The organism is Streptomyces sp. NPDC088915 (genome assembly GCF_044749825.1).
Classification (GTDB): domain Bacteria; phylum Actinomycetota; class Actinomycetes; order Streptomycetales; family Streptomycetaceae; genus Streptomyces.
Genome location: NZ_JBIVIR010000020.1, coordinates 56,274 through 112,388, shown reverse-complemented (window position 1 = coordinate 112,388; position 56,115 = coordinate 56,274). Strand labels below are relative to the sequence as shown.

The window sequence follows — 56,115 nt, the reverse complement described above, 5'->3', positions numbered from 1 at the left end:
TGATAAGGGCGGAGAGCGCGTTGCCGCCGGACGCGGTCGCGTAACCGCCGCCCGCGCCGCCGTAGGTGGAGCTGTGGGCGAGGGCGACGACCTGCCGGTTGGCGGCGCTCGTGCCGGGGACGAGGTCGGCGAGCGCGGCGGCCTTGCGGCCGTCGACGGTCAGCAGCCGCTGCACGCTGCCCGGGTCGCAGCCGCCCCAGAAGCCCATGTCGAGGACGGTGTCACGGGCGGGCGCGTCGAGCCCCGGGTCGCAGTCCACCCCGGACTCCGCCGAAGGGGCCTCCACCGCCCACACGTTGACGTACGAGCGGTAGGAGGCGAACGGCTCGACGCTCCACAGGGTGTTCAGGTGCCGTTCGAGGTCCGCCCGGAACTCCGGCATCTCCCCGGCGGTGTAGCCGTCGCCCATGAACACCAGGTTGAACCGCCGCTCCGCGGGCCCGGAGGTCTGCACCGGGACGACGACCGGCTCCCCGGCGGAGGCCGGCCGTCCGTCGGCCGCTCGCGTCTTTGCCACCGCCGGCACCGTTCCCACGAGCCCGGCGGCCAGCAGACAGGCCGCGACGAGCCGGGCCGCGCCCCGCCGAACTCCCTTGTTCGTTAAGGTCATGGGGCGCGAGCCTAGGCCGCGCCCCCGCCCCCGCGGAAGACGTCCGTCGGCCGTGTCGGACGGCCGTACGGGGGCTCCGGTGGCTCAGCGCCGCAGGTACGCGAGCCCCGGGTGCGCCGCCGCGTACCCCTCCACGAGCCGGCGGGCCACCGCGACCGAGTCCACCAGCGGGTGCAGCGCGAAGGCCTTGACCGCCGTCTCCCGCGAACCGCCCTCCGCCGCCGCGAGCACCTCCCGCTCCACCGCCTTCACGGACGTCACCAGACCGACGGCGTGGTACGGCAGCGGGGCCACCGCCACCGGCCGGGCGCCGTTCGCGTCGACCAGGCAGGGCACCTCGATCACCGCGTCCGCGTCGAGCACGGAGAGCGTCGTGCCGTTGCGCACGTTGAGGATCAGCGTCGTCCGCTCGTCGCGCGCGATGGCCCGCATGAGGGCGAGCGCCACCTTCTCGTAGCCGCCCGACTCCAGGTCCTCCTCGTCGCGCTCCCCGACCCCGGCGGCCTCCCGGTTGGCGGCCATGTAGGTGGCCTCCCGGTCCGCGAGCGTGCGGTGCCAGGCGGCCAGGGCGGGGGTGTCCGGCCTGCCCATCTCCTCGTAGAAGGCGCCCTGCTGGTCGCGCAGGTACGCGCCGCGCGTCCGCTCGGCGGTCCGGTAGGCGTGCACCGCCTCCCGGTTGAAGTAGTAGTAGTGCAGGTACTCGTTGGGGACCGCGCCGAGCGAGCGCAGCCACTCCGGGCCGAAGAGCCGGCCCTCCTCGAAGGAGCCGAGCGCCTCCTCGTCGGCGAGCAGCCGCGGCAGCTCGTCCCGGCCGCCGACCCGCAGCCCCCGCAGCCAGCCCAGGTGGTTGAGGCCCACGTAGTCGATCCAGGCCTCGTCCGGGTCCGCGCCCAGGATCCGGGCGACCCGGCGGCCCAGGCCCACGGGGGAGTCGCAGATGCCGACGACCCGGTCGCCGAGGACCCGGGACATCGCCTCCGTGACCAGGCCCGCCGGGTTGGTGAAGTTGATGACCCAGGCGTCCGGGGCGAGTTCCGCGACCCGCCGGGCGATGTGCGTCGCGACGGGCACGGTCCGCAGGCCGTACGCGATCCCGCCCGCCCCGACCGTCTCCTGCCCGAGCACCCCTTCGGCGAGCGCGATCCGCTCGTCCGCCGCCCTGCCCTCCAGGCCGCCGACCCGGATCGCCGAGAACACGAAGTCCGCCCCGCGCAGCGCCTCGTCCAGATCCGTCGTCACCGTCACCGCCGGCGCGTCCGGCACCCCCTCGGCCTGGTCCGCGAGGACCCGCGCGACGGCGGAGAGCCGTCCCTCGTCGAGGTCGTACAGGGTGACCCGGGTGACCCGCCCCTCGGCGTGGTCGCCGAGCAGGGCGCCGTACACCAGCGGCACCCGGAATCCGCCGCCTCCGAGAATCGTCAGTTCCATGCCCGTACGCTACTCGGACGCCCCCGCCGGGACCCCGCGCACACGGGCCGGGACCGGGCGGGGCGGCGGCCGGGGCCGAGTGGGGCGGCGGCCGGGGGACAATGACGCCATGTCCCGACGCAAGACCCGCCCCCGCACCGCGCCCCGTACCGCACCCCGCACCGCCCCGGCCCCCGCCGCCCCCTCCGTCACCCCGGAATCGCCCTGCCCCTGCGGTCTCGACGCCGCGTACGAGGCGTGCTGCGGCCGCTTCCACTCGGGCACGGGCGGCACGGCGCCCACCGCCGAGCTCCTGATGCGCTCCCGCTACAGCGCCTTCGTCGTCCGCGACGAGCCCTATCTGCTGCGCACCTGGGCGCCGGAGACGCGGCCGGCCGAGGTCGACTTCGACCCGGGGCTGCGCTGGGCCGGCCTGGAGATCGAGGCGACCACCGAGGGCACCGCCTTCCACCGGCGCGGCACCGTCACCTTCACGGCCCGCTACGTCCACGGCGGCGCCCCGGGCGCGCTGCGCGAGCGGAGCCGCTTCGCCCGCCACGAAGGGGCGTGGGTGTACGTGGACGGGGACGTCGCCGACGAGTAGCCCCGGACCCGGCGGATCACGGCCGGGCCCGGCGGGCCTCAGCGGGCCCCCGCCACCGCGCGCGACCCCGAGCGCGGGATGCCGCTCGCCAGGTCCTCCGCGACGATCTTCTTCGCGATGGCGTCCGTCGCCACCCGCAGCTCGGGGCCGCTGGGCCGGCCGCGCTCCCGCTCGACGCGGTCGGCGAGCCAGGACCCCCAGGCGTGCGTGATGACCTCCGCCTCCCGCTCGCCCGCCCGGGTGTGGGAGAGCAGGCTGCCGTCGCGGGTGAGGAAGCCCTCGTCGACCATCCGGTCGAAGACCGGCAGGAGCACCTCCGGCGGCACCCGCCGCCCGGCCGCGATCAGGCCGAGGCTCGCGTGCCCGACGGTCCGGGTGTACAGCTCGACCTGCATCACCGCCCACGCGCCCGCCGCGTCGAGCCGGGTGTCGGACGCGTCGACGATCCGCCGGGCCGTGTCCGGGTCGGTGCGGCGCAGGACCCGCCCGACGGACAGTTCGAGGAGCTTCGCCGAGTCCCCGGACGTGGTGGGCGACGCGAAGCCCTCGCCCATGTCGGGGGCGGCGGCGCGCGCCGAGTCCCGCAGCTTCACCTGCTTGAGGAAGAGCGCCACGAGGAAGCCGACGGCGGCGACGGGCACGGTCCACAGGAAGACGGTGTGGAGGGTGTCGGCGTAGGCGTCCACGATCGGCTCCGCGACCGCGTCCGGCAGGCCGTGCACCCCGGCCGGGCTCTGCGCGGCCCGCCCGACCGTGGCCGGGTCGAGCCCGAGGCCCCCGGCGACGGCGGAGGCCTCCCCGACCCCGGTCGTGAGGCGGGGCCCCAGGGAGTTGGCGTAGATCGTGCCGAAGACGGCCGTGCCGAAGGAGCTGCCGAGCGTACGGAAGAAGGTGACGCCGGAGGTGGCGGTGCCCAGGTCGGCGTAGTCGACGGTGTTCTGCACGGCGATGGTCAGGACCTGCATGCACAGGCCGATGCCGGTGCCGAGGACGAACATGTACAGGGAGGCGAGCCAGGTGCTCGTCCCCGGCTCCATCAGCGAGAGCAGATAGAGCCCGACGCCCATCACCAGGCAGCCGGCGACGGGGAAGATCCGGTAGTGGCCGGTCTTGCCGACCACGTTGCCGCTGAAGATCGACGCGATGAGCAGGCCGACGACCATGGGCAGGGTGCGGATGCCGGAGACGGTCGCGGAGTCCCCGTCGACGTACTGGAGGTAGGTCGGCAGGAAGGTCATCGCGCCGAGCATGGCGAAGCCGACCACGAAGCTGAGCACGGAGCAGACCGTGAAGACCGGGTTCCCGAAGAGGCGCATGGGCAGCATCGGTTCGGCCGCCCGGGTCTCCACCAGGCAGAACAGGGCCAGGGCGACGATCCCGCCCACGAAGAGCCCGATGATGACGCCGGAGCCCCAGGCGTACTCGTTCCCGCCCCAGCTCGTCGCCAGGATCAGGGCGCTGGACCCGACGGCGACGAGCGCGATGCCCGCGTAGTCGATGACCGGCCTGCTCGCCGAGCGGACGGAGGGGATCGTGCGGGCGGCGGCGATCACGACCAGGATCGCGATGGGCACGTTGACGTAGAAGGCCCAGCGCCAGCTCAGGTGGTCCGTGAACAGACCGCCGAGGAGCGGTCCGATGACGGTGGAGACGCCGAACACGGCCCCGATCGCGCCCTGGTACTTGCCGCGTTCGCGCAGCGGGATCACGTCCGCGATGAGCGCCATCGAGGTGACCATCAGACCGCCGGCGCCGATGCCCTGGAGGCCGCGCCAGACGATGAGCAGCGTCATGTTGGTGGCGAGTCCGCAGAGGAACGAGCCGGTGATGAAGACGACCGCGGAGATCTGGAAGATCACCTTGCGGCCGAAGAGGTCGCCGAACTTGCCGACGAGGACGGTCGCGACGGTCTCGGCGAGCAGGTACGAGGTGACCACCCAGGACATGTGGGCGGCGCCGCCCAGGTCCGCGACGATCGTGGGCAGGGCGGTGCCGACGATCGTCTGGTCGAGGGCGGCGAGGAGGACGCCCAGCATGATCGTGCCGAAGACGATGTTGCGGCGGCGTCTGTCGAGCACGGGCGGTTCGGTGGCGGCCGGGGGCGCGGGCGCTGCGTCGCTGGTCGTGGTCACCCTCGCAGCGTCACACCGGCCCCGCCCCCACGCATGCGGGGGACGGCCGGACAGGTGGCGCCCCGTCAGGGGGTGACGGGCAGCTCGGGGTGGTGCTTGGCGAGGATCTTGTTGGCCCGCGCGAGCGCCGCGAGGGCGTGCTCGCGGTCCGCCCGGTCCTCGGCGCAGAGCGGCCCCCGGAACCGGTACACCTCGCGCGCCGCGCAGTCCGCGTCGACCTCGGCCTGGAGGACGTGCAGCGGCAGACAGGCGCCGATCATCGCGGCCACGCGGTCGGGGATCGGGACGGGGACGAGGCGCGAGGGCGAGGTGATCACGGGTCAGTCCTAGTGGGTCCGGGAAGCGTACGGAAGAGTCTCTCCCCTCATACGTACCGGATGGGGTGGCGGGTTCGGGCACGGAGACGTCGCGGGACGGCAACGGTCCCGGGCACCGCCGGCGGGCCGAGGGGGCGGCGGGGGAGCGGACCGGGTGTGGAGGACGATCTTCCGCTGGACGTTCCCGCAGGTGCGGGGGTCCGTGGCCGACGGCGGTTTGCGCATCTTCTCTGCGTATCGGCCGCGCGTTCGGCGACCGTGCGGCCCGGGGAGGGGGTGGTGGGGATGATCCAATTCCGGCGCAATGTGAAGGATCTCACTCGTCGGTCCGGAGTCTTTCGGAGTGAGAGGGGTATGTGCTCGCACCCTCCCGCCCACTTTCCCTTCGCGCCTCTTCGCCATGAAACAACACGAACGGTCGTGCTAGCATTTTTTCACACCCTGGTCACCGAGGAGATCCGGCATGCACCCGATGACTCCGCTCGTCCGCGCCTTCCTGAACGCCACCGCCCGCGTCGCCCCCGGCCCGGCCGGCCGCCTGGCCTTCCACCTCTTCGTCCGCCCGCTCGGCCGGGCCCGGCCCAAGCCCGACGAGCAGGCGGTCATGGCCGCCGCCCGCGTCGAGCGCCTCCGCGTCCGGGGCAAGGAGGTCGTCACCTACGCCTGGGGCGACGGCCGGCGGCCCGTCCTGCTCGTCCACGGCTGGTCCTCGCGCGCCTCCCGCCTCGGCGCCTTCGCCGAAGCGCTGCTCGCGCGCGGCTACAGCCCGGTCGCCTTCGACGCGCCCGGCCACGGCGAGTCCCCGGGCCGGGCGTCGAACATCATCGAGTACCGGGAGGTCATCCGGCGGCTGCACGCCCGGCACGGCGACTTCGACGCCGTCGTCGCACACTCCTTCGGCGCCCTCGCCTCCCTCTTCGCGCTGCGGGACGGCGTGCGCACGGCCCGCTTCGTCGGCATCGGCGCGGTCGGCTCCTTCACGTACCTCACGACGGGCTTCCAGGGCCTCCTCGGCGTGGACGAGCGGGTGGTCCGGGCCCTGCGCGGCCACGTCGAACGCCGGCTCGCACCGGGCGAGCCCGACCTCTGGCACCGCCTGGAGGCCGACCGCGACCCCGAACCGCTCGGGGCGCCCGTCCTGCTCCTCCACGACGAGGAGGACGGCATGGTCTCCCCCTCCCAGTCGCGCCTGCTCCTGCGCGCCCACGGCGACCGCGCCCGGCTCGTCGCCACCCGGGGCCTCGGCCACCGGCGCATCCTGAAGGACCCGGCCGTCGTCGCCGAGGCCGTGGAGTTCGTGACGGCACCGGCGGTCGAGGCGCCGGGGGAGCGGGTGGCGACCGGCTGAACCGGTGGCCGTGGCCCGGGGAGGGGCGGAGGAGCTACGCGGCCTCCAGGGCCTCCCGGCCCCGGTCCGTCGCCGCGCCGCGCAGCCGCGCCGCGATGCCCCGCTCGGCGCGGTCGTACGCCCGGGGGTCGTCGAACAGCACCGAGTGCGCGTTGGCCGCCTCCATCAGGGCGATCACCTCGAAGGCCGTCTGCTCCACGTCCAGGTCCGCCGCGAGCTCCCCGGCGGCACGCGCCTCCGACAGGGTCCGCTCCACGTACGCGGCCCACTCCCGGCGGGCCCGGGCGACGGCGTCGTGGACCGGACCCGTACGGGCGTCGAACTCGGCGGAGACCGCGTAGAAGAAGCAGCCGCCCGCGAAGACCCGCTCCGAGGAGTACGCGAGCCAGTTCCCGCACAGCGCGCGCACCCGCACGACCCCCGGCGGCACGTCCCGCAGGGGGGCGACGACCCGGTGCGAGAAGACGGAGACGGCGGCCCTGACGGTGGCGAGCTGGAGCTCCTCCTTGGAGCCGAAGAGGGCGAAGACACCGCTCTTGCTCAGGTTCAGCTCGGTCGCGATCCGGCCCAGGGACAGGCCTTCGAGGCCCTCGACCGAGGCGATGTCCATCGTCCGGCCGAGCACGAGGCGCCGGGTCTGGTTGCCGCGCTCGACGCGCCCGTCCGTCTTCGTGCCGGCACCGCCGGTGCTGCCGCTCATGCCTCCATCGTACTGAACGCACGACCGTGCGGAATTCTCGTCACGGCCCCGTCCGCCCGGGGGTCCCGCTCCCTCACGCCCCTTCGTCGAAGCCGCGCCGCTCCGCCGGGGCGAGCAGCAGCACCTCCAGGGCGCGCGCCGTCGTCCGCGCCTGCGCGAGGTACCGGTCGAGCCGCTCGTCGGTGATCAGCTCCGGGGTCGCCCGGAGCGCGAGCGCGAACCGCGCGTGACCCGCCCGCTCCAGGACCGGCACGGCCACGGTCCGGACCCCGTGGGCCGACTCGCCGTCGTCGAGCGCGTACCCCGCCTCCCGTACGCGCTCCAACTCGGCCGCCAGCAGGGGCGGTTCGACGATGGTCCGCTCGGTGAACGCGTACAGCGGCGGCAGCGAGCGCGGTCCGCCCTCGCCCGCCCTCGGCCACGCGAGGAGCACCTTCCCGAGCGCCGTCGAGTGCAGCGGTCTGCGCAGACCCACCTTCGGGGTCACCGAACCGCCCGCCACGATCACCACGTGCGGGTCGCTGCGCAGCGCCAGGTCGGCCGTCGCGCCCGTCCGTTCGGCGAGGTCGGACAGCTCGGGCGCGGCCAGGTGCAGTCCCCGCTGGTGGTACGAGAGGCGGCCCAGCTCCGTCATCGCCGGACCGAGCCGGTAGCGGGCCGTCCTGGCGTCCTGTTCGAGGAAGCCCGCGCCGAGCAGCGTCCGGGCGAGCCGGTGCGCCGTGGAGGTGGAGAGCCCGAGCCGCCGCGCGAGGTCGGAGGCGCTCAGATCGGGCCCGTTGTCGTGGAAACAGTGCAGCACGTCCAGCGCGCGGCGGACCGCCTGGGCGCCCGCCGGGGGTCGGGCGATGCCGGCCTCGGTCGTCATAGGGTTCGCTCCCCGTGGGTGATCGGGCCCCCACGCTCCCACATGGCGGGAGCCGAATCAGCGGTCCGGCGAGGTCGGAAACACTCCGTTCACAAGCAATCCCGCATGGTGGGAGACGTGTGGTGGGCGACCGGACTTCCGTGGCAAGGTTCCGGCCAACGCGCCGCACTCGTCGCTGACTTCGCCCGTCGCCGACGCGAACGACAGCCGGTCCCGGCCGTCTCCGTCCGAGCCGTCTCTGCCCGAGCCGTCTCCGTCCGGCCGTCTCTGCCCGAGCCGTCCCGCCCGAGCCGTCTCCGTCCGGCCGTCTCCGTCCGAGCCGTCTCCGCCCGGGGCGTGCCCGTCTCCCTCGCCACCGGCACCGCCGCCGACCGCGCCACCCGCTTCACGCACCGAGGTCGAAGACGCCCCACTCGACGAGGGGTTCCTCCTGGACGTAGACCCTGCTCCCCCGGGCGACGGCCCGACGGCGGCCGAGAGCGCCGCCGTCGGGCCGGGTGAGCCGGGCGACGTCCGTCGGCTCGACCGAGGTCTCGGTGAGCTCGCCGTGGGCGATCCGGTCCCGTTCCCCGCGGTAGCCGCCGAAGAAGGCGACCCGCTCCCCGTGCACCACCACCGCGTTCGCGCCCCGCACGGTGTTGGCCCGTACCCTCACGGGCTCGTCGGGCCTGATCTCCAGGAGCGGGAAGTCGGTGTACGGGCAGGCCCAGGCGCCGGTGCCGGACACGTTCAGGGCGTAGCAGTCCATGATCCACCCGGCTCCGGGAACGTCCCCGGACGCCCACCTGATCTGTCCCGTCGCGCTCCAGCGGCGGATGCCCAGCGGGTTCTCGTCGAAGTGCCCGACCCACAGGTCGCCGGCCCCGTCCACGAGCAGGTGCTCGATCGCGTCCCCGACGGGGAAGCTCCAGGTCTCGCGGCCGAGCGCGTCGAAGACCTGGACCTGGCTCCTCTCGTCGCCCCGGCGGTCGCGGGACGAGGCGACGACGAAGCCGCCGTCCGGCAGCCGGTCCAACTTGGGCCACCGGGTCCGTACGGCGCTCAGTTCGGTGGTCTCGACGGCACCGCCGTCGTGGACGGAGACGACCAGCGCGTCGAAGGGGTGGACGTCACCACCCGGCTCCGGGGCGCGCTCGGCGAGCAGCCAGTGCGCGGCGCCGAAGGCGTCGACGGTACTGCCCAGGACACGGCGGTCGTGGTGCGCGCGGGGCAGACGGGCGTGGGGGACGAGGGCGATCTCGTGCACGGGGGCTCTCCTCGGTGGGCGGTCGCGGGGTGCGGTCGGGCGGCTGCGGGGGAGCAGGGCCCGGTGGCGCGCGAGCGCGGGAGAGCGGAGCGGGGCGCCTACGCGGCATGGCCCTTTCTGGTCGTCATGCGGTGATCCTCGCCCATGCGGGATCACCTGACAAACCCTTTCGGCGCGCCGCATTGATCGAACGTTGATGGCTCGTTTACGACGCCCCGGCAGCGTGTACGGCATGCAGACCGACACGAGCGTACTGACCGCACCGGAGCCCGACATGACCTGGCAGGAGAACGCGCTGTGCGCCCAGGCCGGCCCGGAGTTCTTCTTCCCGGCGCCCGGCTCCTCCACCCGCGAGGCGAAGCAGCTCTGCGGGGCCTGTGAGGGGCGGGTGGCCTGTCTGGAGTACGCCCTCGCGCACGACGAGCGGTTCGGCGTGTGGGGCGGGCTCTCGGAGAAGGAGCGGTTCCGGCTGAAGCGCAGCCGGGGCTGAGCCCGCGCGGCGGGCCGTCCGCCCGCCGCGCGGTGACCCGGCCGGCCGGCCGTCGGGCGTCAGCCCGCCGCGCGGGCCGCGATCCGGGCCTTGCGGGCCGCGAGCTTCTCGTCGAACTTGCTCGCCTCGCCGTCCAGACCGTTCATGTACAGGCCCAGCTCCTCCTGGGCGCGCAGGCCCTCCGGCCCCAGGCCGTCGATCTGGAGCACCTTGAGGAAGCGCAGCACGGGCTGGAGCACGTCGTCGTGGTGGATGCGCATGTTGTAGATCTCGCCGATCGCCATCTGCGCCGCCGCCCGCTCGAAGCCGGGCATGCCGTGTCCGGGCATCCGGAAGTTGACCACGACGTCCCGCACGGCCTGCATGGTCAGGTCCGGGGCGATCTCGAAGGCCGCGCCCAGCAGGTTGCGGTAGAAGACCATGTGCAGGTTCTCGTCGGTGGCGATGCGGGCGAGCATCCGGTCGCAGACCGGGTCGCCGGACTGGTGGCCGGTGTTGCGGTGCGAGATGCGGGTGGCGAGCTCCTGGAAGGCGACGTACGCCACGGAGTGCAGCATCGAGTGCCGGTTGTCGGACTCGAAGCCCTCGCTCATGTGCGCCATCCGGAACTGCTCCAGCTTGTCCGGGTCGACGGCGCGCGAGGCGAGCAGGTAGTCGCGCATCACGATGCCGTGCCGGCCCTCCTCGGCAGTCCAGCGGTGCACCCAGGTGCCCCAGGCGCCGTCGCGGCCGAAGAGGGTGGCGATCTCGTGGTGGTAGCTCGGCAGGTTGTCCTCGGTGAGCAGGTTGACCACGAGGGCGATCCGGCCGATCTCGGTCACCTTCGACTGCCGCGGGTCCCAGGCCTCGCCGTCCTCGAAGAAGCCCGGGAAGTTCCGGCCGTCGGACCACGGCACGTACTCGTGCGGCATCCAGTCCTTGGTGACCTTCAGGTGCCGGTTGAGCTCCTTCTCCACGACCTCTTCCAGGGCGTGGAGGAGCCGCGCGTCGGTCCACTCTGCCGAGCTGCCGAGGTGGGGAGAGGTGAGCGTCAAGGGAACTCCTGGGGACGGAGGGGGACGGAAGGGGACGGAAGAACGCATACGTGCGTACCTACGGATTCGTAGGTTACGAAACCGTAGGTTAAGGCTCCGTAAGGCGTCCACCAACCCCGCCCCGGACGTTGTCCGGTTACGTTCCGTTATGCTCCCTGCTCGGCCCGGGTGGCGGAGACACAGGTCACGTCCGGTGCGGCGTCCGCCGGACACCCGGCCGACTACGTGGCGCGAGCATCCGGCGGCGCTGGGTGCACACCTCCCCCGGGGTGTTCGGCGGCGACGGGCGCGTGACCGTCAGGCCCTGTCCCCGGCCACCTCCCGGACCTCCTCGGCGGTCGTCGGCCGCAGCGCGCCGTCGAGCAGCAGCCAGCGGGTGATCCCGAGCGACTCCAGGAACGCCACGTCGTGGCTCGCCACGACCAGCGCCCCCTCGTAGGCGTCGAGGGCCGCCGTCAGCTTCCGCACCGACGCCATGTCCAGGTTGTTCGTCGGCTCGTCCAGCATCAGCAGCTGCGGCGCCGGCTCCGCGAGGAGCAGCGCCGCGAGCGTCGCCCGGAAGCGCTCCCCGCCCGAGAGGGTGCCCACGGCCTGGTCGGCCCGCGCCCCCCGGAACAGGAAGCGGGCGAGCCGGGCCCTGATCGCGTTCGCCGTCGCGGCGGGCGCGAAGCGGGCCACGTTCTCCACCACGCTCAGCCCGTCGTCGAGGACGTCGAGCCGCTGCGGCAGGAAGCGCAGCGGCACCCGCGCGTCCACCTCGCCGGCCGACGGTTCGAGCTCCCCGGCGATCGTCCGGAGCAGCGTCGTCTTCCCGGAGCCGTTCCGCCCCACGAGGGCGATCCGCTCCGGACCGCGCAGCTCGAACGCGCCCTCGACGCGGGCCCCGTACCGCAGCTCCAGGTCCCGCAGGTGCAGCACCTCGCGGCCCGGCGGCACCGAGGTGCGCGGCAGCTCGACCCGGATCTCGTCGTCGTCCCGCACCGCCTCCACCGCCGCGTCGAGCCGCTCCCGGGCCTCCGAGAGGCGCTCGCCGTGCAGCGTGCGCTGCTTGCCGGCCGTGACCTGGGCGCTGCGCTTCTGGCTGTTCGCCACCAGCTTGGAGGCGACCTTGTTCTCGAAGCTCTTCTGCCCGTACCGCTTCCGGCGTGCCAACTTCACTTGCGTGTCGGCCAGTTCCCGCTTCTGTCGCTGCACGTCGGCCTCGGCGACCCGCACCATCCGCTCCGCCGCCTCCTGTTCGGCGGCGAGCGCCGCCTCGTAGTCCGACCAGGAGCCGCCGTACCAGGCGACCTCGCCGTCGCGCAGGTCGGCGATCTGGTCGACCCGCTCCAGGAGTTCGCGGTCGTGGCTGACCACGACCAGGACCCCGGACCACTTCTCCACCGCCTCGTAGAGACGCGCGCGGGCGTGCAGGTCCAGGTTGTTGGTCGGCTCGTCGAGCAGCAGGACGTCGGGCCGGGCGAGCAGCAGCGCGGCGAGGCGCAGCAGCACGGACTCGCCGCCCGAGATCTCGCCGACGGTCCGGTCCAGGCCGATGCCGCCGAGCCCGAGCTGGTCGAGGGTGGCCCGGGCCCGCTCCTCGACGTCCCAGTCGTCGGCGAGGGCGGCGAAGTGTTCCTCGGCCGGGTCGCCCGCCTCGATGGCGTGCAGGGCGGCCCGCTTCGCGTCGATGCCGAGGATCTCGTCGACCCGGCGCGAGGTGTCCAGGACCAGGTTCTGCGGCAGGTGGCCGAGTTCGCCCGTGACCCGGACCGTGCCGGAGGAGGGGGTCAGTTCGCCCGCGAGCAGCTTGAGGAGCGTGGACTTGCCGGAGCCGTTGAGCCCGACGAGCCCGGTGCGGCCGGGGCCGACCACGAGCCGGAAGTCGTCGAAGACCTCGGTGCCGTCCGGCCAGGAGAAGGAGAGCGAGGAACAGGTGAGGAAGGTGGGGTGATGCGCCATGAAGGCCTCCGGTTGCGCGAGCGCGGGCGTGACGGGATGCAACGCGTGGAGACACCGGGGCGCGGGCTGTGGGAAGACGGCTCGTACGCCGAGGTCGAGAACGGCACACGCGGCACGGGGGCACGCGCGGCTCGGTGTCTCGCAACCTCAGACGAGCAACGTCCTTCTCCGATCGGGTGACGACAAGGTCGATGTCGACGATACGAGCCCGACCGGGAGGGCGGCAAACGATTTAAAGGCGGGTCCTTACGGGGCCGAGGGGGCTCTGCGGGCTACGGCTACGGGCGCTCGCGGAGCAGTTCCGTCAGGTGCTGGTCCCAGTCCAGGTACTGGTGCTCGCGCCCCTCCGGCACCAGGTGCTGCGAGCGCTCCAGGAAGCGGCGCAGCTCCGAGGTCCGGACGTGGACCATGGCCACCCCCTCCGGGGCGTGGAACTCGACCACGGTCCGGTCGTACCCGTACGGGCGCAGCCGCACGTCCCCGACCCCGGCCGGGCGCTCGACCCCCTGGACGAGCAGCTCGCGCGCGAAGGCCCAGGAGACCTCGACGCCCTCCAGGGTCGCGGGAGGGGGGAAGGCCATGCTGACGGCGTACGGATCCTCGCGGTCGTAGCGCAGGGTGGCGGGGACGGTCTCCATCCGGGGAGCGGATGCGACCAGACGGGCCTGGACGGCCTGCTCGATGACGGCGGACAAGACCGGCTCCTCTCGCGCGGGTTTCGGATCCTGTGCGTCTCCCCGACACCGGGGCTCCTGACACCCGGCAAGACGGGAGAGGAGGCCGGAACGTGCACTCCGGATCCACGTGAGCTGCGTCACCGACCCTACCGGGAGGGGCGTCCGCCCAGGTCGGACCCTTTCCGCCACCGGCTCAACTCTGTCCGGAAAGCTCTCCGGGCGATTCGGCGCAAGGGCCCGAAAGGTCGCGGTACGGCTGGAATCCGGAGGCCCCGCAGCCGCACAGGACGACCCGCGTCCCGTACCGGTCGCCGTACGGGCCGCGGCGGACGGCCTCCGCGACCGGGTCGGGCGCGGCGGCGCCGGGAGGTGCCGAACACCTCGGGCAGACCGGGGACGCACCCTGGACGGGGGGAGGGCGGGGGCACTAGCTTCCGGCGGCATGACGTCCATGGGGAAGACGAGACGAACGATGTCGGCGGGACTGGTCGGGGCGGCGCTCGCGCTGACCCTGGCCGCCCCGGCGCGGGCCGGGGAGACCCCCACGGCCGCGACCGACGGACGACCCGCACCGGTGAGCGACCGGCAGCCCACGCCCGACCGGCACCCGGCGACCACGTCCGACCGGCGGCCCGCGCTCGGCTGGCGGCTCACGCCCACCGGGACCGACGCCCGCTTCCGGGGGCTCGCGGCGGTCGACCGCCGCACCGCCTGGGCCGCGGGCTCCCGGGGCACGGTGCTGCGCACCACCGACGGGGGCCGGAGCTGGCGGAACGTCTCGCCGCCCGGCGCGGGCGAGCTGGAGTTCCGCGACGTGGAGGCCTTCGACGCCCGCCGGGCCGTCGTCCTCGCCATCGGGGAGGGGGAGGCCTCGCGGGTGCTGCGCACCGAGGACGGCGGCGCCACCTGGACCGAGTCCTTCCGCAACGCCGACCCGCGCGCCTTCTACGACTGCATGACCTTCTTCGACCGCCGCAACGGCCTCGCCGTGAGCGACCCGGTCGACGGGAAGTACCGCATCCTCTCGACCCGCGACGGCGGCCGGTCCTGGCGGGTCCTGCCGGACCGCGGGATGCCGGACGCGCTCCCCGGCGAGGCGGGCTTCGCGGCGAGCGGCCAGTGCCTGGTGTCGGCCGGACCCCGGGACGTGTGGCTCGCGACGGGCGGCGCGGCCGCGGCGCGCGTGCTGCACTCCGCCGACCGGGGCCTGACCTGGACCGCCACCGCCTCGCCGATCCCGGCCGGGGACCCGGCCCGGGGCGTCTTCGGGCTCGCCTTCCGCGACCGCGCGCACGGCATCGCCGTCGGCGGCGACTACCGCAAGGACCAGCCGTCCCCCGAGGCCGCCGCCGTCACCGCCGACGCGGGCCGCACCTGGCGCCCCTCGGCCGCGCAGCCGCCCGCCTACCGCTCGGGCGTCGCCTGGCTCCCGCATGCCAGGACGTCCGCGCTCGCCGTCGGCCCCACCGGCACGGACCTCACCACCGACGGCGGCCGCACCTGGCGCACGGTCGACACCGGCTCGTACGACACGGTCGACTGCACCCCGGACGGCTCCTGCTGGGCCTCGGGCGAACAGGGCCGCGTCGCCCGCCTGGTCCGAAGCTAGGCAGGCAGCTGCTCCCGGTACGCGGCGATCCCCTCGACCGTCTTGGTCGCGTAGAACTCCGTGATCCGGTACGCGCACACGCCCTCGGCGCTGAACGGGTCGGCCGCCGCGATCCTCTCGATCTCCGCGCGGTCGACCCCGGCGGCCAGGATCACCCCGCCGTCCCGGGGGTTCTTCCGGCCGGACGCGAGGAAGACGCCGGCGGCGTACTGCGCGTCGAGCCACTCGACGTGCGCGTCGAGCAGCGCGTCCACCCGCTCGACGGGGGCGGTGTAGGTCAATTCCAGTACGAACATGATCGCCAGGCTACCGGCCGCCCCCCGGCCCCGGGCCCCCGTCCCGCCCCTCGGAACGGAGGCCCGGCCGGCCGTAGGGTGGCCCGCATCATGACGATCATCGAGATTCCGGCGGGCTGGCCCGCCGACGAGACCGCCGCCCTCGCCGTCCAGCGGGAGCTGAGGAGCCGGCTGGTGCGGGACGAGGAGGGGCCGGCGGTCGGCGAGGGGCACGTCACGGGGCTCGACGTGGCCTACGACGACGAGCGCGACCTCGTCGCCGCCGCGGCCGTCGTGCTCGACGCGCGGACCCTGGAGGTCGTGGAGGAGGCGACGGCGGTCGGCCGGGTCTCCTTCCCGTACGTCCCCGGCCTCCTCGCCTTCCGGGAGATCCCGACCGTGCTCGCCGCGCTCGACGCCCTGACCGCCGACCCCGGCCTCCTGGTCTGCGACGGCTACGGCCTCGCGCACCCCCGCCGCTTCGGCCTCGCCAGCCACCTCGGCGTGCTCACCGGGCGGCCGTCCGTCGGCGTCGCCAAGAACCCCTTCACCTTCGCGTACGAGCAGCCGGGCCCCGCGCGCGGCGACGCGTCCCCGCTGCTCGCCGACGGGGAGGAGGTGGGGCGGGCCGTGCGCACCCGGGCCGGTGTCAAGCCGGTCTTCGTCTCCGCCGGCCACCGGATCTCCCTGGCCGGCGCCTGCGCCCACGCCCTCCACCTCACCCCGCGCTACCGCGTCCCGGAGACCACCCGCCACGCCGACGCCCTCTGCCGCCGCGCGCTCAGGGAGGCGCTCGGGGAGCACCGGAGTCCTTCCGTCTGAGTACGCGTACGGATACCGGATCCCCGGACCGCCCGGCAGGGTGGAGGCCATGACAAGCCCCCTCCCCGTTCCGCCGCGTCGCGTCCCGCGCGGCCCGCGCCCGATCCCCGCCGTCACCGGGGGCCGCGCATGATCGGGCGGCTGCGGTGCGTCGTCCTCGACTGCCCCGACGCGTACGAACTCGCCCTGTTCTACCAGCGGTTGGTCGGCGGTGTGGTCGACGTGCCCGACCCCCGGTGGGCCGTCGGCGAGGGCAGTGTGGTCCTGCGCGGCGACGGCGGCCCGGTCCTCGCCTTCCAGAGCGTCCCGGGCCACCGGTCGCCCGTCTGGGGCGCGCCCGAGCAGCAGTTCCACTTCGACGTGCGGGTCGACGACCTGGCCGCCGCAGACGAGGCCGTCCTCGCGCTCGGAGCCGTACCGCTGGACGACGGGGGAGGCGACCCGGCCCGGCGCGTCTACGCGGACCCGGCGGGCCACCCCTTCCGCCTCGTACGGCCCTGATCCGCCGGACCGGGCCTCGACCCCGGTGGATCAGGGCCCGATTCGCCGTGCCTAGCCCCGGTGCGCCACCCGGAAGCGGATGCCCGCCTCCCGCAGCCGGGCGGTGAGGGCGTCGCCCATCGCGACCGCCGTCGTCACCTGGCCCGCGGTCCTCGGCAGCGGGTCGAAGGCGAGGCAGAGGGCCGACTCGGCGAGCATCTTGGCCGTCTCGTCGTACCCCGGGTCGCCGCCCGACACCTCGGTGAAGACCCGCCGTCCGCCGCCCTCGCCCACGAACCGCACGGAGAACCAGCTGCGGGCGCGCCGCTCGGCCGACGGTCCCTCCCCGGCGCTGTAACGCTCCATCAGCCAGCTCCGCACGGGCGGGAGTTGGGCCGCCGCCACGCCCGCGCCGACGGCGGCGGCGCCGCCGAGCGCCATCGGGAGCGTCTTCACGGAGGCGTAGTGCCGGTAGCGGAAGTCCGGCCCGTACCGGTCCAGGGCCGCCGCCGAGCGCGCCACGACCTGCGGGTCGAGCGTCGGCAGCGGCAGCGCCCACGTGCCCGTCTCCCGGCTGAACCGGGGACCGCCGAGCGGGGCGCGCGACCGCCGGCCCACCGACCGGGGCTCGTGCAGGCGCCGTTCGCGCGCGGCCCGCAGGACCTCCCGGCCCCGGCCGAGCGCGGTCAGCGCGGAGGCGAACGTGCCGCCGGAGAACGCGGCCCCGGCCCGTACGAAACCGTCCACCCGCAGCGGTACGCCCTCGGGGAGCTGCCCCACCGTGAAGTGCACGCCCAGGTCGTGCGGGACCGAGTCGAAGCCGCAGGCGTGCACGATCCGGGCGCCGGTCTCCCGGGCGCGCGCGTCGTGCCGCACGTACACGAGGTCCACGAACTCGGCCTCGCCCGTCAGGTCCAGATAGTCCGTGCCGGCCTCCGCGCAGGCGGCGACGAGCTCCTCGCCGTACCAGACGTAGGGGCCGACCGTCGTCGCCACCACCCGTGCGGATTCGGCCAGTTCGCGCAGCGAGGCCGGGTCGGCGGAGTCCGCCACGACCAGCGGGAGGCCGGCCAGGTGCGGCCGGTCCGAGGCCAGCCGGTCCCGCAGCGCCTCCAGCTTGCCGACGCTGCGTCCCGCGAGTGCCCAGCGGCACCCGGCGGGGGCGTGCTCGGCCAGATACTCCGCGGTCAGCTCGCCCACGAACCCGGTGGCCCCGAAGAGGACCACGTCGTACGGCCTCCCCCCGCGCTCCGGGCCCGTCCCCGCCCCGCTCCCCACGCCCGCCCCTGTGTCCATGCAGCCCCTCGCTTCGGCCGGACCGCGCCGCCGTGCGCGGTCGTCGTCGGCGGAGGATAGCGGAAGACCCCTCCGGGCCTCCCGAGCCCCCGGGCGAAGGGGCCTCTCCGGAATTTCCAAGCGCTTGCTCGGCCGGGGGGCTTGTGCCGAGTGGAACACGTTCCTAGCATCTCTGGTGTTACATCATTGGTGTCACACACTCCCGGGGGTTCGATGAGCACGACGCACACCACCCGCACGGGCCCCCTCGCCGGGGTGCGCGTGGTGGAACTGGCCGGCATCGGCCCCGGCCCCTTCGCCGCGATGCTGCTCGCCGACCTCGGCGCGGACGTCGTCCGGGTCGACCGCCCCGGCGGCCCCGGCCTCGGCATCGAGCCCGCCCGCGACCTCACCAACCGCAACAAGCGCTCGGTCCTGGTCGACCTCAAGGCCGGGGACGGCCCCGCGACCGTCCTCGACCTGGTGGAGCGCGCGGACGTCCTGATCGAGGGCTACCGGCCCGGCGTGGCCGAGCGCCTCGGCGTCGGCCCGGACGCCTGCCTGGCCCGCAACCCGCGCCTGGTCTACGGCCGGATGACCGGCTGGGGCCAGGACGGGCCGCTCGCCCCGACCGCCGGCCACGACATCGGCTACATCGCGATCACCGGCGCCCTCGGCATGATCGGCCCGGACCCGGAGGGCCCGCCGGCCATCCCCGCCAACCTGCTCGGGGACTACGCCGGCGGCTCGCTCTACCTGGTCATCGGCGTCCTCGCCGCGCTCCAGCACGCCCGCGCCCGCGGCGAGGGCCAGGTCGTGGACGCCGCGATCGTCGACGGCACCGCCCACCTCACCACCATGATCCGGGGCATGCTGGCCGCCGGGAGCTGGCAGGACCGGCGCGGCACCAACCTGCTCGACGGCGGCTGCCCCTTCTACGGCGTCTACGCCACCTCCGACGGCGGCCACATGGCGGTCGGCGCCCTGGAGGAGCGGTTCTACGCCGAGTTCGTCCGCCTCCTCGGGATCGGCGAGGAGGCCGCCGCCGGCCGCTACGACCTCGCCCGCTGGCCCGAGCTGCGCGAGGCCGTCGCCAAGGCGTTCCTGGGCCGGACCCGGCAGGAGTGGACCGACGTCTTCGACGGCTCCGACGCCTGCGTCGCCCCCGTCCTCTCCCTGGACGAGGCCCCGTCCCACCCGCACCTGGCCGCCCGCGGCACCTTCACCGAGCACGGCGGGCAGGTCCAGCCGGCCCCCGCACCCCGCTTCTCCGCCACCCCCGGCACCCTGCGCACGGGCCCCGCCCTGCCCGGTGCCGACACCGCCGAGGTCGCCCGCGACTGGGCCGTACCCTCCCTGCACCCCCAGGAGACTTCCGCATGAAGCGCCGCATCTACACCGAGGACCACGAAGCCTTCCGGGCGGTCGTGCGCACCTTCCTGGAGAAGGAGGTGCTGCCCCACTACGAGCAGTGGGAGAAGGACGGCATCGTCTCCCGCGAGGCCTGGCTCGCCGCCGGACGGCAGGGCCTGCTCGGCATCGCCGTCGACGAGGAGTACGGCGGCGGCGGCAACCCCGACTTCCGCTACGGCGCCGTCCTGGCCGAGGAGTTCACCCGGGCCGGCACCCCCGGCCTCGCCCTCGGCCTGCACAACGACATCATCGGCCCGTACCTCACCTCCCTCGCCACCGACGAGCAGAAGCGGCGCTGGCTGCCCGGCTTCTGCTCCGGCGAGACCATCACCGCCATCGCCATGACCGAGCCGGGTGCGGGCTCCGACCTCCAGGGCATCCGCACCACCGCCGAGGACCGCGGCGACCACTGGGTGCTCAACGGCTCCAAGACCTTCATCTCCAACGGCATCCTGGCCGACCTCGTGGTCGTCGTCGCCCGCACCACCCCCGAGGGCGGCGCCCACGGCCTCTCCCTCCTCGTCGTGGAGCGCGGCGCCGAGGGCTTCGAGCGCGGCCGCAACCTCGACAAGATCGGCCAGAAGTCCCAGGACACCGCCGAGCTGTTCTTCCACGACGTCCGCGTCCCCAAGGAGAACCTGCTCGGCGAGCTCAACGGCGCCTTCATCCACCTGATGACCAACCTCGCCCAGGAGCGGATGGCCATCGCCGTCGCCGGCATCGCCGCCGCCGAACACCTCCTGGAGATCACCACCACCTACGTCAAGGAGCGCGAGGCCTTCGGCCGCCCGCTCTCCCGGCTCCAGCACATCCGCTTCGAGATCGCGGAGATGGCCACCGAGTGCGCCGTCACCCGGGCCTTCCTGGACCGCTGCATCGAGGAGCACGCGAACGGCGCGCTCGACGCCGTGGACGCCTCGATGGCCAAGTGGTGGGCGACCGAACTCCAGAAGAAGGTCGCCGACCGCTGCCTGCAACTGCACGGCGGATACGGCTACATGACGGAATTCCCGGTCGCCAGGGCCTACACCGACGGCCGCATCCAGACCATCTACGGCGGCACCACCGAGATCATGAAGGAGATCATCGGCCGTTCCCTCCTCGGCTGACCTCCCCCTCCGCGACACCCCCGGCGCAACCCCTCCCACCCTCATCGCGAAAGGCCTCCCGTGAGCACCGAAGCGTACGTGTACGACGCGATCCGCACCCCGCGCGGTCGTGGCAAGGCCACCGGCTCCCTGCACGGCACCAAGCCGATCGACCTGGTCGTCGGCCTGATCAAGGAGATCCAGAGCCGCAACCCCGGCCTCGACCCGGCCGCGATCGACGACATCGTCCTCGGCGTCGTCGGCCCGGTCGGCGACCAGGGCTCCGACATCGCCCGCGTCTCCGCCATCGCCGCCGGACTCCCCGACACCGTCGCCGGCGTCCAGGAGAACCGCTTCTGCGCCTCCGGCCTCGAAGCGGTCAACATGGCCGCCATGAAGGTCCGCTCCGGCTGGGAGGACCTCGTCCTGGCCGGCGGCGTGGAGTCCATGTCCCGCGTCCCGATGGGCTCCGACGGCGGCGCCTGGTTCGCCGACCCGATGACCAACCTGGAGACGAACTTCGTCCCGCAAGGCATCGGCGCCGACCTCATCGCCACCATCGAGGGCTTCTCGCGCCGCGACGTCGACGAGTACGCGGCCCTCTCGCAGGAGCGCGCCGCCGAGGCCTGGAAGGACGGCCGGTTCGCCCGCTCCGTCGTTCCCGTCAAGGACCGCGCGGGCCTCACCGTCCTCGACCACGACGAGTTCCTGCGCCCCGGCACCACCGCCGACTCCCTGGCGAAGCTCAAGCCGTCCTTCGCGGACATCGGCGAGCTGGGCGGCTTCGACGCGGTCGCGCTGCAGAAGTACCACTGGATCGAGGAGATCGACCACGTCCACCACGCGGGCAACTCCTCCGGCATCGTCGACGGCGCCGCCCTCGTCGCCGTCGGCTCGAAGGAGGTCGGCGAGCGGTACGGCCTGACGCCGCGCGCCCGGATCGTCTCGGTGGCCGTCTCCGGCTCCGAGCCGACCATCATGCTCACCGGCCCGGCCCCGGCCGCCCGCAAGGCCCTGGCCAAGGCCGGTCTGACCATGGACGACATCGACCTGGTCGAGATCAACGAGGCCTTCGCCGCCGTCGTCCTGCGCTTCGTCAAGGACATGGGCATCCCGCTGGACAAGGTCAACGTCAACGGCGGCGCCATCGCGCTCGGCCACCCGCTCGGCGCCACCGGCGCGATGATCCTGGGCACCCTCGTGGACGAGCTGGAGCGGCAGGACAAGCGCTACGGCATGGCCACCCTGTGCGTGGGCGGCGGCATGGGCATCGCCACCGTCGTCGAGCGCGTCTGACCGTCCCGTCCGAACCCCTTCTTACGGAGAAGCATCAGTCATGAGCGAGAGCACCACCATCCGCTGGGAGCAGGACGAGACCGGGATCGTCACCCTCGTCCTGGACGACCCGAACCAGTCCGCCAACACCATGAACCAGGCCTTCCGGGCCTCGATCATCGCGATCGCCGACCGCGTGGAGGCCGAGAAGGACTCCATCCGGGGCATCGTCTACACCTCCGCGAAGAAGACCTTCTTCGCCGGCGGCGACCTCAAGGACATGATCCAGGCGGGTCCCGAGCACGCCCGGGACATCTTCGAGGGCGCCCTGGAGATGAAGAGGGCCCTGCGCCGCATCGAGACGATCGGCAAGCCGGTCGTGGCCGCGATCAACGGCGCCGCGCTCGGCGGCGGCTACGAGATCGCCCTCGCCTCCCACCACCGGATCGCCCTCGACGCCTCCGGCTCCAAGATCGGCCTGCCCGAGGTCACCCTCGGCCTGCTGCCGGGCGGCGGCGGCGTCACCCGCACCGTGCGCCTGATGGGCATCACCGACGCCCTCCTCAAGGTGCTGCTCCAGGGCACCCAGTACAACCCCAGGCGGGCCCTGGACAACGGCCTGGTGCACGAGCTGGCCACCACCCCCGAGGAGATGTTCGCGAAGGCCGTCGCCTTCATCGACACCCACCCCGAGTCGCACCAGCCCTGGGACGTGCCCGGCCACAAGATTCCCGGCGGCACCCCCTCGCACCCGAAGTTCGCCGCCAACCTGCCGGCCTTCCCGGCCAACCTGCGCAAGCAGCTGAACGGCGCCCCCTACCCGGCGCCCGCCGCCATCATGGCCGCCGCCGTCGAGGGCTCCCAGGTCGACTTCGAGACCGCGTCCGTCATCGAGTCCCGCTACTTCACCGAACTGGTCACCGGCCAGACGGCGAAGAACATGATCCAGGCGTTCTTCTTCGACCTCCAGGCCGTCAACTCCGGCGCCAGCCGCCCCAAGGGGATCGAGCCCCGCAAGGTCCGCAAGGTCGCCGTCCTCGGCGCCGGCATGATGGGCGCCGGCATCGCGTACTCCTGCGCCCGCGCCGGCATCGAGGTCGTCCTCAAGGACGTCTCCGCCGAGTCCGCCGCCAAGGGCAAGGAGTACTCCGAGAAGCTGTGCGCCAAGGCCGTCTCGCGCGGCCGCACCACCCAGGAGAAGGCCGACGCCCTCCTCGCCCGCATCACCCCCACCGCCGAGGCCGCCGACCTCGCGGGCTGCGACGCGGTCGTCGAGGCCGTCTTCGAGGACACCGCCCTCAAGCACAAGGTGTTCCAGGAGATCCAGTCCGTCGTGGAGCCCGACGCGCTGCTCTGCTCCAACACCTCCACCCTGCCCATCACCGTCCTCGCCGAGGGCGTGGAGCGCCAGGCCGACTTCATCGGCCTGCACTTCTTCTCGCCCGTCGACAAGATGCCGCTCGTGGAGATCATCAAGGGCGAGCGGACCAGCGACGAGGCCCTGGCCCGCGCCTTCGACCTGGTCCGGCAGATCAACAAGACGCCGATCGTGGTCAACGACTCGCGCGGCTTCTTCACCTCGCGGGTGATCGGCCAGTTCCTCAACGAGGGCGTCGCCATGGTCGGCGAGGGCATCGAGCCCGCCTCCATCGAGCAGGCGGCGGCGCAGGCCGGCTACCCGGCCAAGATCCTCTCCCTGATGGACGAGCTGACCCTGACCCTGCCCCGCAAGATCCGCAACGAGACCAAGCGGGCGATCGAGGAGGCCGGCGGCGTCTGGGCGACCCACCCGGGCGAGGCCGTGATCGACCGCATGGTCGACGAGTTCGGCCGCCCCGGCCGCAGCGGCGGCGCCGGCTTCTACGAGTACGACGAGAACGGCAAGCGCGGCAAGCTCTGGACCGGCCTGCGGGAGCACTTCACCGAGCCGGGGTACGAGATCCCCTTCCGCGACATGCAGGAGCGGATGCTGTTCTCCGAGGCCATCGACACCGTCCGCCTCCTGGAGGAGGGCGTCCTGACCTCGGTCGCCGACGCCAACATCGGCTCCATCATGGGCATCGGCTTCCCGGCCTGGAGCGGTGGCATCCTCCAGTACATCAACGGCTACGAGGGTGGCGTCGCCGGCTTCGTCGCCCGCGCCCGGGAACTGGCGGAGACGTACGGCGAGCGCTTCGCCCCGCCGGCCCTCCTGGTGGAGAAGGCGGAGCGGGGCGAGGTCTTCACCGACGCCTGACCGGTCACGGACCGCGGAACGCCGTCCGCAGCTCCTCGCTCAGCGAACGCTGGAAGGCCGTGACGAGGGCCTGGATCACCATCGGCTGCATGTGGGCCGAGAGCGACCTCATCGCTGTCAGGTGGTCCGGGTCCTCGCCGCTCTCCCGGTACGGGTTCCACACCTCCTCCCGGAAGAGCCGGGCGAGCTCCTGGGCGGCGGCCCGCGCGTGCTCCAGGAGCACGGTCCGGGAGGCCAGGATCGTCTCGTGCTCGATGGGCACGTCCAGCATCTCCACGCCGAGCCGCAGCAGCGAGCCGTCGAGCCGGTACGTGTCGGCGTCCTCGGTCCGCTCCAGGACCCCCATCGCGGCGAGCCGGTCGACGTCCCGCCCGGCCAGCGCCCGCCCGGCCCGCCGCTCCAAGTCCCGCAGGGTGATCGACTCGGCGGACTCGGGCGCCCACGAGGCCACCAGCGCCCGGTGGACCGCGAGGTCCCGCGCGCTGAGGTCGGGCGGGAGCTGCTCCAGGTACCGTTCGATCGCGGCGAGCGTCATGCCCTGCCGCTGGAGCTCCTCGATGAGGGCGAGCCGGGAGAGGTGCTCCGGCCCGTAGTGCCCGACCCGCCGGGCCCCGATGACGGGCGGCGGAAGGAGCCCCCGGGTCCCGTAGAACCGCACGGTCCGCACCGTCACCCCGGCCCGCGCGGCCAGCTCGTCGACGGTGTAGCTCGGTCCGCGCTCCACGTCACTCCCGACGTCCATCCGAGCCGCCTCGTTTCCCCAGCCGTCGGCCCGCGTGTCCGGACCGCTTGAACAGTATTGCTGTCTCACCATCCGTGTAAAAGCCCGGCGCGATTGTCGGTGGTGACCCGTAGCGTGATCGTCATCAACGGGAGTCCGCCCACGGCCGACGGCTCGCGGACCGGGGGATATCGGTCACGGTGTACGACTTCGGCGCGTAAGGGACGCTGGGTCGGGGTGTGGTGAGGGGCTCCGGGTGCGGGGGCTAGAGTCGGCCGCCGACGCGGTGGGGGACACAGAAGCAGGGGGAGAGCGATGTACGCGGAACTCAGGGACACGGCCGGGGAATTGGCCGGGATCCTGTGGCGGGAGCACACCGTCTACCGTGAGCGGGGCGGCGGGGTGGTGATCCGGGGCGAGCACGTGCGCCGCTGGATCAGCCTGGCCCCGACCGGGGGCAAGGACCGGGCGCTGCTGCGGGCCGGGCGGATCCTGGACGGGGGGACGACGGCGCCGGCGCGCACGGAGGTCGTCGTCGACCTGACGGCCGGGACGGCGGAGCTGGCGGCGGTCTGCCGCGGTCTGCTCGCCGACGTCGCCGCGACGGACGGCCCGGCGCCCGCGCCGGGCCGCGGGGAGGGGGCCGGGAAGCGCGAGAAGCCGGGGCGGAAGGCTCGCGCCCCCCGTCCCGGCCGTCCCCGGAAGGAGCGGCACACCAGTGCCGCCTCCTGTTTCGTCATGCTCTGCGTCGCCGCGGTGCTCGGCGCCTGGCTCTACAGCCTCTTCCTCTTCGGGGGCCCCGGCTACTGAGCCGCGGCCCCCGGCCCGGCCGTCAGAAGCCGGTGACCGGGTAGTGGTCCGAGAGGTTCGTGTACGTGTAGCCGGCGCCCCAGCTGCTGACCGTCCACGGGGCGCTCTTCTCCAGGACCACGTGGTTGGTCCAGTTGGCGGGCCGGGCGTTCCCGGCGCGGTAGAGGACGTGGTCGAGGTCCTCGCGCGGGTCGTCCGGGTAGCGCTCGGAGGCGATCGAGTTCAGCTCGGTGTCGAAGGAGTACGGGTGGCCGGTGCGGGCGTCGGCCCCCACCAGCCCCGCGTCGGCGAGCATGGTGTCGTACTCGGGCGTGCGCGAGTCGACGTTCATGTCGCCCGCGACGACCACCTGCTCGCCCGCCGGGATCTTCTTGGCGTCGAGGAAGGCGTCGATCGCCTGGAACTGCCGGCTGCGCGTCTGCGCCGCCTCGCCCGCCGAACAGCCCGGGTCGGTGGACTGGGCGTGGGTGCCGAGGACGTGCACCCGGCTGCCGTTCACGTCGAGCACTGCGTAGGCGAAGCCCTTGTTCGACCACCAGTCGGAGCCGCAGGCGTCCTTGTAGACGTACTGCTCCTTGCGGACGATCGGCCACTTGCTGAGGATCGTCACGCCGCCGTCCTCGGGCGTGGTCGCGGAGTAGGACCCGCCGGTGGCGTCCCACCCGCTCTTGCTCCGGCCCACGACCGGGGTCTGGTGCGGGTACTGCCCGGCGGCGTTCGCCTTGAGGGCGTCGGAGGCGGCGTTGTCGAAGGCCTCCTGGAGGACGACGACGTCCTGCCCCCGGAAGAAGGGGGCGGCGGGGATCGCCTCCGCCCGGTGGTCCTGCCCCCAGTTCGGGTAGAGGGACTTCGAGAACAGGAACGCGTTGTAGGTGAGGACCTTCAGCCGGGGGGCCTCGGTGGCCGTGGCGGACGCGGCCGGGGCCGTCGCCGTCAGGGTGGCGGCGGCGAGGGCGAGGGAAAGAGCGGCGCCGGGGGCGCGGCGGAGCGCGGCGAACGACACGTGAACTCCCGTGGAGGCGTGGGGGATTGGCCTGGCGCCGCACATACAATCAGCCGTGGTTACCTTCCGGTAGCCTCTGGGTGCCGGGAATCTGGCCGGACCCGCACGAGCGTGCCAACTCTCACTCCGGCGCCGTATTTGCACCCATTTGCTCCAGGTAGAATGCGCGCATGACCCTCGCGAACTCGCAGATCTTCAAGACGGACCTCGGTCCGCTCAACCCCGTCTGGGCCGAGCTCATCCTCGGCGTGGTGTTGTTCGGCATCACCTTCCTCATCCTGGCGAAGGGCATCCTGCCGAAGATCAAGCGCACGCTCGACCAGCGCGAGGACGCCATCGAGGGCGGCACCGACCGCGCCGACGACCTGCGCGCCGAGGCCACCCAGGTCCGCGAGCAGTACGAGGCCGAGCTCGCCGAGGCCCGCCACGAGGCCGCGCGCATCCGCTCCAAGGCCGTCGAGGAGGGCTCCGCCGCCATCGCCGCCGCCCGCGCCGAGGGCTCCGCCGAGCGCGACGCCATCCTCGCCGCCGGCACCGCGAAGATCGCCGAGGAGCGCGCCACCGCCGAGCGCGAGCTCAACGCCGACGTCGACGCCTGGGCCCACGCCCTCGCCGCCCGCATCGTCGGCGAGCCGGTCGGCGCCGACCGCGCCTGACCCGTACACCCGGAAGGGGCCGTCGCCCGGGCGACGGCCCCTTCGTCATGCCCGCCGTCGCGGGTGCACCCTGGAGACGACCGCAGAGGAGAACGACCGTGGAACGCGTGCAGCAGGCCGACCCCGTACCGCCGCCCGTCGGCGGGGTGCTGTGGAGCGTCGCCGGCGACGTCCGGGCGCTCCTGATGCTGCCCGCCGCCCTCGCCATGCAGGTCGCCCACCCCGCGATCGGCGCCGGCGTCGACGAGCACTCCGTCTTCCGCACCGACCCCTGGGGCCGCGGCGAACGCTCCCTGCGCTCGGCCCAGCTCTGGATCTACGGCGGCGAGGAGGCCGCCCACGAGGGCCGCCGGCTCCGCGAGCTGCACCGCACGATCCGGGGCACCGACGCCCACGGACGCCGCTACCACGCCCTCACCCCCGCCTACTACTCCTGGGTGCACGCCACCGGGTTCCCCGTCTACCGGCACGGCCTCCGCCTGCTCGCCCGCCCCCTCACCGGCGCCCAGGAACGGCAGCTCTACGCCGAGTGGCTCCGGGTCGGCCGCGTCCTCGGCATCCACGACCGGGACATGCCGCAGACGATCGAGGAGTTCTGGCCGTACTACCGGAAGGTCCTCGCCGAGGAGCTGGAGGCCACCGTCGTCGTGCGGGAGCTCCTCGACACCGACCTGCCCGTCCCCGCCCCCGACCGGGGCCCGCTGCCGGTCCGGCTCGCCCTCCGCCTCCTCTGGCCCCTCCTGCGCCGCCCCTTCCTGCGGCTGCGCGCCTTCCTCACCGCGGGCTTCATGCCCCCGGACGCCCGCGAGGCCATCGGCGTGGAGTGGACGGACGCGCAGGAGCGCTCCCTGCGCCGGCTCTGCCGGGTCCTGCGGGCCGTCGTCCCCGTCCTGCCCGAGCGGCTGCGCTACCTCCCCCTGGCCAGGGAAGCCCGGAGGGCCGGCCGCCGCGCCCAGCGCTGACGGACGGCCCTCCGGGACCACTCCGGGGATCGGTACGGCTCAGTGACCGCCGTGGCCCTCGTGACCGCGCTCGTGGTCGTGGATCGTGTTCGTCGCCGCGATCTTCTTCCACGACTTCGGCTGCGCCGGCTTCGCGGCGGCCTTCGTGCCCGCCCCGGTCTCCGCCGCCGCCCCGGCCTTCGCCCCGAGCTTCGCCTTGGCCTTCGCCCACGCCTCCGCGGCCGTCCGGGCGGACGGGCCGGCGTCGGCCGCCGTCGGAGCGGCCGGCTTCGACGGCTCGTACAGCCAGGTGTCGAACAGCTCGGCCAGCGGCTCGCCGGAGACCCGCTCCGCGTACCGCACGAAGTCGGCCACCCGCGCGTTGCCGTACGCGAACTGCTTCGGCCAGCCCTTCAGGATCGCGAAGAAGTCCTCGTCCCCGACCTCGTTGCGCAGCGCCTGGAGCGCCAGCGCGCCCCGGTCGTAGACGGCGCCGTGGAACTGGTTCTCCGCACCCGGGTCACCCGGCTTCACCGTCCAGAACGGGTCGTCGGCACCCCGCAGCGCGTACACGTAGTCCGCCAGCTCCTGCGCCGTGCCCTCGCCCTCCTTCTCCGACCACAGCCACTGGCTGTAGCGGGCGAAGCCCTCGTTGATCCAGATGTCCTTCCAGTCCCGGACGGACACGCTGTCGCCGTACCACTGGTGCGCCAGCTCGTGGACGACCACCGACACGTTCGCGCCGTTGGCGAACTGCCGCGGGCTGTAGAACGGCCGGGTCTGCGTCTCCAGGGCGAAACCGCTGGTCACGTTGGGCACGTAACCGCCGAGCGCGTTGAAGGGGTACGGCCCGAAGACCGACTCCAGCCACTCCGCCACCTCGGTCGTGCGCTCGATCGAGGCGCGCGCCGCGCCAGCGTTGGCGCCCAGGTCCTTGCTGTACGCGTTGAGGACCGGCAGACCGTTCGCCGTCCGGTCCGTCGTGATGTCGAACCTGCCGACGGCGAGCGTGGCCAGGTACGTCGCCTGCGGCTTGTCGGAGCGCCAGTTGAAGCGGGTCCAGCCCAGCGACGTGGACTGCGACTGCAGCACGCCGTTGCTGATGGCCTGGTGGCCGGCCGGCACCGAGACCGAGACGTCGAAGGTGGCCTTGTCCAGCGGGTGGTCGTTGGACGGGAACCACCACACGGCCGAGTCCGGCTCCTGCGCGGCGACGCCGCCGTCCGGGGTGCGGGCCCAGGCCGACCAGCCGTCCACCTTGAACTCGGAGGGCTTGCCCGCGTAGCGGACGACCACCGAGATCTCCCTGTTCTTCTCCAGCGGGACGGCCGGGGTGACCTCCAGCTCGTGGTCGCCCGAAGCGGTGAACTTCGCGACGCGGCCGTTCACCCGGACCTCGCTGACCTTCAGACCGAGGTCGAGGTTGAACCGGGACAGGTTCTGCTTGGTGGTGGCGAGTATCGTCGCCGTGCCCTCCAGGAGGTCCGTGGCGGGCTGGTACTTCAGGCGCAGGTCGTAGTGCGAGACGTCGTAGCCGCCGTTGCCGCTGGCCGGGTAGTAGGAGTCGCCGATGCCCGGGGCCCCGGGGACGAAGTCGGCCGCCGATGCCGGGATCGCCAGCAGCAGGGAGGCCGCGAGGGCGCTCGGAACGATGATTCTGCGGTGCACAGGTGCTCCCCAAGTCATAAGAAACGTAAGACGCGCGGGTGGTCGTCGGTCCTTAGCAAGGACCCTATTCAGCGCCCCGACGGACCGTCACGTCCAGAGGACCTCCTGTCACACGATCGCCATTCGGCCGACACGAACCCCTCCACCCACGGGATCCCCCCGAATGGACCCTGATTCCCTCCGGCGCTCTTTTGCACGGGAGTTGACCGGGGTACGTTCCCGCCCATGCCGATGCGAAAGCGGATCACCCGCGGAGCCCGAGCGCCGTACGGAACCCTCGTGGCGGCGGCCACGGCCGCGCTGCTCGCGACCCTCGTCACCCCGGCCGGCGCCCGGACCGGCCCCGCCGCACCCGCGGCCGGGTCCGTGCGCGAGTCGCGCCCCGTCCACTCGTACGCCGACGCCGTCCGCGAGTCCGTCTGGGTCGACACCGGACTCGACGGCGACGCCGACGGACGCGCCGACCGGGTCGCCGTCGACATCGTCCGCCCCCGGGAGCCCGCCGCGGCCGGCCGCAGGATCCCGGTCGTCATGGACGCCAGCCCGTACTACGCCTGCTGCGGACGCGGCAACGAGAGCCAGAGGAAGACGTACGACGCGGACGGGAAGCCCGTTCAATTCCCGCTGTACTACGACAACTTCTTCGTCCCGCGCGGCTACGCCTTCGTCGCCGTCGACCTCGCCGGGACCAACCGCTCCGACGGCTGCGACGACGTCGGCGGACGCTCCGACGTGCGGTCCGCCAAGGCCGTCGTCGACTGGCTGAACGGCCGCGCCCGCGGCTACACCACCCGCACCGGCACGGCCCCGGCCCGCGCCACCGGCTGGAGCACCGGCGACGTCGGCATGATCGGCAAGAGCTGGGACGGCACCATCGCCAACGGCGTGGCGGCCACCGGCGTCGAAGGGCTGAAAACGATCGTCCCCATCGGCGCCATCTCCTCCTGGTACGACTACTTCCACTCCCAGGGCGCCCCCCTCTACGACGCCAACCCGAGCTGGCTCTCCGACTACGTCGGCAGCCCGGAGGCACGGGCCCGCTGCGGCGCCGTCCAGGACCGCATCACCGCCGCCACCCCCTACAGCGGCGACTGGACCGCCGCCTGGAGCGAGCGCGACCACGTCAAGGACGCCGGGAAGGTGAAGGCCAGCGTCTTCGCCGTGCACGGACTCCAGGACCTCAACGTGCGGGCCGGGCAGTTCGGCCGGTGGTGGGACGCGCTCGCCGCCCACGGCGTCGAACGGAAGGTCTGGCTCTCGCAGACCGGTCACGTCGACCCCTTCGACTTCCGGCGCGCCGACTGGGTCCGCACCCTGCACCGCTGGTTCGACCACTACCTCCTCGGCTACGACAACGGCATCGACCGCGAGCCCGTCGCCGACGTCGAACGCGCCCCGGACCACTGGACCACCGACCGGCACTGGCCGCCGAGCGGCACCGCGACCACCACCCTGCGCCCCGCGCCCGGCACCGCCGACGGCCCCGGCGTCCTCGGTCGCGCCCCCGCCGCCCCCGGTTCCACCGCGACCCTCACCGACGACCCGGCCCTCGGCGAACTGGACTGGGCGGCCCGGATCGACACCGCGACCCCCGAGAAGGCCGGGTTCGTCACCCGGCCGCTCTCCCGCGACCTGCGGATCGCCGGCTCCTCCCGGGTGACGGTCACCGCCACCCCGACCACCGCCACCGCCCACCTCTCCGCCGTCCTCGTCGACCTCGGCCCCGCCACCATCCGCGACTACGCGGCGGCGGGGGAGGGCATCACCACCCTCGACGGGCGCACCTGCTGGGGCGCGAGCACCCCCGGCGACAGCGCCTGCTACCAGGAGACCGCGGCCCGCACCGCCGACGTCGGGCACACGGTCGTCAGCCGGGGCTGGGCCGACCTCGGCACCTGGGCCGACCCCCGGAAGGGACGCCCGCTGACCCCCGGCAGGGCGTACACCCTCACCCTCGACCTCGCCGCCACCGACCACGTCGTCCCGGCCGGCCACCGGCTCGCCCTGATCGTCGGCGGCACCGACCGGGACCTCCTCGACCCCCCGTCGACCACCCCCACCCTCACCCTGGACCTCGCCCGCACCCGGGCGCGGCTGCCCCTGGTCGGCGGCGCGGGCGCCTTCGTCCGGGCCACGAGGGGACCGGCCCCGGCCCTCACCGCGCCGCCGTCCCTCCTCCTGCCGCCGGGCGGATCCGCCCCGGCGGCCGCCGTCGCCGGGCCGCGCCTGCCCGGAGCGGGGGCCGCCCGATGACGACCCGTACCGCGCGGCGGGGTTCACGGCGCGCGCTCGCCCTCGTGGCGGGCGCCGCCGCCCTCGCCCTGCCGCTCGTCGCCGTCCCCGCCGAGACCGCCGGCAGCGCCCCCGCGCAACCGCCGCCGCGCACCGGCTTCGAGACGAGCCGGGGCGCCCGGTGGACCACCGAGGCCGAGGAGCGGGACTTCCTCGCGGCCGTCGACCGGGCGGGCGACCGGGTGTCGCTGCGCGAGATCGGCACCACCGCCCAGGGCCGCCCGCTCCGCCTCGCCGCCCTCGGCGCGGCCCGGGCCGCCACGACCGTGCTCCTCGTGTGCAGCCAGCACGGCGACGAGCCCGCCGGCCGGGAGGCCTGTCTGAGCACGATCCGCGACCTCGCGTTCGCCCGGGACCCGGAGACCCGCCGCTTCCTCGACCGCACCACCGTCCTGGTCGTCCCGACCGCGAACCCCGACGGCCGGGAGGCCGACACCCGGGGCAACGCCGACGGCGTCGACGTCAACCGCGACCACATCGCCCTGCGGACCGCCGAGGCGCGGGCGATCGCCGCCGTCGTCCGCGACCGGCGCCCCCACCTCGTGTACGACCTGCACGAGTACGGCGCCACTCCCCGGTACTACGAGAAGGACCTGCTCGCGCTCTGGCCCCGCAGCCTCGACGCCGACCCGCACGTCCACGACGAGTCCCGGACGCTCTCCGAGACGTACGTCCGCCCGGCCGCCGGACTCGCCGGGTACAGCACCGGGATCTACGGCATCTGGACCGACCCGCTCACCGGCGAACCGGTCCGGCAGGTCGCGGGCGACGGCCAGGAGCGGATCCTGCGGAACACGGCCGGCATCAAGCACGCGGCCGGCCTGCTCGTGGAGACCCGGGTGGACGCCCTCGACCCGGCCGAGAAGGACGACCCGGCCCGCAACCACCGGCGCCGAGTCGCCAGTCAACACGCCGCCCTGGAGGGGATGTTCACCTACCTCGACGAGCGGCGCGGCCCGCTGGCGGCGGCCACCGCCCGCGCCCGGCTCGCCGGCCTCGCCGACCGGGGCCCGGTCCACCTCGGCGGCGCCGACAACGACCCGCCGGAACCGGAGGAGATCCTGACCGACCCGCCCTGCGGCTACCGCCTGGACGCCGCGCAGTACGCCGAGGCCGGCGACGAACTCGCCCTGCACGGCGTCGCCGTACGGCGGGAGGGGGCGGGGGCGTTCGTACCGCTGCGGCAGTCGCAGCGCGCGCTCGTCCCCCTGCTGCTCGACGGACGGGCCGCCTACCACCTCGTCAGCGGGAGCCCTGTGGAGGAGTGTTGACGACCTCGTGGGCCCCGGGCCCCATGGCGAGATCCCGATGTTCGCCGAGGTAAAGTTACCTGCCGGTACTGACCATGCCTCGAACGGGTCGTCCCGACCCGGGAGTTGGAGAAACGCCATGCGTCCCACCCAGACCGCGCGCCGCGTCCTGCCGGCCCTGCTCGCCACCATGCTGCTGGCCGGCGGCGTGCTGGCCGGCCAGACGGTGACCGCCGGGCCCGCGGCGGCCGCCATGACCTGCAACGTCAGCAAGCTGAAGGCCGACGCCCGCAAGGAGCGTGACCGCGCCGCCAAGCTCAAGCGCCTCGGCGCCACGGCGGAGGCCAAGAAGGCCCTCGCCCACGCCGCGGCCCTGGAGAAGCGCGCCAAGCAGTGCGCCGACGCGGACAACGGCAGCCGCCCGCCGTTCGGCAAGTAACACCCCGCGCGGGGCGGCCGCCGTCCGGAAGGACGACGGCCGCCCCGCGGCCGTTCGATCCGGCGGTTCACGGACCAGGACCGGTGTCCGTACCAGGACCGGTGTCCGTACCCGGACCGGGACATTTCCAGGACGGATCAGCCATGGAACGGGCCGCTCCGCGGGGAAATACTCGAAGCATGCCGTCCGCGTACACCAGCCTCGACCTCACCCCCGCGACCGACCACGCCCCCACCGACCTCCTGGTCGGGGGCAGGCCGCTGCTCCACCGGCTCGACGGGGCCGACGGCGCGGACACGGTCTCCCCCCTGGCGTCGGACCTCCCGCCCGTCCTCCGGGCCGAGCACGTCCGCCGCCTCCTCGACGCCGGCGACCACGGCCTCCCGGGCGGCCGGTACGTGATCCACTCCTGCCCCGACTGCGACGACCCCGGCTGCGGAGCCGTCACCGCCGTCGTGGAGCGCGACGGCGACGACGTCGTCTGGCGCGACTTCGCCTGGTGGACCGGCCCCGCCGTGGACCCCGCGCGCGACGGCTACCCCGGCACCGGCCCCTACCGCTTCCACGGCCCCACCCACCGGGCCGTGCTCCTCCGGCTCCTCGACGGAACCCGGCGGGGGACCGCCCCCGTCCCGGCGGGCGCCTCCCGCGGCTGACCCCGGCCCCCGCCGGACCCCGCGCCCCGGGCCCCCCGCCGGACCCCGGGCCCCGGGCCCCCCGCCGGACCCCGGGCCCCGGGCCCCCCGCCGGACCCCGGGCCCCGGGCCCCCCGGCGGGTCCTCCCGTCGCCTAGGATTCGTCCCCTGATGACTGCAACCCTCGTCGCCAAGGACCTCGCCGCCGGCCACGGCGAGCGCACCCTCTTCGCCCAGCTCGACCTCGTCGTCGCCCCCGGCGACGTCATCGGCCTCGTCGGCGTCAACGGCGCCGGCAAGTCGACCCTGCTGCGGCTGCTCGCCGGGCTCGACGCACCGGAGGAGGGCGAGCTGAAGCTCTCCCCGCCCACCGCCTCCGTCGGCCACCTCCCGCAGGAGCCCGAGCGGCGCGCGGGCGAGACCGTGCGCGCGTTCCTCGCCCGCCGCACCGGCGTCGCCGCAGCCCAGAGCGCGATGGACGAGGCCACCCAGGGCCTCGTCGACGGCACCCCCGGCGCCGACGACGCGTACGCCGTCAGCCTGGAGCGCTGGCTGGACCTCGGCGGCGCCGACCTCGACGAGCGCGCCGAGGAGGTCGCGGGCTCCCTCGGGCTCACCGTCGGCCTCGACCAGCCGATGACCTCCCTCTCCGGCGGCCAGGCCGCCCGCGCCGGCCTCGCCTCCCTCCTCCTCTCCCGCTACGACGTCTTCCTGCTCGACGAGCCCACCAACGACCTGGACCTCGAAGGCCTGGAGCGCCTGGAGGCCTTCGTGAAGGGACTGCGCGCCGGGACGGTCGTCGTCAGCCACGACCGCGAGTTCCTCGCCCGCACCGTCACCAAGGTCCTCGAACTCGACCTCGCCCAGCAGCAGATCACCCTGTACGGCGGCGGCTACGAGGCCTACCTGGAGGAGCGGGAGACCGCCCGGCGCCACGCGCGCGAGGAGTTCCAGGAGTACGCCGGGAGGAAGGCGGCCCTCGAAGCGCGCGGCCACATGCAGCGGTCCTGGATGGACAAGGGCGTCCGGAACGCCCGCCGCAAGGCCACCGACGGCGACAAGCTCGGCCGCAACGCCCGCAGCGAGGCCAGCGAGAAGCAGGCCGCGAAGGCCCGGCAGACCCAGCGCATGATCGAGCGCCTCGACGTCGTCGAGGAGCCCCGCAAGGAGTGGGAGCTGCGCATGGAGATCGCCGCCGCCCCGCGCTCCGGCTCGGTCGTGGCGACCCTGCGCGAGGCCGAGGTGCGCCGCGGCGACTTCTCCTTCGGCCCCGTCACCCTCCAGATCGACTGGGCCGACCGGGTCGCCGTCACCGGTGCCAACGGCGCCGGGAAGTCGACCCTGCTCGCCGCCCTCCTCGGCCGCCTCCCGCTGGACTCGGGCGACGCGTCGCTCGGCCCGGGCGTCGTCGTCGGCGAGGTCGACCAGGCCCGCAAGCTCTTCCACGGCACGGAGACCCTCCTGGAGGCGTTCTGCGCGGCCGTGCCCGACACCGAGCCCGCCGAGGTCAGGACCCTGCTCGCCAAGTTCGGCCTGAAGGCCGTCCACGTGCTGCGGCCCGCCACCACCCTCTCGCCGGGCGAGCGGACCCGGGCCGCGCTCGCGCTGCTCCAGGGCCGGGGCGTGAACCTGCTGGTCCTCGACGAGCCGACCAACCACCTGGACCTCCCGGCGATCGAACAGCTGGAGTCCGCCCTCGACTCGTACACCGGCACGCTGCTGCTCGTCACCCACGACCGGCGCATGCTCGACGCCGTCCGCACCACCCGCCGCGTCCAGGTCGCGGACGGCAGGGTCACCGAACTCTGAGACACCCCCGGCCCGGGCCGCCCGTCTTGCACGGGCGCGACCCGGGCCGTGAACTGTACGCACGACGGCTCTCCGCGGGGCGCGGCCGGCCCCGTCCCCGCGGACGGCACTCTTCAGGAGGCACCACATGACCGACGACGGCATCACCCGGCTCCTCGCGATGCTGGACGACCTCGACGCGGACGTCGACGCGACCATCGACCTCGCCGACGAGATCACGGCGACGGGCGGCCCGGAACTGCTGCCGCGCCTGGAGGCCGAGCTCGGCCGGGCGGTCGAGGAGCGCAACGGGTACGCCCGCGAGCTGCTCGGCGGCGTCGTCGCGGGCGTCGGCGGCACCGGCAGCCTCCCGGTCCTGGTGCGGGCCTCCGCCGTCGACCTCGGCGACGACCAGGACGGCCTGGCCGCCGAGATCGTCGACCTCGTCCAGGCGGACCCGAAGCGGGCCGAGGGCCTCCTGCGGCCCCTGACGGAGGACGACGACCTCGCCGTCGCCCACCGCGCCGACTGGGCCCTGCGCTTCCTGCCGTAGCGACGCCGGTACGGGAAGGGACCACGGCCCCTTCCCGTGCACCGGCCCTATCGCCGCTTGCCGCCGCCCTCGCCCAGCAGGCCCGCCTTGCGCAGGGCGTCGGCCATCGCGCTGTTCGCGGGAGCGGGGGCCGCGCCGCGGTCCCGGCCGCCGCCGCCCCGGCCGCCCTGGTCGCCGCGCTCGGCCCGGCGGCCACCGCCACCACCGCCGCCGCCGCCCTGCCGCTGCTGCGGCGGCCGGCCGGAGCGCTCGCCCCGGTCACCGCGCTCGCCCCGGCCGCGCCCGCCCGCGCCGCCCGCCGCGTCCGCGCCCGGCTCGTCGTCGAGCCGCAGCGTCAGCGAGATCCGCTTGCGGGGGACGTCCACGTCCAGGACCTTCACCTTGACCACGTCGCCGGGCTTCACCACGTCGCGCGGGTCCTTCACGAAGGTCTTCGACATCGCGGACACGTGCACCAGACCGTCCTGGTGCACGCCGACGTCCACGAACGCCCCGAACGCCGCCACGTTGGTGACGACGCCCTCCAGGACCATCCCGGACGCCAGGTCGCCGATCTTCTCGACGCCCTCCTTGAAGGTGGCCGTCCGGAACGCCGGACGCGGGTCGCGGCCCGGCTTCTCCAGCTCGCGCAGGATGTCCGTCACCGTCGGCAGGCCGAAGGTCTCGTCGACGAAGTCGTCCGCGCGCAGCGAGCGCAGCGTGCCCGTGTCGCCGATCAGCGACGCGACCTCGCCGCCGGTCGTCTTCGCCATCCTGCGCACCACCGGGTACGCCTCCGGGTGCACGGAGGAGGCGTCCAGCGGGTCGTCGCCGCCCCGGATGCGCAGGAAGCCCGCGCACTGCTCGTACGCCTTCGGGCCGAGCCGCGCCACGTCCTTGAGCGCCCGGCGGGAGCGGAAGGGTCCGTTGGCGTCCCGGTGCGCGACGATGTTCTCCGCGAGACCGGAGCTGATGCCCGAGACGCGCGAGAGGAGCGGCGCGGAGGCGGTGTTCACGTCCACGCCGACGCCGTTCACACAGTCCTCGACCACCGCGTCGAGCGAGCGCGAGAGCTTCACCTCGGCCAGGTCGTGCTGGTACTGGCCGACGCCGATCGACTTCGGGTCGATCTTCACCAGCTCCGCCAGCGGGTCCTGGAGCCGCCGGGCGATGGAGACGGCGCCGCGCAACGACACGTCCAGGCCCGGGAGTTCCTGCGAGGCGAACGCGGAGGCCGAGTAGACCGAGGCGCCGGCCTCCGAGACCATCACCTTGGTCAGGTTCAACTCGGGGTGCTTGTCGATGAGTTCGGTCGCCAGCCGGTCGGTCTCGCGGGAGGCGGTGCCGTTGCCGATCGCGACCAGCTCGACCGCGTGCTCCTTCGCGAGCCGCGCGAGGGTCGCCAGGGCCTTGTCCCACTTGTTCGCCGGGACGTGGGGGTGGATCGTGTCGGTGGCGACGACCTTGCCGGTCGCGTCGACGACGGCGACCTTCACGCCCGTGCGGAAGCCGGGATCGAGGCCCAGGGTCGCCCGGGTGCCGGCCGGCGCGGCGAGCAGCAGGTCCCGCAGGTTCGCCGCGAAGACCCGTACGGCCTCGTCCTCGGCGGCCGTCCGCAGCCGCAGCCGCAGGTCGATCCCGAGGTGGACCAGGATCCGGGTCCGCCAGGCCCAGCGGACCGTGTCCTGGAGCCACTTGTCCCCGGGGCGCCCCCGGTCGGCCACGCCGAAGCGGTGCGCCACGATCCCCTCGTACGAGGAGGGGCCCTCGACGGGCTCCTCCGGCTCCAGGTCCAGGGCGAGCACGTCCTCCTTCTCGCCGCGCAGCATGGCGAGCACCCGGTGCGAGGGCAGCGCCGTGAACGGCTCGGCGAAGTCGAAGTAGTCGGCGAACTTCGCCCCCGCTTCCTCCTTGCCGTCCCGCACCTTCGCCACCAGCCGGCCCCGGCCCCACATGCGCTCGCGCAGCTCGCCGATGAGGTCGGCGTCCTCGGAGAACTTCTCCGCGAGGATCGCCCGCGCGCCCTCCAGGGCCGCCGCCGCGTCCGCGACGCCCCTGTCCGCGTCCACGAAGGCCGCCGCGGCGGCCGACGGCTCCACGGACGGGTCGGACAGCAGCCCCTCCGCCAGCGGCTCCAGACCGGCCTCGCGGGCGATCTGCGCCTTGGTCCGGCGCTTCGGCTTGAAGGGCAGGTAGATGTCCTCCAGGCGCGCCTTGGTGTCGGCGGCCAGGATCCGGGCCTCCAGGTCCTCCGTCAGCTTCCCCTGCTCACGGACCGAGTCGAGGACGGCCGACCGGCGGTCCTCCAGTTCGCGCAGGTAGCGCAGCCGCTCCTCCAGGGTGCGCAGCTGCGCGTCGTCGAGCATCTCGGTCGCTTCCTTGCGGTAGCGCGCGATGAACGGCACGGTCGAACCGCCGTCGAGGAGCTCGACGGCTGCCCTCACCTGTCGCTCGCGTACGCCGAGCTCCTCGGCGATCCTTGCTTCGATGGACGTCGTCACGGTGTCCCGACTCGCCTTCTCGTGCCTCAAGCTTGCGACTGCATTGTGCCGGGTCGGTCACCCGGATGCGGCAACCGACCCGTCCCGCGCGTCCCTCAGCCCTTGCCGACGAGGTCCTCCGGGAAGGCGCCCGCGGCCGCCGCCGCGAAGAGGAAGCCGCGGCCCAGCTCGGTGAGGCGCTCGACGCCGGGCGCGCCGAGGTGCTCGTACGGGGCGGAGTCCAGCCGGTCGGTGTGCTCCTCGAGCTCGGCGCGCAGGGCCGCCCCGGCCTCGGTCAGCTCGCCCTCGGCGTCGATCAGGCCCCGGTCGCGCAGCCGCTGCACCGCCCCCTCCCAGTCGACGCGCCGCCAGCCCCGGGAGCCGAGGACCCAGCGCGGGGCCATGCCCCTGCCGGTGGCGGTGTGGGAGGCGAGGGCCTCGACGGGGTCGAGCCCGGCGGAGAGCAGGGCCGCGAGGTGCCCGTCGCCCCGGTGCTCGCGCAGCAGGGTGGTGGCGTGCCAGTAGGCGAGGTGGGGCTCCTCGGGGACCGGCAGGTCGGCGTTGGCCGAGTACAGGGGCCGGGCGTGCCGGGTGCAGGCCTCGGCGGCCCGCAGCGCGAGCTCCGCCGCCTCGGCCATCTCCGGGGAGGCGACGGCGTCCTCGCCGAGCAGCCGGCGCAGGGTGGTGTCGACGGCGCGCAGCCGCGCGGCCAGGACCTCGGCGGGGGAGGCGGTCTCCCACACGGCGGGCAGGTGCCGGGCGAGCAGCTCGTGGTTGTAGTTGTAGAAGGTCGCGGCGACCGTACCCGCACCCACCGCGCCGAGCGGGGCGCTCCGGGCGGCGAGCCGCGTCGCGCTCTGGTCCTCGAAACCGAGGGCGGAGAACTCGCGGTCCAGGTCCGGCGAGAAGTACAGCGAGGAGTGCAGCGGGTTCAGGGCGTTGTGGCAGCGTCGTCCGGCACGCGGCGGAAGGGCGTTCGTCATGCCCCGAACGTTACCGACTGGTCGGTACGACGGGAACAGGCGCGGGGCCTCCGGCGGGAGCGGGCACGTCCCCTCGGGCGGCGGGAGCCGACGTGCCGCCTCCGACGGCGGGGCAGACGCGTCCCCTCGGCCGGTGGGGGCAGGCGTCCTCTTCCGGCGGCGGGGGGCGAGCACACCCCACCGCCGCGGGGAGCAGGCGCATCCTCCGTCGGCGAGAGGGGGGCGTTCCCTCGGCCGGCGGGAGTCGACACTTCCCCTCGGTCGTCGGGGCGGGCACAGCCTACCGCTGCGGGGAGCAGGCGCGTTCCCGCCGTCGATGGGAGCGGGTGTGTTCCCTCGGCCGGCGAGGGCGGCCGCCCTCCTCGGCCGGCGGGGGCGGGCGCACCCTGCCGCCGCGGGAAGCAGGCGCGCCCCGCCATCGGCGGGAGAGGGTGCGTTCCCTCGGTCGGCGGAAGTCGACGCGTCCCCTCGGCCGGCGGGGGCGGGCGCCCCCTTCCGCCGGCGGGAGCGCCACGTTCCCTCCGCTGCCGGAGCAGGTGCGCCACCCCCCCCTGTCGGCCAGAGGCGATGGCAGGAAAGGTGGGGTCCTCGTCGTTGTGGACGCGTCCCGCCCCGGCCGAGGATGGGGGCATGCCCCAGCGACCCGTCCTCGTCGTCCTCTTCGACGACGTCCAGAGCCTCGACGTCACCGGACCCGTCGAGGTGTTCGCCGGTGCCGGCCGGGCCGCCGGGGACCCGTCCGCCTACCCGATCCGCACCGCCTCCCCGGACGGCGGCCCGGTCCGCACGCACAGCGGGCTGCGCCTGCTCCCCGACGCCACGCTCGCCGACGCCGTCGCCGACGGCGCCCCGCACACCCTGGTCGTCCCCGGCGGGGAGGGCACCCGGACGCCCGACCCGGCGCTGATCGACTGGCTGCGGGAGCACGCCCCGCGCGCCGAGCGCCTGGTCTCCGTCTGCACCGGGGCGCTGCTCCTCGCGGAGGCAGGGCTCCTCGACGGCCACCGGGCGACCACCCACTGGAACGCCTGCGAGCACCTCGCCCGGTGCCACCCCGCGGTCGACGTGGACCCCGACCCGATCTTCGTACGGGACGGGCGCCTCTCCACCTCGGCCGGGGTCACCGCCGGGATCGACCTGGCGCTCGCCCTGGTCGAGGAGGACCTCGGCCGGGACGTCGCCCTCACCGTCGCACGGCACCTGGTCGTCTTCCTGCGCCGCCCCGGCAACCAGGCCCAGTTCAGCGTCCAGCTGTCCGCCCAGACCGCCCGCCGGGAGCCGCTGCGCGACCTCCAGCACTGGATCACCGAGCACCCGGACGCGGACCTCTCCGTGGAGGCGCTCGCCGCCCGCGTCCGGCTCTCGCCCCGCCACTTCGCCCGCGCCTTCCACGCGGAGACCGGCACGCCGCCCGGCCGCTACGTCGACCGGGTCCGGCTCGAACACGCCCGCCGCCTCCTGGAGGACACCTCGTACGGCGTCGAGGAGGTCGCCCGCGCCTCGGGCTACGGGACGCCGGAGGCGATGCGCCGCGCCTTCCTCAAGGCCCTGGACACCGCCCCGGCGGAGTACCGCCGCCGCTTCCACGTGGTCCTGTCCTGACCGTCCGCCCATGCCGTCGTCGGCCTCCGCCGCCGCCGGTCGACCTCGTGGCCGGTCGAGCGCCGTCCGGAAGGGATCCCTCCGCGGGCCTTCCCCTCACCCGTGCACCCGTGACCGACCGGGCCCGCCACCGATGTCTCCGCCCACCGAGAGGAACCCCCGTGCAGATCGCCGTCCTGCTCTACGACCGCTTCACCGCCCTCGACGCCGTCGGGCCGTACGAGCTGCTCGCCCGGCTCCCCGGCGCCGAGACCGTCTTCGTGGCCAAGGAGAGGGGCCCGGTCCGCAACGACCAGGACAGCCTCGCCCTCGTCGCCGACCGGAGCCTCGCCGAGGTCCCGCGCCCGGACGTCGTCCTCGTGCCCGGCGGCCCCGACGCCCGGGCGGCCATGGGGGATCCGGAGATCCTCGACTGGCTCCGCTCCGCCGACGCCACCAGCACCTGGACCACCTCCGTCTGCACCGGCTCGCTGGTCCTCGCCGCGGCGGGACTCCTGGAGGGGCGCCGGGCGACCACCCACTGGCTCGCCCTCGACGAGCTGCGGGCCCTCGGCGTCGAGCCCACCGGGGAGCGGGTCGTCTTCGACGGCAAGTACGTCACCTCCGCCGGAGTCTCCTCCGGCATCGACATGGCCCTCCACCTCCTCGGCCGGATCGCCGGGGACGAGACCGCGCAGACGGTTCAGCTCCTCACCGAGTACGACCCCCAGCCGCCCTACGACGCCGGGTCGCCGGAGAAGGCCCCGGCCGAACTCGTCGCGAAGTGGCGCGCGGAGACCGGCCGGCCGGGGGCCGCGTAGCCCGTACGGGCCTCAGAGCCCGTACGTGAAGCGGGGCGGGCGGCGCTCCAGGAAGGCGGCGACGCCCTCCGCGGTGTCGCCGCTGCCGAGCGCCTGCTCCGCCCAGTGGTCGTCCCGGTCCGCGCGCCCGTCGGCGAACTCCTTGGCCGCCGCCTGGGTGAGCAGGGAACGGGAGGCGAGCACCCGGCAGAACTCCGCCACCCGCTTGTCCAGTTCGCCCACCGGGTGGAGCTCGTCCACGAGCCCCGTCCGCAGCGCCCGTTCCGCGTCGACCAGTTCGCCGGAGAACAGCAGGTACTTGGCGGCCGACGGGCCCACGAGGGCGGCGAGGCGGCGGGTCGACGAGGACGGGTAGACGATGCCGAGCTTCGCGGGGGTGACCCCGAAGCGGGCGCCCTCCTCGGCGAACCGCAGGTCGCAGGCGGCGGCGAGCTGGCTGCCGCCCCCGACGCAGAAGCCCCGGACGGCCGCCAGGGTCGGCTTGGGGAAGGCGGCGAGCGCCTCCTCCGCCCGTACCGCCAGGCGCTGCTGCTCGTCCCCGGGCTCCCGCAGCGCCGAGATGTCCGCCCCGGCGCAGAAGGTGTCGCCCTCGCCGGTCAGGACCAGGACCCGGACCGCCGGGTCGGCGGCGAGCCGCTCCAGGACGCCCGGCAGGGCGCGCCACATGCCGGCGCTCATCGCGTTGCGCTTGGCCGGGTTGGCGATGACGACGGTGGCGATCCCGTCCGTGACGCTGTCCTTCAGCTGCGGCTCCATGGGCCGGATGCTATCCGGCACGCCCGAACGTACGATCAGGAAGGGGCCGCCCTGCCGAGGAGGCACCGGATGACCGAGGACCGCCGCGAGGCGAAGGACGCCCCCGACCCGGTCGGGGACGTGCGGCGCCGGGGGAGGAAGCTCGACCGCAGCTTCGGCCGGCTCGCCGTGCTCGGCGCCCTGCTCGTGCTCGGCGGGACCGTCGGCCTCGTCTACACGGGCGCCGCCACCCTGACCTCGATGCTGCTCTTCGGCTGGCTGCTGCTGATCGGCGGCGCCGTCGGACTGCTCCAGGCCGTCCAGTCGCGGGGCACCGGCTACTTCTGGCTCGCCGCGGTGGTGGCCGCCCTGAACATCGCGGCCGGCGTCGTGGTGATCCGGCACCCCGAGGGCTCGGCGGAGGCGCTGACGATGTTCGCGGCCCTGCTCTTCCTGACCGGCGGGCTGTTCCGGCTCGTCGGCAGCGTGGTGGTGCGCGGCCCGCAGTTCGGCTGGACCCTCTTCCAGGGGGCCTTCGGCCTGCTGCTCGGTCTGCTCGTCCTCTTCGACTGGCCGCACAGCAGCCGGTACGTCCTCGGGGTCTTCTTCTCGCTCGCGCTGCTCTTCGACGGCCTCGGCCTGATCGCGATCGGGGTGGGGGGCCGACGGATCGTCAGCATGGTGACCCCGCCGGAACCGGTTCCGGCCCCCTCCTCGAAGAACCCGCTGGACCCCTCGCCGGAGCCCTCTCCGAGGCCCTCTCCGGAGTCCTCGGAAAGCGTGCGCGATCAGTCGAACAACTGACATCGGCATACTCACCCGATCAGAAGGCGGCCGATACGTGTCGACTTCTGGTCAGTAGGTGAGTCCGCCCCCGCAGATTGCCAAGACTCGATCCGTGGCGAGAATCGAGCACGAGGGTGGGAACCGGACGGTGGAGCCCCGCGAAGGCGGCCCTGCCCGACACCCGTCCTACGAAGGAGTCTGGCGCTTCACCGCTGCCGCGGTCGACGTCTCCGTCCCGCAGGCCCGGCACGCCGTGCGCGACCTGCTGGTCCGCCAGGGCGTCCCCCTCCACGACGAGATCATGGACGGCCTGCTGCTGATCGTCTCCGAGCTGGTCACCAACGCCGTGCGGCACGCGGCGCTGCTGTCCCCGGAGATAGCGGTCGAGGTGGCGATCGGCCCCGAGTGGATCCGGGTGTCCGTCGAGGACAACCACCCCTACCGTCCCAAGGCCCTGGAGGCCGACTGGGGGCAGACCGGCGGCCGGGGCCTGCTCCTGGTCCGCGAGATCGCCCAGGAGGCCGGCGGCACCTGCGACGTCGAGCACACCGCGAGCGGCGGCAAGATCATCTGGGCGGCGCTGCCCCTGGCCCCGATGGCACCGGAGCCGGGAGCGGCACCGCAGGAGCCGGTGGTCACCAGCCCCCGGACGGACCCGTCAGCTCCCTGACGGCCGGACGCGCCGCGTCGAGCACCGTCATGAACCAGGCGGAGAACGGCGCGGCGGCGTGCCGCTCGGCCAGCTCGGCGGGGGTCACGAAGACGGTGTCCTCGATCTCCTCCGGGTCCGGGCGCGGCGCGGCCTGCACCAGGCCGACGAAGAGGTGGTTGAACTCCTGCTCCACCAGGCCCGAGGCCGGGTCCGGGTGGTTGTAGCGGACCGTGCCGGCCTCCGCGAGCAGCGAGGGCGAGACGCCCAGCTCCTCGAAGGTGCGCCGGGCCGCCGCCGCGAACGGGGCCTCGCCCGGGTAGGGGTGGCCGCAGCAGGTGTTCGACCAGACGCCGGGGGAGTGGTACTTGCCGAGCGCCCGCCGCTGGAGGAGCAGCCGGCCCGACTCGTCGAAGAGGAAGACGGAGAAGGCCCGGTGGAGCTGCCCCGGCGCCTGGTGGGCGGTGAGCTTCTCCGCCGTGCCGATGGTCCTTCCGTCCTCGTCGACCAGTTCGAGCATGATCGGGGCCGGGTCTCCGGACGGCTGGACGCCGTTCGACACGATCTCCGGCGAGATCTGAGCCGCGGTGGCTGGTGTGGTCGGCATACCCATCCTTCGCTTCGGTCCTCGGCCCGGTGGGGCCCCCTCAGTCTGCCGTACAAAAGCGGCTTGTCCGTACTTCGACGTCCGGACGCGGCCGCTCCCGCCGCACCGGAGTACAAACGGGGCGGCGGGAGCGGGAGGGGTCCGGGGCGGCACTACACCCCGAAAGCGGCGGGACAGGCGAGCGCACCCGTGGGAACGGGCGCGGAGTCGTCCGGGACGAGCGCCCTCATGGCCTCGTCCGGGACCTCGAAACCTGGCCTGATTCCATACGCGGATGCCCGTTCGAACCCGAACCGGGGGTAGTACTCCGGGTGTCCCAGGGCGAGGACGAGGGTCTCGCTCCGCGGCCGGGCCGCGTCGAGGACCGCCCGGACGACGGCCTGCCCGGCCCCCGTCCGCCGGTGTTCCGGCGCCACCGCCTCCGATCCGAAGGCCGCCGCCTCGACCCGCCGGACCTCCGCCTCCTCGCCGGACGCCTCCGGCCGGGTGCGCCGGCGCGGGTCGGCGGGGCGCAGGACGAAACCGGCGTAGCCGTAGTCGGAGCCGTACTCGCGCCGCAGCGCGATCTCGGCGCGGGCCCCGGCGACCGCCTCGGCCATGCCGGGCACGGAGGTGTCCGCCGCCTCGGCGCGCGCGGCCAGCGGGCCGTAGTACTCGTCCCAGTCGCCCTCCGGCTGGAGGAAGGCGCCCAGGACGTGGTAGCCGGCCGCGACCGCTGCCGCCGCGTTCCCGGCGACGGTGCGGAGCGGGTAGTGCTCCTCCCAGAAGGCGCGGGCCGCCGGGCCCGGCTCCCCGGTGGTCCACACGCACTCGGTGAGCACGAGCGTGCCGCCGGGCGCGAGGAGACGGCGCCACTCGGCGAGCGCCCGGTCGAAGCCGAGCACGAAGACCGAGCTCTCGGCCCAGACCAGGTCGAAGGAGCCGTCGGGGAACGGCAGGGCGCCCATGTCGGCGCGGAGGGCGCGGACGGAGCCGCCGTCGGGGTCCGGGCCGTCGAGTCCGCGCGCGGCGGCGGACTCCCGCAGCTCGGCGAGGAACGGCTCGTGGGTGTCGACGGCGGTCACCTCGGCGCCCGCCTCGGCGGCCAGGAGCAGCGCGGAGCGGCCCGGACCGCAGCCCAGGTCGAGCACGCGCGGGCGCGCGGGGAGCGGCCCCGCCAGGGAGAGGAGCCGGCGGGTGGTGGTGTCGGAGCCCGGACCCTGGCGCCGCAGGCCGTGGTGCAGGGCGAAGAAGGCATCGCGAAGAGCGTTGTCGGACAACGTGGGAAACCCTTGGGTGAGAGGGCCCCGGCCGACGACGTGACGTACCGGTGCGAGGACCGGGATCAGGTCAGCCGGAGACCCGGAGGCTGAGGGACGACCGGGCGCTGCCGCACGGGGCAGCCTCCATCGCGACGGTCATCGACCTCAGCTCCTCTCACCACACGTTCGTACGAAAAGACTAACAGGCGGCCCGGTGCGCTACAGGCACAGCTTCGCCTCGTGCTCCGCGTGGCCGACCGGCTCCAGCTGGAAGGTGCAGTGCTCGACGTCGAAGTGCGAGCCCAGGCAGTCCTGGAGCGCGTGCAGCATCTTCTCGTGTCCCACCGAGTCGAGGGCCCCCTGGTCGACGACCACGTGCGCGGAGAGGACCGGCATGCCCGAGGTGATCGTCCAGGCGTGCAGGTCGTGCACGTCCTCGATCCCCGGCAGGGCCAGTATGTGGGCCCGCACCTCCGCCATGTCGACGCCCTTGGGGGCCGCCTCCAGGAGCACGTCCAGGGTCTCGCGCAGCAGCTTGACCGTGCGCGGGACGATCATCAGGCCGATCACCAGTGAGGCGATCGGGTCCGCGTACGTCCAGCCCGTGGCCAGGACGATCCCGGACGCGACGATCACGGTGACCGAGCCGAGGGCGTCCGCGAGCACCTCCAGGTACGCCCCGCGCACGTTGAGGCTCTCCCGCCGGCCCCGCGTCAGCAGCGACAGCGAGACCACGTTCGCCACCAGGCCGACCGTCGCGAACGCGATGGCGAGGCCGCCCCTGGTTTCGGCCGGTTCGAGGAACCGCTGGACCGCCTCGAACAGCACGTAGCCGCCCACGCCGAGCAGCAGCAGGCAGTTCGCGAGTGCCGCCAGGATCTCGGCCCGCGCGTACCCGAAGGTGCGGTTGCCCGAGGGCGGCCGGTTGGCGAAGTGGATCGCCAGGAGCGCCATCGCGAGGCCGACCGCGTCGGTCGCCATGTGGGCCGCGTCCGCGATCAGCGCGAGCGAGTCCGCGACCACGCCGCCGATGATCTCGACCACCATCACGGAGAGCGTGATGCCGAGCGCGATCCGCAACCGGCTCCGGTACGCGGCCCCCGCGGTGCCCGTGGGCGGCGGGCCTCCGTGTCCGTGGCCGTGCCCGTGATCGTGTCCAGCCCCCATGACGTGGCCTCCCGGTCGTGTCGTCCGTATGCCCCGGTGCGCAAGTCAACTACGGGTGGGGGGTATGCGCAACACGGTACTGAACACCGTTGTCATATGCTCTGACCTGCGGTGATGCATTCCGGACAAGGCGTGCCGAGAGGGGCTCGGAGGCACCCTCCGCGCAGCCGTCCGACCGGGGTTTGTGGGCCGGGCGGACGATCGCCCATCATGATCCCCGACGGACGGGGCGCACCGAGGCGGACGCGAGCGGGCCCGGGGGAGTCCTGCCCGCGAAGCCTCGGTGAACTCGTCCTTCTGTTCATCGGATAGCCTCAGCCGACGTGTCGCCGCCCGGTGCCGGGCCGCACCGCCGCGCCCGGGGCCGCCATGGGCCCCGCCGGCCCCTCCGTCAGCTCCAAGGAGTGAGTTCGTCTGTCGACCGCCATCCTCACCGGCCCGCCGGCACCCGGATCCTCGCTCGACGGTGATCTGCGGTCGCTCGGCTTCGACGTCCGGATCGCCTCCGGCGCCGAGGAGGCCGCCGCCCTGCTGACCACCGTCCCGGCGGGCGAGCGCGTCGCGCTCGTCGACCCCCGGTTCGTCGGCCACCTGCACGCGCTGCGCCTCGCCCTCACCGACCCCCGGTTCCCGGCCGCCGGAGTCCCCGGCGCGCTCACCGCGCGGGGCGAGGCCCGCCCCGCCCTGGCCCGGGCCCTGAGCGAGGTCTCCGTGACGTCCGGGGCCCCCGGCGCTCCCGCCGACGACCTCCCCGCCACCCTCGCCGACGCCCTCGACGCCGACGGCGTCGCCGTGCACCGCCCCCAGCTCGGCACCCTCGTCGCCACCGTGCCCACCGACGCCGAGGCCCGCCACGCGGCGCGCGCCGCCGTCGAGGCCGTCGACGACGAGGCCGTACGCCTCCGCTCGGCCGTGAAGGCGCACGACGGCTTCTTCACCACCTTCTTCATCAGCCCGTACTCGCGTCACATCGCCCGCTGGTGCGCGCGCCGCGGACTGACCCCCAACCAGGTCACCACCGCCTCGCTGCTCACCGCCCTGATAGCGGCCGGCTGCGCGGCGACCGGCGAGCGCGGCGGCTACGTCGCCGCCGGCGTCCTCCTCCTCGTCTCCTTCGTCCTGGACTGCACCGACGGGCAGCTCGCCCGCTACGCGCTGAAGTACTCGACGATGGGCGCCTGGCTCGACGCCACCTTCGACCGCGCCAAGGAGTACGCCTTCTACGCGGGCCTCGCCCTCGGCGCCGCCCGCAACGGCGACGACGTCTGGGCCCTCGCCCTCGGCGCCATGGTCCTGATGACCTGCCGCCACGTCGTGGACTTCTCCTTCAACGAGGCGAACGCCGAGAGCACCGGCGCCGCGGCCAAGACCAGCCTGGCCCTCTCCAGCAGACTGGACGGCGTCGGCTGGACCGTCTGGGCCCGCCGCATGATCATCCTGCCGATCGGCGAGCGCTGGGCGATGATCGCCGTCCTCACCGCCGTGACCAGCCCCCGGATCGTCTTCTGGGCCCTGATCGCCGGCTGCGCCTTCGGCGCCTGCTACACCACCGCCGGCCGCGTCCTGCGCTCCCTGACCCGCAAGGCGAAGAGGACCGACCGGGCCGCCCGGGCGCTCTTCGACCTCACCGACTCCGGCCCGCTCGCCGAGGTCGTTGCCGGGGCGGCCCGCCGCCTGTCGTTCCCGGGCCCCGCCCCGGTCGTCGCGTTCCTGGGCGCCGCGCTCGTCGTCGGCGTCGCGCTCGGCGCGGAACCGGGCGACGTCACCGTCGTCGCCGCGGCCGCCGCGTACGCGGTGCTCGCCGGCGTCGCCGTCGCCCGCCCCCTCAAGGGCGCCCTCGACTGGCTCGTCCCCCCGCTCTTCCGCGCCGCCGAGTACACCACCGTCCTCGTCCTGGCCGCCCGCTCCGACTCCCCGGGAGCCCTCCCGGCGGCGTTCGGGCTGGTCGCGGCGGTCGCCTACCATCACTACGACACCGTGTACCGCATCCGCGGCGGCACCGGCGCGCCGCCCGCCTGGCTGGTGCGCGTCACCGGCGGACACGAGGGGCGCACGCTCCTGGTGACCGCTCTCGCCGCCCTCCTCGCGGGCCGCGGCGACGACTTCACCCTGGCACTGACCGCCCTCGCGGCCGCCGTCGCCCTCATGGTGCTCGTGGAGTCCGTCCGCTTCTGGGTCTCCGCCGGAGCACCCGCCGTTCACGACGAAGGAGAAGCCGCATGATCGGCCTCGTACTGGCAGCCGGTGCCGGACGGCGTCTGCGCCCCTACACCGACACCCTTCCGAAGGCCCTCGTGCCTGTGGACGGCGACACCACCGTCCTCGACCTCACCCTCAAGAACTTCGCCGAGATCGGCCTCACCGAGGCCGCGATCGTCGTCGGCTACCGCAAGGAGGCCGTCTACGACCGCAAGGAGGAGCTGGAGGCCAGGTACGGGCTGAAGCTCACCCTCGTCGACAACGACAAGGCCGAGGAGTGGAACAACGCCTACTCCCTGTGGTGCGCCCGCGAGGTCCTCAAGCGCGGCGTGATCCTCGCCAACGGCGACACCGTCCACCCGGTCTCCGTCGAGAGGACCCTGCTCGCCGCCCGCGGCGACGGCCGGAGGATCATCCTCGCCCTCGACACGGTGAAGGACCTCGCCGACGAGGAGATGAAGGTCGTCACCGCCGAGGGCGAGGGCGTCCGGCGCATCACCAAGCTCATGGACCCGGCGACCGCCACCGGCGAGTACATCGGCGTCACCCTGATCGAGCCCGAGGCCGCCGAGGAGCTCGCCGACGCCCTCCGGGCCACCTTCGAGCGCGACCCGGACCTCTACTACGAGGACGGCTACCAGGAGCTCGTCAACCGCGGTTTCACCGTCGACGTCGCCCCTATCGGTGACGTGAAGTGGGTGGAGATCGACAACCACGACGACCTCGCGAAGGGCCGTGAGATCGCGTGCCAGTACTGACCCGGCTGATCCCGTCGCCGGTCGTCGTCGACATCCGCAGGGGAGCGCTGGAGGACCTGTCCACGCTCCTCGCGGACCAGCGGATCTCTAGCAACGGCAGGATCGCCGTCGCCATCAGCGGGGGATCGGGCCTCAGGCTCCGCGACCACTTCGCCCCGCAGCTCCCGGGCGCCGACTGGTACCCGGTCTCCGGCGGCACCATCGACGAGGCCGTCAGGCTGGCGGACGCCATACGGGGTCAGCGGTACGACGCCGTGGTCGCCCTCGGCGGCGGCAAGATCATCGACGTGACCAAGTACGCGGCGGCCCGGGTCGGGCTGCCGCTGGTGGCCATCGCCACCAACCTGTCGCACGACGGGATCTGCTCCCCGATCTCCACCCTGGACAACGACAACGGGCGCGGCTCCTACGGCGTCCCCACCCCGATCGCCCTCGTCATCGACCTGGACGTGATCAGGGACGCCCCGGTGCGCTACGTCCGCTCCGGCATCGGCGACGCGATCTCCAACCTCTCCGCCCTCGCGGACTGGGAGCTCTCCCACCGCGAGACCGGCGAGAAGGTCGACGGCCTCGCCGCCGCCATGGCCCGCAGCGCCGGAGAGGCCGTGCTCCGCCACCCCGGCGGCGTCGGCGACGACGACTTCCTCGTCACCCTCTCCGAGGGCCTGGTGATGTCCGGCATCGCCATGTCGATCAGCGGCGACAGCCGCCCCTCCTCGGGCGCCTGCCACGAGATCAGCCACGCCTTCGACCTGCTCTACCCGACCCGCGCCGCCAGCCACGGCGAGCAGTGCGGCCTCGGAGCGGCCTTCGCCATGCACCTGCGCGGCGCCCGCGCCGAGTCCGGGCTGATGGTCGAGACCCTGCGCCGGCACGGACTGCCCGTCCTGCCGGAGGAGATGGGCTTCACCGTGGACGAGTTCGTCCGCGCGGTGTCCTTCGCCCCGCAGACCCGGCCCGGCCGCTTCACCATCCTCGAACACCTCGAACCGACCGACGACGACATCAGGGACGCGTACGCAGACTATGCAAAAGCCATCGGTAGCTGAGCTCCGTCCGGTCGTCCACCCCCCGGGCGTGAAGGACCGGCGGAGCGGCGAGCACTGGGGCGGCCGGCTGTACATGCGGGAGATCTCCCTGCGGATCACCCGGCAGCTGGCGAACACCCGGGTCACGCCCAACCAGCTGACCTACCTGATGACCGTCTTCGGCGTGCTCGCCGCCCCGGCGCTGCTGGTGCCGGGCATCCCGGGCGCCGTCCTCGGCGTGCTCATGGTCCAGCTTTACCTGCTGCTCGACTGCGTCGACGGCGAGCTGGCCCGCTGGAAGAAGCAGTTCTCGCTCGGCGGCGTCTACCTGGACCGGGTCGGCGCCTACCTGTGCGACGCGGCGGTCCTCGTCGGCTTCGGCCTGCGCGCCGCCGACCTGTGGGGCACCGGCCGGATCGACTGGCTGTGGGCCTTCCTCGGCACCCTCGCCGCCCTCGGGGCCATCCTGATCAAGGCCGAGACCGACCTCGTCGGCGTCGCCCGCCACCAGGGCGGCCTCCCGCCGGTCAAGGAGGCGGCCTCCGAGCCGCGCTCCTCCGGCATGGCGCTGGCCCGCCGGGCCGCCGCCGCGCTCAAGTTCCACCGGCTGATCCTCGGGATCGAGGCCTCCCTGCTCATCCTGGTCCTCGCGATCGCGGACCAGGTCAGGGGCGACCTCTTCTTCTCGCGGCTCGGCGTCGCCGTCCTCGCCGGCATCGCCCTGCTCCAGACCCTGCTGCACCTGGTGTCGATCCTGGTCTCCAGCAGGCTGAAGTGAGGACGGCCGTGAGCACGCCGCTCAGGGTGGGGGCCGTCGTCATCACGATGGGCGACCGCCCCGACGACCTGCGGGCGCTGATCGACTCGGTCGCCGCCCAGGAGGGCGACCCGGTCGAGGTCGTCGTCGTCGGCCAGGGCACCCCGGTCACCGGGGTGCCCGACTGGGTCCGCACCGTCGACCTGCCCGAGAACGTCGGCATCCCCGCCGGCCGGAACGTCGGCATCGAGGCCTTCGGCCCCGGTGGCACCGACGTCGACGTCCTCCTCTTCCTCGACGACGACGGCCTGCTCGCACACGCCGACACCGCCGAGCTGGTCCGCCAGGCCTTCACCGCCGACCCGCACCTCGGCATCATCAGCTTCCGCATCGCCGATCCGGAGACCGGCGCCACCCAGCGCCGGCACGTGCCGAGGCTGCGCGCCGCCGACCCGATGCGCTCCTCGCGGGTGACCACCTTCCTCGGCGGCGCCAACGCCGTGCGCACCAAGGTCTTCGCCGAAGTGGGCGGCCTGCCGGACGAGTTCTTCTACGCGCACGAGGAGACCGACCTCGCCTGGCGCGCGCTCGACGCCGACTGGATGATCGACTACCGTTCGGACATGGTGCTGCTGCACCCCACGACAGCACCTTCCCGGCACGCCTCCTACCACTTCAACGTGGCTCGCAACCGCGTGTGGCTGGCCCGTCGCAATCTGCCCGCACCCCTGGTGCCGGTCTACCTCGGCGTCTGGCTGCTGCTCACCCTGGCCCGGCGGCCCTCGTCCGCCGCCCTCAAGGCGTGGCTCGGCGGCTTCCGCGAAGGCTGGACGACCCCCTGCGGACCGCGTCGTCCCATGAGGTGGCGTACGGTGTGGCGGCTGACCCGGCTGGGTCGCCCCCCGGTGGTCTGACATCGTGGTACCCGACGTGCCGCGCATATGAACACGAAAGTTTCGACTTGTGAGTGACACACAGCAGGGCGGGGCGGTCGCGACGAGCGCGCCCCCGTCCGTCGACGAGGGCCTGGCCCCCGCCGCGCTCGCCGCGAAGTACGGCCTCGCGGTCAGCGGGGCCCGGCCGGGGCTGTTCGAGTACGTCCGCGACCTGTGGAGCCGTCGCCACTTCATCGCGGCGTTCTCCTCGGCCAAGCTGACCGCCCAGTACAGCCAGGCGAAGCTGGGCCAGGTGTGGCAGGTGGCGACCCCGCTCCTGAACGCCCTGGTCTACTACCTGATCTTCGGCCTCATCCTGGGCGCGGGCCGCGGCATGACCAAGGACGTCTACATCCCCTTCCTGGTCACCGGCATCTTCGTGTTCACCTTCACCCAGAGCTCGGTCATGGCCGGCGTCCGGGCGATCTCGGGCAACCTGGGCCTCGTCCGGGCCCTGCACTTCCCGCGCGCCTCGCTGCCCATCTCCTTCTCGCTCCAGCAGCTCCAGCAGCTGCTGTTCTCGATGATCGTCCTCGTGGCGGTGGCCATCGCCTTCGGCAGCTACCCCTCGCCCCGCTGGCTGCTCGTGGTCCCGGCGCTGTTCCTGCAGTTCGTGTTCAACATCGGCCTGGCCATGATCATGGCCAGGATGGGCTCCAAGACGCCCGACCTGGCCCAGCTGATGCCGTTCGTCATGCGGACCTGGATGTACGCGTCCGGCGTGATGTTCTCGATCCCCGCGATGCTGGCCGACAAGCCGGCCTGGATCGCCGACATCCTCATGTACAACCCGGCGGCGGTCTACATGGACCTGATCCGCTTCGCGCTCATCGAGGGCTACGGTGCGGAGAACCTGCCGTCGCACGTCTGGCTGACCGCCCTCGGCTGGGCCCTGGCCTTCGGCATCGGCGGCTTCGTCTACTTCTGGAAGGCCGAGGAGAGGTACGGCCGTGGCTGACCCGAACCAGTCCAGCATCCCCACCGTCATCTGCGACGACGTCCACATCGTCTACCGGGTCAACGCCGGCGCCGGGGGCAAGGGCAGCGCCACGGCGGCGCTCAGCCGGATCCTCGGCCGCGGCAAGGCCGAGGTCACCCGGGGCGTCCGCAAGGTCCACGCGGTCCGCGGCGTCACCTTCACCGCCTACCGGGGCGAGGCCATCGGCCTCATCGGCTCCAACGGCTCCGGCAAGTCCACGCTGCTGCGCGCCATCGCCGGCCTGCTCCCCACCGAGAGCGGCAAGGTCTACACCGACGGCCAGCCCTCGCTCCTCGGCGTCAACGCGGCCCTGATGAACGACCTCACCGGCGAGCGCAACGTGATCCTCGGCGGCCTCGCCATGGGCATGAGCCGCGAGGAGATCCGCTCCCGCTACGAGGGCATCGTCGACTTCTCCGGCATCAACGAGAAGGGCGACTTCATCAGCCTGCCCATGCGGACGTACTCCTCCGGCATGGGCGCCCGGCTCCGCTTCGCCATCGCGGCCGCCAAGAACCACGACGTCCTCCTCATCGACGAGGCCCTCGCCACCGGCGACCGCAAGTTCCAGATCCGCTCCGAGGCGCGCATCCGCGAGCTGCGCAAGGAGGCCGGCACGGTCTTCCTGGTGAGCCACAGCAACAAGTCCATCCGGGACACCTGCGACCGGGTGCTCTGGTTGGAGAAGGGCCAGCTCCTCATGGACGGCCCCACGGACGAGGTCCTCAGGGCGTACGAGCGGGAGACCGCCCGCTGAGCACCCCCGTCCGACCCGCCGCCCCCGCCGCGTCCCCCGCGCCGGGGGCGGCGCCGTTTCCCCGCACCGGACGCCCGCCCGGAATGTTCATGCGGTCAACATCGGGCAGGATGAGCCCATGGCAGCGATCTCGGGGGGAAAGACCTACCACCACGGCGATCTGCGGAACGCGCTGATCTGCGCGGCCGTCGGCCTCGCCACCGAGGGCGGCCCCGAACGGGTCGTGCTGCGCGAGGCGGCCCGCCGGGTCGGCGTCTCGCCCACCGCCGCCTACCGGCACTTCGACGGCCGGGGCGAGCTCCTCCGTGCGGTCAGGGCCCACGCCCAGCGGATGCTCGCCGACTCCATGGAGCGCGCCGCCGCCCGCGAACCCGGCGCCGACGACCCCGTCCTCGCGGCCGAGCGCCGGCTCGCCGCCCTCTGCCGGGGGTACGTCGGCTTCGCCGTGGAGCAGCCGGGGCTCTACCGGGCCGCGTTCTGCCTGCCCCGTCCGGCCGGGACGGGCGGAGCGGCGGCGCCGGAGCGGCAGCCGCACGAGCCCGAGGTGCGGGCCTTCGCCCTGCTCGGCGAGGCCCTCGACGCCCTCGCCCGGAGCGACGCCCCGCAGCGGACCGTCCGCCCCGCCGCCGGTGCCGCGGCGTGGTCGGCCGTCCACGGACTGTCACTCCTGCTGCTCGAAGGGCCCCTCCGGCGCCTTCCCGCGCAACGCAGGAACGCCGTCGTCGAGTCCACCCTCGCCATGGTCGTCACCGGGACACGCGCCCCCTGAACCTCCGGGCGACCCGAACTCCCTTGCGGTACGGGCGGATTGACGGCCCGTACGGGTGAGGTTCCCGGCGCCCGCCACCCCGGAACGGTGACGGTCGTCGTACAACGTAAGCTGGACCGGTCTGTTTCGCGGCAAGTAGGGCGATACCCCACGGCCATCGGGCCCCGGGTGGCGGCCCTACGGGCAGGGGTCGGCGGCGTGTCCGAAATAGGATGGATTGGGTCAGCAGTGTAGAACGGGAGACGTGACGGCCATGACGCAGAATCTCCAGCTCCACGAGGGTGTCGCCGTCCCTCCGTCGGGC

The 56,115-nt window shown here is 73.8% G+C and carries 52 protein-coding genes (1 of these 52 cut by a window edge); 31 read left to right on the top strand and 21 right to left on the bottom strand.

What is annotated here, in order from left to right; translation table 11 throughout:
* Positions 1-610 carry the start of a M64 family metallopeptidase gene (locus ACIP5O_RS31185; RefSeq protein ID WP_401299361.1) on the bottom strand. Its footprint begins 1,304 nt before the window's first position, so the window shows 610 of its 1,914 coding nt (coding positions 1-610); the start codon lies at positions 608-610; its stop codon lies off the left edge, out of view.
* 84 nt (positions 611-694) lie between these two features.
* On the bottom strand, positions 695-2,038 hold the full coding sequence (locus ACIP5O_RS31180; protein ID WP_401299358.1) for a 6-phospho-beta-glucosidase: 1,344 nt from the start codon (positions 2,036-2,038) through the stop codon (positions 695-697).
* A gap of 109 nt (positions 2,039-2,147) precedes the next feature.
* Here ACIP5O_RS31180 and ACIP5O_RS31175 point away from each other — a divergent pair, with 109 nt between their 5' ends.
* Positions 2,148-2,621 (top strand): YchJ family protein, encoded by a 474-nt coding sequence (locus ACIP5O_RS31175; RefSeq protein ID WP_401299355.1) that lies wholly within the window; start codon positions 2,148-2,150, stop codon positions 2,619-2,621.
* A 38-nt stretch (positions 2,622-2,659) separates the two neighbouring features.
* On the opposite strand, the gene ACIP5O_RS31170 is transcribed toward ACIP5O_RS31175, so the two are convergent.
* Entirely contained in the window at positions 2,660-4,753 is a 2,094-nt protein-coding gene (locus ACIP5O_RS31170; RefSeq protein WP_401299352.1) for an MDR family MFS transporter, read from the bottom strand.
* A 65-nt stretch (positions 4,754-4,818) separates the two neighbouring features.
* Positions 4,819-5,013, bottom strand: coding sequence for a hypothetical protein (locus ACIP5O_RS31165; protein ID WP_051716123.1), 195 nt, complete (start codon positions 5,011-5,013; stop codon positions 4,819-4,821).
* Between the two features lie 520 nt (positions 5,014-5,533).
* Between ACIP5O_RS31165 and ACIP5O_RS31160 the strand changes: the two genes are divergently transcribed.
* Complete coding sequence (locus ACIP5O_RS31160) at positions 5,534-6,418, top strand: alpha/beta hydrolase (RefSeq protein WP_401299349.1); 885 nt, start codon at positions 5,534-5,536, stop codon at positions 6,416-6,418.
* A 34-nt stretch (positions 6,419-6,452) separates the two neighbouring features.
* On the opposite strand, the gene ACIP5O_RS31155 is transcribed toward ACIP5O_RS31160, so the two are convergent.
* From ACIP5O_RS31155 to ACIP5O_RS31145, 3 genes are all read right to left on the bottom strand, one after another.
* The gene (locus tag ACIP5O_RS31155; protein WP_401299346.1) at positions 6,453-7,118 is read right to left on the bottom strand and encodes a TetR/AcrR family transcriptional regulator; all 666 of its coding nucleotides are present in this window, start codon (positions 7,116-7,118) and stop codon (positions 6,453-6,455) included.
* Between the two features lie 73 nt (positions 7,119-7,191).
* Positions 7,192-7,983 carry an IclR family transcriptional regulator gene (locus tag ACIP5O_RS31150; RefSeq protein ID WP_401299343.1) on the bottom strand — a complete coding sequence of 264 codons (792 nt, stop codon included), beginning with the start codon at positions 7,981-7,983 and terminating at the stop codon, positions 7,192-7,194.
* Between the two features lie 385 nt (positions 7,984-8,368).
* Positions 8,369-9,229, bottom strand: a complete 861-nt coding sequence (locus ACIP5O_RS31145; RefSeq protein WP_401299341.1) for a hypothetical protein — start codon at positions 9,227-9,229, stop codon at positions 8,369-8,371.
* A gap of 232 nt (positions 9,230-9,461) precedes the next feature.
* On the opposite strand from ACIP5O_RS31145, the gene ACIP5O_RS31140 reads away from it, so the two are divergent.
* Complete coding sequence (locus ACIP5O_RS31140) at positions 9,462-9,719, top strand: WhiB family transcriptional regulator (protein ID WP_401299338.1); 258 nt, start codon at positions 9,462-9,464, stop codon at positions 9,717-9,719.
* A gap of 59 nt (positions 9,720-9,778) precedes the next feature.
* Here the strand turns inward: ACIP5O_RS31140 and ACIP5O_RS31135 are convergent, their stop codons facing one another.
* From ACIP5O_RS31135 to ACIP5O_RS31125, 3 genes are all read right to left on the bottom strand, one after another.
* Positions 9,779-10,753 carry an acyl-ACP desaturase gene (locus ACIP5O_RS31135; protein WP_365540339.1) on the bottom strand — a complete coding sequence of 325 codons (975 nt, stop codon included), beginning with the start codon at positions 10,751-10,753 and terminating at the stop codon, positions 9,779-9,781.
* A gap of 297 nt (positions 10,754-11,050) precedes the next feature.
* Positions 11,051-12,694 (bottom strand): ABC-F family ATP-binding cassette domain-containing protein, encoded by a 1,644-nt coding sequence (locus ACIP5O_RS31130; protein ID WP_401299336.1) that lies wholly within the window; start codon positions 12,692-12,694, stop codon positions 11,051-11,053.
* A 278-nt stretch (positions 12,695-12,972) separates the two neighbouring features.
* The gene (locus ACIP5O_RS31125; protein ID WP_383441382.1) at positions 12,973-13,389 is read right to left on the bottom strand and encodes an SsgA family sporulation/cell division regulator; all 417 of its coding nucleotides are present in this window, start codon (positions 13,387-13,389) and stop codon (positions 12,973-12,975) included.
* A 424-nt stretch (positions 13,390-13,813) separates the two neighbouring features.
* Here ACIP5O_RS31125 and ACIP5O_RS31120 point away from each other — a divergent pair, with 424 nt between their 5' ends.
* Entirely contained in the window at positions 13,814-14,980 is a 1,167-nt protein-coding gene (locus tag ACIP5O_RS31120) for a WD40/YVTN/BNR-like repeat-containing protein (RefSeq protein ID WP_401299333.1), read from the top strand.
* Here the strand turns inward: ACIP5O_RS31120 and ACIP5O_RS31115 are convergent.
* On the bottom strand, positions 14,977-15,276 hold the full coding sequence (locus tag ACIP5O_RS31115) for a YciI family protein (RefSeq protein WP_356545868.1): 300 nt from the start codon (positions 15,274-15,276) through the stop codon (positions 14,977-14,979). The genes ACIP5O_RS31120 and ACIP5O_RS31115 overlap by 4 nt on opposite strands.
* A 90-nt stretch (positions 15,277-15,366) precedes the next feature.
* Here ACIP5O_RS31115 and ACIP5O_RS31110 point away from each other — a divergent pair, with 90 nt between their 5' ends.
* Positions 15,367-16,077: an endonuclease V gene (locus ACIP5O_RS31110; protein WP_401299330.1), complete on the top strand. Its 711-nt coding sequence runs from the start codon at positions 15,367-15,369 to the stop codon at positions 16,075-16,077.
* Positions 16,078-16,206: 129 nt separating this feature from the next.
* Positions 16,207-16,578 (top strand): VOC family protein, encoded by a 372-nt coding sequence (locus ACIP5O_RS31105; protein WP_401299328.1) that lies wholly within the window; start codon positions 16,207-16,209, stop codon positions 16,576-16,578.
* 51 nt (positions 16,579-16,629) lie between these two features.
* Here the strand turns inward: ACIP5O_RS31105 and ACIP5O_RS31100 are convergent, their stop codons facing one another.
* Positions 16,630-17,853, bottom strand: a complete 1,224-nt coding sequence (locus ACIP5O_RS31100; protein WP_401299325.1) for a saccharopine dehydrogenase family protein — start codon at positions 17,851-17,853, stop codon at positions 16,630-16,632.
* A 213-nt stretch (positions 17,854-18,066) separates the two neighbouring features.
* Between ACIP5O_RS31100 and ACIP5O_RS31095 the strand changes: the two genes are divergently transcribed.
* The 4 genes from ACIP5O_RS31095 to ACIP5O_RS31080 are packed head-to-tail and all read left to right on the top strand — an operon-like array spanning position 18,067 to position 23,844.
* Positions 18,067-19,215 carry a CaiB/BaiF CoA transferase family protein gene (locus tag ACIP5O_RS31095; protein ID WP_401299323.1) on the top strand — a complete coding sequence of 383 codons (1,149 nt, stop codon included), beginning with the start codon at positions 18,067-18,069 and terminating at the stop codon, positions 19,213-19,215.
* Positions 19,212-20,354 carry an acyl-CoA dehydrogenase family protein gene (locus ACIP5O_RS31090; protein ID WP_062751281.1) on the top strand — a complete coding sequence of 381 codons (1,143 nt, stop codon included), beginning with the start codon at positions 19,212-19,214 and terminating at the stop codon, positions 20,352-20,354. Before ACIP5O_RS31095 ends, ACIP5O_RS31090 begins: the two co-directional genes overlap by 4 nt.
* Positions 20,355-20,414: 60 nt before the next feature.
* Positions 20,415-21,629: an acetyl-CoA C-acetyltransferase gene (locus ACIP5O_RS31085; RefSeq protein WP_401299319.1), complete on the top strand. Its 1,215-nt coding sequence runs from the start codon at positions 20,415-20,417 to the stop codon at positions 21,627-21,629.
* 40 nt (positions 21,630-21,669) lie between these two features.
* Positions 21,670-23,844 carry a 3-hydroxyacyl-CoA dehydrogenase NAD-binding domain-containing protein gene (locus tag ACIP5O_RS31080; protein ID WP_401299316.1) on the top strand — a complete coding sequence of 725 codons (2,175 nt, stop codon included), beginning with the start codon at positions 21,670-21,672 and terminating at the stop codon, positions 23,842-23,844.
* Between the two features lie 4 nt (positions 23,845-23,848).
* On the opposite strand, the gene ACIP5O_RS31075 is transcribed toward ACIP5O_RS31080, so the two are convergent.
* On the bottom strand, positions 23,849-24,586 hold the full coding sequence (locus tag ACIP5O_RS31075; RefSeq protein WP_401299313.1) for a MerR family transcriptional regulator: 738 nt from the start codon (positions 24,584-24,586) through the stop codon (positions 23,849-23,851).
* A gap of 294 nt (positions 24,587-24,880) precedes the next feature.
* On the opposite strand from ACIP5O_RS31075, the gene ACIP5O_RS31070 reads away from it, so the two are divergent.
* A complete protein-coding gene (locus ACIP5O_RS31070; protein WP_401299312.1) occupies positions 24,881-25,375 on the top strand; it encodes a hypothetical protein in 495 nt (164 codons plus the stop codon).
* A gap of 22 nt (positions 25,376-25,397) precedes the next feature.
* On the opposite strand, the gene sph is transcribed toward ACIP5O_RS31070, so the two are convergent.
* On the bottom strand, positions 25,398-26,423 hold the full coding sequence (gene sph / locus ACIP5O_RS31065; protein WP_401299309.1) for a sphingomyelin phosphodiesterase: 1,026 nt from the start codon (positions 26,421-26,423) through the stop codon (positions 25,398-25,400).
* Between the two features lie 125 nt (positions 26,424-26,548).
* Here sph and ACIP5O_RS31060 point away from each other — a divergent pair, with 125 nt between their 5' ends.
* Together ACIP5O_RS31060 and ACIP5O_RS31055 are read left to right on the top strand one after the other, a co-directional pair.
* Complete coding sequence (locus ACIP5O_RS31060) at positions 26,549-27,034, top strand: hypothetical protein (RefSeq protein WP_401299306.1); 486 nt, start codon at positions 26,549-26,551, stop codon at positions 27,032-27,034.
* A 98-nt stretch (positions 27,035-27,132) separates the two neighbouring features.
* Entirely contained in the window at positions 27,133-27,996 is an 864-nt protein-coding gene (locus tag ACIP5O_RS31055) for an oxygenase MpaB family protein (protein ID WP_401299303.1), read from the top strand.
* Between the two features lie 39 nt (positions 27,997-28,035).
* On the opposite strand, the gene ACIP5O_RS31050 is transcribed toward ACIP5O_RS31055, so the two are convergent.
* The gene (locus tag ACIP5O_RS31050) at positions 28,036-29,643 is read right to left on the bottom strand and encodes a M1 family metallopeptidase (RefSeq protein WP_401299300.1); all 1,608 of its coding nucleotides are present in this window, start codon (positions 29,641-29,643) and stop codon (positions 28,036-28,038) included.
* Between the two features lie 225 nt (positions 29,644-29,868).
* Here ACIP5O_RS31050 and ACIP5O_RS31045 point away from each other — a divergent pair, with 225 nt between their 5' ends.
* From ACIP5O_RS31045 to ACIP5O_RS31020, 6 genes are all read left to right on the top strand, one after another.
* The gene (locus ACIP5O_RS31045) at positions 29,869-31,896 is read left to right on the top strand and encodes a Xaa-Pro dipeptidyl-peptidase (RefSeq protein WP_401299297.1); all 2,028 of its coding nucleotides are present in this window, start codon (positions 29,869-29,871) and stop codon (positions 31,894-31,896) included.
* Entirely contained in the window at positions 31,893-33,206 is a 1,314-nt protein-coding gene (locus ACIP5O_RS31040) for a M14 family metallocarboxypeptidase (RefSeq protein WP_401299294.1), read from the top strand. Before ACIP5O_RS31045 ends, ACIP5O_RS31040 begins: the two co-directional genes overlap by 4 nt.
* A 118-nt stretch (positions 33,207-33,324) precedes the next feature.
* Complete coding sequence (locus ACIP5O_RS31035; protein WP_401299292.1) at positions 33,325-33,624, top strand: hypothetical protein; 300 nt, start codon at positions 33,325-33,327, stop codon at positions 33,622-33,624.
* A gap of 179 nt (positions 33,625-33,803) precedes the next feature.
* Positions 33,804-34,280, top strand: a complete 477-nt coding sequence (locus tag ACIP5O_RS31030) for a hypothetical protein (protein WP_401299289.1) — start codon at positions 33,804-33,806, stop codon at positions 34,278-34,280.
* Between the two features lie 150 nt (positions 34,281-34,430).
* Entirely contained in the window at positions 34,431-36,068 is a 1,638-nt protein-coding gene (locus ACIP5O_RS31025; protein WP_401299286.1) for an ABC-F family ATP-binding cassette domain-containing protein, read from the top strand.
* Positions 36,069-36,195: 127 nt separating this feature from the next.
* Positions 36,196-36,600, top strand: a complete 405-nt coding sequence (locus ACIP5O_RS31020) for a hypothetical protein (protein WP_401299283.1) — start codon at positions 36,196-36,198, stop codon at positions 36,598-36,600.
* Positions 36,601-36,647: 47 nt separating this feature from the next.
* On the opposite strand, the gene ACIP5O_RS31015 is transcribed toward ACIP5O_RS31020, so the two are convergent.
* A complete protein-coding gene (locus tag ACIP5O_RS31015) occupies positions 36,648-39,080 on the bottom strand; it encodes a Tex family protein (RefSeq protein ID WP_401299280.1) in 2,433 nt (810 codons plus the stop codon).
* A 95-nt stretch (positions 39,081-39,175) separates the two neighbouring features.
* Positions 39,176-40,042 carry a hypothetical protein gene (locus ACIP5O_RS31010; RefSeq protein WP_401299277.1) on the bottom strand — a complete coding sequence of 289 codons (867 nt, stop codon included), beginning with the start codon at positions 40,040-40,042 and terminating at the stop codon, positions 39,176-39,178.
* A gap of 630 nt (positions 40,043-40,672) precedes the next feature.
* Here ACIP5O_RS31010 and ACIP5O_RS31005 point away from each other — a divergent pair.
* A complete protein-coding gene (locus ACIP5O_RS31005; RefSeq protein ID WP_401299275.1) occupies positions 40,673-41,644 on the top strand; it encodes a GlxA family transcriptional regulator in 972 nt (323 codons plus the stop codon).
* Positions 41,645-41,805: 161 nt separating this feature from the next.
* Positions 41,806-42,444, top strand: a complete 639-nt coding sequence (locus tag ACIP5O_RS31000) for a DJ-1/PfpI family protein (RefSeq protein WP_401299273.1) — start codon at positions 41,806-41,808, stop codon at positions 42,442-42,444.
* 12 nt (positions 42,445-42,456) lie between these two features.
* Here the strand turns inward: ACIP5O_RS31000 and ACIP5O_RS30995 are convergent, their stop codons facing one another.
* A complete protein-coding gene (locus ACIP5O_RS30995) occupies positions 42,457-43,200 on the bottom strand; it encodes an enoyl-CoA hydratase/isomerase family protein (protein ID WP_401299270.1) in 744 nt (247 codons plus the stop codon).
* A 69-nt stretch (positions 43,201-43,269) separates the two neighbouring features.
* On the opposite strand from ACIP5O_RS30995, the gene ACIP5O_RS30990 reads away from it, so the two are divergent.
* Both ACIP5O_RS30990 and ACIP5O_RS30985 read left to right on the top strand, forming a co-directional pair.
* Positions 43,270-43,983 (top strand): HdeD family acid-resistance protein, encoded by a 714-nt coding sequence (locus tag ACIP5O_RS30990; protein ID WP_401299267.1) that lies wholly within the window; start codon positions 43,270-43,272, stop codon positions 43,981-43,983.
* A 94-nt stretch (positions 43,984-44,077) separates the two neighbouring features.
* Entirely contained in the window at positions 44,078-44,635 is a 558-nt protein-coding gene (locus ACIP5O_RS30985) for an ATP-binding protein (RefSeq protein ID WP_401299265.1), read from the top strand.
* Here the strand turns inward: ACIP5O_RS30985 and idi are convergent.
* The 3 genes from idi to ACIP5O_RS30970 all read right to left on the bottom strand — a co-directional run bounded on the left by idi (position 44,601) and on the right by ACIP5O_RS30970 (position 47,629).
* Complete coding sequence (idi, locus tag ACIP5O_RS30980) at positions 44,601-45,221, bottom strand: isopentenyl-diphosphate Delta-isomerase (RefSeq protein WP_401299262.1); 621 nt, start codon at positions 45,219-45,221, stop codon at positions 44,601-44,603. The genes ACIP5O_RS30985 and idi overlap by 35 nt on opposite strands.
* Before the next feature lie 152 nt (positions 45,222-45,373).
* On the bottom strand, positions 45,374-46,480 hold the full coding sequence (locus ACIP5O_RS30975) for a methyltransferase domain-containing protein (protein WP_401299259.1): 1,107 nt from the start codon (positions 46,478-46,480) through the stop codon (positions 45,374-45,376).
* 201 nt (positions 46,481-46,681) lie between these two features.
* Entirely contained in the window at positions 46,682-47,629 is a 948-nt protein-coding gene (locus ACIP5O_RS30970) for a cation diffusion facilitator family transporter (RefSeq protein WP_401299256.1), read from the bottom strand.
* A 414-nt stretch (positions 47,630-48,043) separates the two neighbouring features.
* Here ACIP5O_RS30970 and ACIP5O_RS30965 point away from each other — a divergent pair, with 414 nt between their 5' ends.
* The 8 genes from ACIP5O_RS30965 to ACIP5O_RS30930 all read left to right on the top strand — a co-directional run bounded on the left by ACIP5O_RS30965 (position 48,044) and on the right by ACIP5O_RS30930 (position 55,811).
* The gene (locus ACIP5O_RS30965) at positions 48,044-49,852 is read left to right on the top strand and encodes a DUF5941 domain-containing protein (RefSeq protein ID WP_401299408.1); all 1,809 of its coding nucleotides are present in this window, start codon (positions 48,044-48,046) and stop codon (positions 49,850-49,852) included.
* Positions 49,849-50,586, top strand: coding sequence for a sugar phosphate nucleotidyltransferase (locus ACIP5O_RS30960; RefSeq protein WP_401299254.1), 738 nt, complete (start codon positions 49,849-49,851; stop codon positions 50,584-50,586). The genes ACIP5O_RS30965 and ACIP5O_RS30960 overlap by 4 nt, the downstream gene beginning before the upstream one ends.
* On the top strand, positions 50,574-51,635 hold the full coding sequence (locus ACIP5O_RS30955) for an iron-containing alcohol dehydrogenase family protein (RefSeq protein WP_401299251.1): 1,062 nt from the start codon (positions 50,574-50,576) through the stop codon (positions 51,633-51,635). Before ACIP5O_RS30960 ends, ACIP5O_RS30955 begins: the two co-directional genes overlap by 13 nt.
* Positions 51,613-52,392 (top strand): CDP-alcohol phosphatidyltransferase family protein, encoded by a 780-nt coding sequence (locus ACIP5O_RS30950; RefSeq protein ID WP_356545816.1) that lies wholly within the window; start codon positions 51,613-51,615, stop codon positions 52,390-52,392. The genes ACIP5O_RS30955 and ACIP5O_RS30950 overlap by 23 nt, the downstream gene beginning before the upstream one ends.
* Before the next feature lie 47 nt (positions 52,393-52,439).
* On the top strand, positions 52,440-53,285 hold the full coding sequence (locus ACIP5O_RS30945) for a glycosyltransferase family 2 protein (RefSeq protein WP_401299405.1): 846 nt from the start codon (positions 52,440-52,442) through the stop codon (positions 53,283-53,285).
* Between the two features lie 49 nt (positions 53,286-53,334).
* Positions 53,335-54,264, top strand: coding sequence for an ABC transporter permease (locus ACIP5O_RS30940; protein WP_356545814.1), 930 nt, complete (start codon positions 53,335-53,337; stop codon positions 54,262-54,264).
* The gene (locus ACIP5O_RS30935; RefSeq protein WP_401299248.1) at positions 54,257-55,042 is read left to right on the top strand and encodes an ABC transporter ATP-binding protein; all 786 of its coding nucleotides are present in this window, start codon (positions 54,257-54,259) and stop codon (positions 55,040-55,042) included. Before ACIP5O_RS30940 ends, ACIP5O_RS30935 begins: the two co-directional genes overlap by 8 nt.
* 118 nt (positions 55,043-55,160) lie before the next feature.
* On the top strand, positions 55,161-55,811 hold the full coding sequence (locus ACIP5O_RS30930) for a TetR/AcrR family transcriptional regulator (RefSeq protein ID WP_401299245.1): 651 nt from the start codon (positions 55,161-55,163) through the stop codon (positions 55,809-55,811).
* Positions 55,812-56,115 lie beyond the last annotated feature (304 nt).

Bases quoted from the DNA above. Each gene is read 5' to 3' on its own strand.
- ACIP5O_RS31165 (WP_051716123.1), bottom strand. From the start codon at position 5,013: ATGATCGGCGCCTGTCTGCCGCTGCACGTCCTCCAGGCCGAGGTCGAC.
- ACIP5O_RS30930 (WP_401299245.1), top strand. From the start codon at position 55,161: ATGGCAGCGATCTCGGGGGGAAAGACCTACCACCACGGCGATCTGCGG.
- ACIP5O_RS30960 (WP_401299254.1), top strand. From the start codon at position 49,849: ATGATCGGCCTCGTACTGGCAGCCGGTGCCGGACGGCGTCTGCGCCCC.
- ACIP5O_RS31160 (WP_401299349.1), top strand. From the start codon at position 5,534: ATGCACCCGATGACTCCGCTCGTCCGCGCCTTCCTGAACGCCACCGCC.
- ACIP5O_RS31130 (WP_401299336.1), bottom strand. From the start codon at position 12,694: ATGGCGCATCACCCCACCTTCCTCACCTGTTCCTCGCTCTCCTTCTCC.
- ACIP5O_RS31070 (WP_401299312.1), top strand. From the start codon at position 24,881: ATGTACGCGGAACTCAGGGACACGGCCGGGGAATTGGCCGGGATCCTG.
- ACIP5O_RS31115 (WP_356545868.1), bottom strand. From the start codon at position 15,276: ATGTTCGTACTGGAATTGACCTACACCGCCCCCGTCGAGCGGGTGGAC.
- ACIP5O_RS31155 (WP_401299346.1), bottom strand. From the start codon at position 7,118: ATGAGCGGCAGCACCGGCGGTGCCGGCACGAAGACGGACGGGCGCGTC.
- ACIP5O_RS31030 (WP_401299289.1), top strand. From the start codon at position 33,804: ATGCCGTCCGCGTACACCAGCCTCGACCTCACCCCCGCGACCGACCAC.
- ACIP5O_RS30995 (WP_401299270.1), bottom strand. From the start codon at position 43,200: ATGGAGCCGCAGCTGAAGGACAGCGTCACGGACGGGATCGCCACCGTC.
- ACIP5O_RS31045 (WP_401299297.1), top strand. From the start codon at position 29,869: ATGCCGATGCGAAAGCGGATCACCCGCGGAGCCCGAGCGCCGTACGGA.
- ACIP5O_RS31025 (WP_401299286.1), top strand. From the start codon at position 34,431: ATGACTGCAACCCTCGTCGCCAAGGACCTCGCCGCCGGCCACGGCGAG.
- ACIP5O_RS31090 (WP_062751281.1), top strand. From the start codon at position 19,212: ATGAAGCGCCGCATCTACACCGAGGACCACGAAGCCTTCCGGGCGGTC.
- sph (WP_401299309.1), bottom strand. From the start codon at position 26,423: ATGTGCGGCGCCAGGCCAATCCCCCACGCCTCCACGGGAGTTCACGTG.
- ACIP5O_RS31110 (WP_401299330.1), top strand. From the start codon at position 15,367: ATGACGATCATCGAGATTCCGGCGGGCTGGCCCGCCGACGAGACCGCC.
- ACIP5O_RS31020 (WP_401299283.1), top strand. From the start codon at position 36,196: ATGACCGACGACGGCATCACCCGGCTCCTCGCGATGCTGGACGACCTC.
- ACIP5O_RS31105 (WP_401299328.1), top strand. From the start codon at position 16,207: ATGATCGGGCGGCTGCGGTGCGTCGTCCTCGACTGCCCCGACGCGTAC.
- ACIP5O_RS31010 (WP_401299277.1), bottom strand. From the start codon at position 40,042: ATGACGAACGCCCTTCCGCCGCGTGCCGGACGACGCTGCCACAACGCC.
- ACIP5O_RS31180 (WP_401299358.1), bottom strand. From the start codon at position 2,038: ATGGAACTGACGATTCTCGGAGGCGGCGGATTCCGGGTGCCGCTGGTG.
- ACIP5O_RS31100 (WP_401299325.1), bottom strand. From the start codon at position 17,853: ATGGACACAGGGGCGGGCGTGGGGAGCGGGGCGGGGACGGGCCCGGAG.
- ACIP5O_RS30945 (WP_401299405.1), top strand. From the start codon at position 52,440: ATGGGCGACCGCCCCGACGACCTGCGGGCGCTGATCGACTCGGTCGCC.
- ACIP5O_RS31040 (WP_401299294.1), top strand. From the start codon at position 31,893: ATGACGACCCGTACCGCGCGGCGGGGTTCACGGCGCGCGCTCGCCCTC.
- idi (WP_401299262.1), bottom strand. From the start codon at position 45,221: ATGCCGACCACACCAGCCACCGCGGCTCAGATCTCGCCGGAGATCGTG.
- ACIP5O_RS31120 (WP_401299333.1), top strand. From the start codon at position 13,814: ATGACGTCCATGGGGAAGACGAGACGAACGATGTCGGCGGGACTGGTC.
- ACIP5O_RS31140 (WP_401299338.1), top strand. From the start codon at position 9,462: ATGCAGACCGACACGAGCGTACTGACCGCACCGGAGCCCGACATGACC.
- ACIP5O_RS30990 (WP_401299267.1), top strand. From the start codon at position 43,270: ATGACCGAGGACCGCCGCGAGGCGAAGGACGCCCCCGACCCGGTCGGG.
- ACIP5O_RS31005 (WP_401299275.1), top strand. From the start codon at position 40,673: ATGCCCCAGCGACCCGTCCTCGTCGTCCTCTTCGACGACGTCCAGAGC.
- ACIP5O_RS31150 (WP_401299343.1), bottom strand. From the start codon at position 7,983: ATGACGACCGAGGCCGGCATCGCCCGACCCCCGGCGGGCGCCCAGGCG.
- ACIP5O_RS30950 (WP_356545816.1), top strand. From the start codon at position 51,613: ATGCAAAAGCCATCGGTAGCTGAGCTCCGTCCGGTCGTCCACCCCCCG.
- ACIP5O_RS31095 (WP_401299323.1), top strand. From the start codon at position 18,067: ATGAGCACGACGCACACCACCCGCACGGGCCCCCTCGCCGGGGTGCGC.
- ACIP5O_RS31075 (WP_401299313.1), bottom strand. From the start codon at position 24,586: ATGGACGTCGGGAGTGACGTGGAGCGCGGACCGAGCTACACCGTCGAC.
- ACIP5O_RS31060 (WP_401299306.1), top strand. From the start codon at position 26,549: ATGACCCTCGCGAACTCGCAGATCTTCAAGACGGACCTCGGTCCGCTC.
- ACIP5O_RS31080 (WP_401299316.1), top strand. From the start codon at position 21,670: ATGAGCGAGAGCACCACCATCCGCTGGGAGCAGGACGAGACCGGGATC.
- ACIP5O_RS31035 (WP_401299292.1), top strand. From the start codon at position 33,325: ATGCGTCCCACCCAGACCGCGCGCCGCGTCCTGCCGGCCCTGCTCGCC.
- ACIP5O_RS30970 (WP_401299256.1), bottom strand. From the start codon at position 47,629: ATGGGGGCTGGACACGATCACGGGCACGGCCACGGACACGGAGGCCCG.
- ACIP5O_RS31175 (WP_401299355.1), top strand. From the start codon at position 2,148: ATGTCCCGACGCAAGACCCGCCCCCGCACCGCGCCCCGTACCGCACCC.